47 protein-coding genes, 1 tRNA gene and 1 pseudogene (1 of these 49 cut by a window edge) are annotated in these 45,722 nt (G+C 42.9%); 25 read left to right on the forward strand and 24 right to left on the reverse strand.

What is annotated here, in order from left to right; genetic code table 11:
* The 5 genes from JU57_RS04765 to JU57_RS04785 form a co-directional block, all read right to left on the reverse strand.
* On the reverse strand, positions 1-544 hold the 5' portion of the coding sequence (locus JU57_RS04765; protein ID WP_037957632.1) for a hypothetical protein. It extends 56 nt beyond the left edge of the window; 544 of the gene's 600 nt are visible here — the first part of the coding sequence; the start codon lies at positions 542-544; its stop codon lies off the left edge, out of view.
* Positions 545-686: 142 nt separating this feature from the next.
* The gene (locus tag JU57_RS04770) at positions 687-1,829 is read right to left on the reverse strand and encodes an MFS transporter (RefSeq protein ID WP_037957633.1); all 1,143 of its coding nucleotides are present in this window, start codon (positions 1,827-1,829) and stop codon (positions 687-689) included.
* 8 nt (positions 1,830-1,837) lie between these two features.
* The gene (locus JU57_RS13675) at positions 1,838-2,251 is read right to left on the reverse strand and encodes a MarR family transcriptional regulator (protein ID WP_051906599.1); all 414 of its coding nucleotides are present in this window, start codon (positions 2,249-2,251) and stop codon (positions 1,838-1,840) included.
* A gap of 154 nt (positions 2,252-2,405) precedes the next feature.
* Positions 2,406-4,658 carry a sensor domain-containing diguanylate cyclase gene (locus tag JU57_RS13680; protein ID WP_051906602.1) on the reverse strand — a complete coding sequence of 751 codons (2,253 nt, stop codon included), beginning with the start codon at positions 4,656-4,658 and terminating at the stop codon, positions 2,406-2,408.
* Positions 4,659-4,667: 9 nt separating this feature from the next.
* Positions 4,668-5,450 (reverse strand): ABC transporter substrate-binding protein, encoded by a 783-nt coding sequence (locus JU57_RS04785; RefSeq protein ID WP_037957635.1) that lies wholly within the window; start codon positions 5,448-5,450, stop codon positions 4,668-4,670.
* 122 nt (positions 5,451-5,572) lie between these two features.
* Between JU57_RS04785 and JU57_RS04790 the strand changes: the two genes are divergently transcribed.
* The 8 genes from JU57_RS04790 (at position 5,573) to JU57_RS04825 (ending at position 11,773) form a co-directional block, all read left to right on the forward strand.
* Positions 5,573-5,761 carry a hypothetical protein gene (locus tag JU57_RS04790; RefSeq protein ID WP_025345924.1) on the forward strand — a complete coding sequence of 63 codons (189 nt, stop codon included), beginning with the start codon at positions 5,573-5,575 and terminating at the stop codon, positions 5,759-5,761.
* Between the two features lie 75 nt (positions 5,762-5,836).
* Positions 5,837-6,427: a sulfurtransferase-like selenium metabolism protein YedF gene (gene yedF / locus JU57_RS04795; RefSeq protein ID WP_037957639.1), complete on the forward strand. Its 591-nt coding sequence runs from the start codon at positions 5,837-5,839 to the stop codon at positions 6,425-6,427.
* A 115-nt stretch (positions 6,428-6,542) separates the two neighbouring features.
* On the forward strand, positions 6,543-7,574 hold the full coding sequence (gene selD / locus JU57_RS04800; RefSeq protein ID WP_037957641.1) for a selenide, water dikinase SelD: 1,032 nt from the start codon (positions 6,543-6,545) through the stop codon (positions 7,572-7,574).
* A gap of 71 nt (positions 7,575-7,645) precedes the next feature.
* The gene (locus tag JU57_RS04805; protein WP_037957643.1) at positions 7,646-8,062 is read left to right on the forward strand and encodes a MotA/TolQ/ExbB proton channel family protein; all 417 of its coding nucleotides are present in this window, start codon (positions 7,646-7,648) and stop codon (positions 8,060-8,062) included.
* A complete protein-coding gene (locus tag JU57_RS04810) occupies positions 8,049-8,417 on the forward strand; it encodes a biopolymer transporter ExbD (protein ID WP_037957645.1) in 369 nt (122 codons plus the stop codon). Before JU57_RS04805 ends, JU57_RS04810 begins: the two co-directional genes overlap by 14 nt.
* On the forward strand, positions 8,414-9,055 hold the full coding sequence (locus tag JU57_RS04815) for an energy transducer TonB (RefSeq protein ID WP_037957647.1): 642 nt from the start codon (positions 8,414-8,416) through the stop codon (positions 9,053-9,055). The genes JU57_RS04810 and JU57_RS04815 overlap by 4 nt, the downstream gene beginning before the upstream one ends.
* A gap of 253 nt (positions 9,056-9,308) precedes the next feature.
* The gene (locus tag JU57_RS04820; RefSeq protein ID WP_037957648.1) at positions 9,309-11,294 is read left to right on the forward strand and encodes a TonB-dependent receptor; all 1,986 of its coding nucleotides are present in this window, start codon (positions 9,309-9,311) and stop codon (positions 11,292-11,294) included.
* A gap of 128 nt (positions 11,295-11,422) precedes the next feature.
* A complete protein-coding gene (locus tag JU57_RS04825; protein WP_037957650.1) occupies positions 11,423-11,773 on the forward strand; it encodes a hypothetical protein in 351 nt (116 codons plus the stop codon).
* Here JU57_RS04825 and JU57_RS04830 read toward each other — a convergent pair.
* On the reverse strand, positions 11,770-12,342 hold the full coding sequence (locus JU57_RS04830) for a DedA family protein (RefSeq protein WP_037957652.1): 573 nt from the start codon (positions 12,340-12,342) through the stop codon (positions 11,770-11,772). The genes JU57_RS04825 and JU57_RS04830 overlap by 4 nt on opposite strands.
* A 327-nt stretch (positions 12,343-12,669) precedes the next feature.
* Between JU57_RS04830 and JU57_RS04835 the strand changes: the two genes are divergently transcribed.
* Positions 12,670-13,971, forward strand: coding sequence for a DNA polymerase IV (locus JU57_RS04835; protein ID WP_037957653.1), 1,302 nt, complete (start codon positions 12,670-12,672; stop codon positions 13,969-13,971).
* A gap of 61 nt (positions 13,972-14,032) precedes the next feature.
* Here JU57_RS04835 and JU57_RS04840 read toward each other — a convergent pair whose 3' ends face one another.
* The 4 genes from JU57_RS04840 to JU57_RS04855 form a co-directional block, all read right to left on the reverse strand.
* A complete protein-coding gene (locus JU57_RS04840) occupies positions 14,033-14,377 on the reverse strand; it encodes a type II toxin-antitoxin system HicB family antitoxin (protein ID WP_037957655.1) in 345 nt (114 codons plus the stop codon).
* Entirely contained in the window at positions 14,370-14,624 is a 255-nt protein-coding gene (locus JU57_RS04845; protein WP_037957657.1) for a type II toxin-antitoxin system HicA family toxin, read from the reverse strand. Before JU57_RS04845 ends, JU57_RS04840 begins: the two co-directional genes overlap by 8 nt.
* Positions 14,625-14,788: 164 nt before the next feature.
* Positions 14,789-15,637, reverse strand: coding sequence for a hypothetical protein (locus JU57_RS04850; protein WP_294875939.1), 849 nt, complete (start codon positions 15,635-15,637; stop codon positions 14,789-14,791).
* Positions 15,638-15,842: 205 nt separating this feature from the next.
* Complete coding sequence (locus JU57_RS04855; RefSeq protein ID WP_037957659.1) at positions 15,843-16,067, reverse strand: hypothetical protein; 225 nt, start codon at positions 16,065-16,067, stop codon at positions 15,843-15,845.
* Between the two features lie 163 nt (positions 16,068-16,230).
* On the opposite strand from JU57_RS04855, the gene JU57_RS04860 reads away from it, so the two are divergent.
* The 14 genes from JU57_RS04860 to JU57_RS04925 all read left to right on the forward strand — a co-directional run bounded on the left by JU57_RS04860 (position 16,231) and on the right by JU57_RS04925 (position 31,006).
* Complete coding sequence (locus tag JU57_RS04860) at positions 16,231-16,920, forward strand: response regulator transcription factor (RefSeq protein WP_037957660.1); 690 nt, start codon at positions 16,231-16,233, stop codon at positions 16,918-16,920.
* On the forward strand, positions 16,910-18,325 hold the full coding sequence (locus tag JU57_RS04865; RefSeq protein WP_037957663.1) for a DUF3365 domain-containing protein: 1,416 nt from the start codon (positions 16,910-16,912) through the stop codon (positions 18,323-18,325). The genes JU57_RS04860 and JU57_RS04865 overlap by 11 nt, the downstream gene beginning before the upstream one ends.
* 166 nt (positions 18,326-18,491) lie before the next feature.
* Positions 18,492-20,561, forward strand: coding sequence for a cytochrome c (locus tag JU57_RS04870; RefSeq protein WP_037957666.1), 2,070 nt, complete (start codon positions 18,492-18,494; stop codon positions 20,559-20,561).
* 78 nt (positions 20,562-20,639) lie between these two features.
* Positions 20,640-21,428 carry an FKBP-type peptidyl-prolyl cis-trans isomerase gene (locus tag JU57_RS04875; protein WP_294875947.1) on the forward strand — a complete coding sequence of 263 codons (789 nt, stop codon included), beginning with the start codon at positions 20,640-20,642 and terminating at the stop codon, positions 21,426-21,428.
* 36 nt (positions 21,429-21,464) lie between these two features.
* Positions 21,465-22,136, forward strand: coding sequence for a 4Fe-4S dicluster domain-containing protein (locus JU57_RS04880; protein ID WP_037957668.1), 672 nt, complete (start codon positions 21,465-21,467; stop codon positions 22,134-22,136).
* Between the two features lies 1 nt (position 22,137).
* A complete protein-coding gene (gene nrfD / locus JU57_RS04885; RefSeq protein WP_037957670.1) occupies positions 22,138-23,100 on the forward strand; it encodes an NrfD/PsrC family molybdoenzyme membrane anchor subunit in 963 nt (320 codons plus the stop codon).
* A 29-nt stretch (positions 23,101-23,129) separates the two neighbouring features.
* Positions 23,130-25,823 carry a cytochrome c biogenesis protein CcsA gene (ccsA, locus tag JU57_RS04890; protein WP_037957672.1) on the forward strand — a complete coding sequence of 898 codons (2,694 nt, stop codon included), beginning with the start codon at positions 23,130-23,132 and terminating at the stop codon, positions 25,821-25,823.
* Positions 25,824-25,845: 22 nt separating this feature from the next.
* Entirely contained in the window at positions 25,846-26,682 is an 837-nt protein-coding gene (locus JU57_RS04895) for a cysteine-rich Sel1 repeat protein (RefSeq protein ID WP_037957675.1), read from the forward strand.
* Between the two features lie 46 nt (positions 26,683-26,728).
* The gene (locus JU57_RS04900) at positions 26,729-27,589 is read left to right on the forward strand and encodes a nitrous oxide reductase accessory protein NosL (RefSeq protein WP_037957678.1); all 861 of its coding nucleotides are present in this window, start codon (positions 26,729-26,731) and stop codon (positions 27,587-27,589) included.
* Positions 27,586-27,774 carry a hypothetical protein gene (locus tag JU57_RS04905; protein WP_037957680.1) on the forward strand — a complete coding sequence of 63 codons (189 nt, stop codon included), beginning with the start codon at positions 27,586-27,588 and terminating at the stop codon, positions 27,772-27,774. Before JU57_RS04900 ends, JU57_RS04905 begins: the two co-directional genes overlap by 4 nt.
* Positions 27,764-28,876: an FtsX-like permease family protein gene (locus JU57_RS04910; RefSeq protein WP_037957683.1), complete on the forward strand. Its 1,113-nt coding sequence runs from the start codon at positions 27,764-27,766 to the stop codon at positions 28,874-28,876. Before JU57_RS04905 ends, JU57_RS04910 begins: the two co-directional genes overlap by 11 nt.
* The gene (locus JU57_RS04915) at positions 28,873-29,550 is read left to right on the forward strand and encodes an ABC transporter ATP-binding protein (protein WP_037957685.1); all 678 of its coding nucleotides are present in this window, start codon (positions 28,873-28,875) and stop codon (positions 29,548-29,550) included. Before JU57_RS04910 ends, JU57_RS04915 begins: the two co-directional genes overlap by 4 nt.
* Positions 29,547-30,500: a hypothetical protein gene (locus JU57_RS04920; protein ID WP_037957687.1), complete on the forward strand. Its 954-nt coding sequence runs from the start codon at positions 29,547-29,549 to the stop codon at positions 30,498-30,500. The genes JU57_RS04915 and JU57_RS04920 overlap by 4 nt, the downstream gene beginning before the upstream one ends.
* On the forward strand, positions 30,497-31,006 hold the full coding sequence (locus tag JU57_RS04925; protein ID WP_037957689.1) for a hypothetical protein: 510 nt from the start codon (positions 30,497-30,499) through the stop codon (positions 31,004-31,006). The genes JU57_RS04920 and JU57_RS04925 overlap by 4 nt, the downstream gene beginning before the upstream one ends.
* 32 nt (positions 31,007-31,038) lie before the next feature.
* Here the strand turns inward: JU57_RS04925 and JU57_RS04930 are convergent.
* Positions 31,039-32,119, reverse strand: a pseudogene (locus JU57_RS04930) (Fic family protein).
* A 246-nt stretch (positions 32,120-32,365) separates the two neighbouring features.
* Between JU57_RS04930 and JU57_RS04935 the strand changes: the two are divergent.
* Complete coding sequence (locus JU57_RS04935; RefSeq protein ID WP_037957691.1) at positions 32,366-33,016, forward strand: hypothetical protein; 651 nt, start codon at positions 32,366-32,368, stop codon at positions 33,014-33,016.
* Positions 33,017-33,231: 215 nt separating this feature from the next.
* On the opposite strand, the gene JU57_RS14025 is transcribed toward JU57_RS04935, so the two are convergent.
* The 4 genes from JU57_RS14025 to JU57_RS13695 all read right to left on the reverse strand — a co-directional run bounded on the left by JU57_RS14025 (position 33,232) and on the right by JU57_RS13695 (position 35,693).
* Positions 33,232-33,330 (reverse strand) — tRNA-Sec (locus JU57_RS14025).
* Between the two features lie 142 nt (positions 33,331-33,472).
* Entirely contained in the window at positions 33,473-34,390 is a 918-nt protein-coding gene (locus JU57_RS13685) for a GGDEF domain-containing phosphodiesterase (RefSeq protein WP_051906604.1), read from the reverse strand.
* Positions 34,387-35,229, reverse strand: a complete 843-nt coding sequence (locus JU57_RS13690; RefSeq protein WP_051906606.1) for a GGDEF domain-containing protein — start codon at positions 35,227-35,229, stop codon at positions 34,387-34,389. The genes JU57_RS13685 and JU57_RS13690 overlap by 4 nt, the downstream gene beginning before the upstream one ends.
* Positions 35,205-35,693 (reverse strand): hypothetical protein, encoded by a 489-nt coding sequence (locus JU57_RS13695; protein ID WP_051906608.1) that lies wholly within the window; start codon positions 35,691-35,693, stop codon positions 35,205-35,207. The genes JU57_RS13690 and JU57_RS13695 overlap by 25 nt, the downstream gene beginning before the upstream one ends.
* A 221-nt stretch (positions 35,694-35,914) precedes the next feature.
* On the opposite strand from JU57_RS13695, the gene JU57_RS04945 reads away from it, so the two are divergent.
* Entirely contained in the window at positions 35,915-36,535 is a 621-nt protein-coding gene (locus JU57_RS04945) for a lytic transglycosylase domain-containing protein (protein WP_037957693.1), read from the forward strand.
* On the opposite strand, the gene JU57_RS04950 is transcribed toward JU57_RS04945, so the two are convergent.
* The 9 genes from JU57_RS04950 to JU57_RS14030 form a co-directional block, all read right to left on the reverse strand.
* Complete coding sequence (locus JU57_RS04950; protein WP_037957695.1) at positions 36,530-37,177, reverse strand: response regulator transcription factor; 648 nt, start codon at positions 37,175-37,177, stop codon at positions 36,530-36,532. The two genes, JU57_RS04945 and JU57_RS04950, sit on opposite strands and share 6 nt — an antisense overlap.
* The gene (locus JU57_RS04955) at positions 37,174-39,024 is read right to left on the reverse strand and encodes an ABC transporter substrate binding protein (RefSeq protein ID WP_037957697.1); all 1,851 of its coding nucleotides are present in this window, start codon (positions 39,022-39,024) and stop codon (positions 37,174-37,176) included. Before JU57_RS04955 ends, JU57_RS04950 begins: the two co-directional genes overlap by 4 nt.
* Positions 39,025-39,106: 82 nt before the next feature.
* Positions 39,107-40,099, reverse strand: coding sequence for a type II asparaginase (locus tag JU57_RS04960; RefSeq protein WP_294875975.1), 993 nt, complete (start codon positions 40,097-40,099; stop codon positions 39,107-39,109).
* A 170-nt stretch (positions 40,100-40,269) separates the two neighbouring features.
* Entirely contained in the window at positions 40,270-41,571 is a 1,302-nt protein-coding gene (locus JU57_RS04965; RefSeq protein WP_037957701.1) for an anaerobic C4-dicarboxylate transporter, read from the reverse strand.
* A gap of 166 nt (positions 41,572-41,737) precedes the next feature.
* Positions 41,738-43,144, reverse strand: a complete 1,407-nt coding sequence (aspA, locus tag JU57_RS04970) for an aspartate ammonia-lyase (protein WP_037957703.1) — start codon at positions 43,142-43,144, stop codon at positions 41,738-41,740.
* Positions 43,145-43,324: 180 nt separating this feature from the next.
* Positions 43,325-44,755, reverse strand: coding sequence for an aspartate ammonia-lyase (aspA, locus tag JU57_RS04975; RefSeq protein WP_037957704.1), 1,431 nt, complete (start codon positions 44,753-44,755; stop codon positions 43,325-43,327).
* 103 nt (positions 44,756-44,858) lie between these two features.
* Entirely contained in the window at positions 44,859-45,134 is a 276-nt protein-coding gene (locus JU57_RS04980; RefSeq protein WP_037957706.1) for a type II toxin-antitoxin system YafQ family toxin, read from the reverse strand.
* The gene (locus JU57_RS04985; protein WP_037957708.1) at positions 45,124-45,384 is read right to left on the reverse strand and encodes a type II toxin-antitoxin system prevent-host-death family antitoxin; all 261 of its coding nucleotides are present in this window, start codon (positions 45,382-45,384) and stop codon (positions 45,124-45,126) included. Before JU57_RS04985 ends, JU57_RS04980 begins: the two co-directional genes overlap by 11 nt.
* A 64-nt stretch (positions 45,385-45,448) precedes the next feature.
* Positions 45,449-45,661: a hypothetical protein gene (locus tag JU57_RS14030; RefSeq protein ID WP_294875972.1), complete on the reverse strand. Its 213-nt coding sequence runs from the start codon at positions 45,659-45,661 to the stop codon at positions 45,449-45,451.
* Positions 45,662-45,722: the final 61 nt, after the last annotated feature.

Genomic DNA, 45,722 nt, shown 5'->3' on the forward strand with positions numbered 1-45,722 from the left:
TGGCACCTGCTTTAGTGGTATTGGTGTCGGTGTCGAACATTTCGTCGCATTCCAGCTCAAAATGGATCGTTTGATCATCCAGCCATACCGTGTTTTGTGTCACGCATTGATCGGGGTAGCGGTGTGAAAAAACTTTAAGAATTCGCTCATCGCCAAACGTATAAACGCTGATGGGATGGGACGCTTCGGCTTCGGTGACAAAAAAGATTCGCGAAGGGGAGAGATAGGGCATGACACTTAGCGGTGTCTCTTTGCCATCGCGTAAATCAATCGTATAATAAGACTCCATGTCAGGCATAAAATCGCTGTAAATAAGGTATTTTTCTTTCGCAAAACAGCCTTTAAGCGTGTAGAGGAGCGTTTTGAATTTGGGATCGCTGTTCACGTATTCGTCTTGAAGCGCTAGGGTTTGCCCGTTTTGAAGATGAACGATCATGCGATCATTTTTTTGCGTGAAAAAGGCTTTGCATTGTTCCAGTTGTGTGGTATTGACATCGTGCTCAAAATAGCTCATATCAGCGTTCAAATACAGAGCAAAGAACATGACTAAAATCCCATAAATACGTATCTATTTTTCTGACATGTAAAGATAGATGTGGAGACTTTGGCTAATTGACACTGCAAAACGGACAATGGTGTGTTCCATTCATGTTTTATTTTAAAGCTAAGCAATTTTTAATCCACAATTAGGCGTATTTTCTTCCTGTATGGGTAATGAGCGCATAAGCAATAAGCGTACACAGTGTGGCAACGAGATAAGGTACACTCATTCCCAAATGTTCCCCAATCAATCCAGAAGCAATAGGCGCAATCGCCGCCCCTCCCCAACGCAGAAAGTTGTATCCACCCGAGACAATGTTTCGCTCAAAACGACTTTGCATCACGTAGGTCGTAAACAAGGAGTTATTGATGCCTGAGAGCAGACCACTCAGCACGATGAGAACAACCATCATCCAGAGGGCATGAACGCTCATCAGTCCTATCAAAACAGCACTGAAACACAAAAGCACGACAGGAATAATTTTCTGCGCACGCCAATGGCGCTCCAAACGGGTACTGAGCACAATGGAACCCAATGCCAGTGCCAATCCCCACCCAAAAAAAAGCAGTCCAATTTCAATCGGAGTCATATGCACCACAAGTGGCGAATAGGCTAAAACAACGAAAAAAGCGTAGTAGTAAAACATCGCTCCAATGGCGATTTTTAAAAATTTAGCATCGCAAAAAAGGGCTTTGAGCGCACCCAGACCTGCTGGCGTAGGTGCTTTTTTCTCCGCAGGCTCTTTGACAAAAAAGAGGACTAATACAAAAGCAAAAACGGTTAAAAAACCTGTGATTAAGAAAGGATAACGCCATGAAAATTGCCCGACAAATCCACCTAAAAGTGGCCCTGTAGCGATGCCAAATCCAATCGCACCTTCAAACAGACCAATGGCTTTGTGGTAATCAGGCGAGAGTGCAATCAGCAAAATGAGTGCGGTAGCAAAAAAGTGCGCATTGCCGTATCCCCATGCGGCGCGAAAGAGAGCTAAAGAGGTAATCGTCTCAGACGTGGAGCATAATATGGCAGAAATCGCCACAGCCAAGAGTCCAAATGCCATAACGTTTTTATCGCCAAAACGACTGGCTAACATACCAGCAGGAATCATAATCACCGCCATCATCATGATGTAGGCGCTAAAGAGAAGTTCAACTTGCCAATTTGTAGCACCGAGTTGTTTGGCAATATCAGGCAAAATGGGGTCAACGACGCCCATTCCCATAAACGCGAGAAAGGTTGCAAAAGTGGTTATTTTTTGCGCGAGCGCATTTTTGTGCTGTGAAAACATGAGAGACCTTAGGATATTTTTTCTAAAAGAGCAAAGAGGGTTTGTTTCTCTTCGGGGGTAAAAAGGTTTGATAAGTTTTGGCGAAAAGCATTGACGATGGTTTCGGTGCGCGCTAACATCGCTTTTCCCTCAGCTGTGACTTCGATGAGGTTGGCACGTTTATCGCCTAAAACCTCTTTTTTGATGATCAACCCCTTTTTTTCCAATGAATCAAGCGTGCGACTGACTGTTGTTGGACTTTTGTTGAGCATGGTAGCGAGTGTGGTTTGGTTCGCTTTTTCGCAAGAGCTTAAAATTTCAAGCAGAATGCGCTGTTCGGGGGCAATGCCTTCTTCATTGAGAAGGGTAGTAATGGCTTGATTGATTCGATTGGCGGTGTGAGCTATTCGAAAACCGACACTGTTGTGAACCGCTTCTTTCATGAGAACTCCAAATATTTGTATATGCAATTATTGCGTATACAAGCTTATAGAGATTTAAAAAGATTGAAGTAGTCTGTTTATTGATTTAAGCAAATATTTCATTTACATGTAAAGTGTACATAGTGAGAGTTATTACGTCAAAAAAAAGCAAAAATTACTCCATTGGATTATTTTGATCGTAAAAATAGACTTGGCCACGTCCACTCTCTTTGGCTTGGTACATTGCGATGTCGGCTTCTTTGATGAGCATTGCACCATCGATGTTTGTGCGAGAACCAAAAATGGTACAGCCGATGCTAGCACCAAGGAGATAATTACCGTGGGCGAGGGCGTAGGGTTCGCATAAGAGGGCTAGAATCTTTTTGGCAATGCTTTGCGTCAGATGCTCCGCAATGCCTTTTTGCGTGCCCAAATTTTTAAGTAAAACGATAAACTCATCGCCTCCAAGGCGTGCGACCATATCGCTTTCGCGAATACTCTCTTTGAGTCTTGAAGCGGTTTGAATCAAGAGCATATCGCCAGCGTCGTGTCCATGTGTGTCGTTGAGCTCTTTAAAATGGTCCAAATCAATAAAAAGAAGTGCTCCAAAATGGTTCTCTTCGATGCTGTGGCGAATGGTCTGCTCTAAAGTTTCATCGAGTAAGCGTCGGTTGGCAAGATGGGTGAGTGGATCGTAGTAGGCGAGTGCTTGTATCTGTTGTTGCGCTGCTTTGTGGGTTGTGATGTCGTTAAAATTGGCAATATAATGCGTTGTTTTCCCTTTGGTGTCGCGAATAGCGGTGATCGTGATGGATTCGGCATAGATTTCGCCATTTTTGCGCTTGTTCCACAGTTCGCCTTGCCAATAGCCATGCTCCAAGAGTGCTTTCCACATCGATTCGTAAAAGGCATGGTCATGCTTATCGGATTTGAGAATACGTGGCGTTTGACCAATCATCTCATGCTCACGGTAGCCCGTGATGCGCGTAAACGCTTCATTGACCTTCACGACTCTCTCTCTGGCATCGGTGATAAGAATCGCCTCTTGTGTCTCAAATGCAACCGCGGAGAGGTGAAGTTGCTCGGCTCTTTTTTGCGCATCGATGTTGATGTACACTCCCGTAAGAAGGGTAGGTTCATGCTCTTTTGACCATTCGATGACTTTACCGCGCACCTGAATCCATACCCATAGTTCATTGACGGTTTTCATACGCCGCTCAATCAAAAAGCTTGAGTTTGCCTCGATTTGTTCTTGGATGAATAAGCGCATATTGAGGGCATCTTCAGGATGCGTTAGGGCAATAATTTTGTCCCATGAAGGCTCAAAAGCGCCAGGTTCTAGTCCCAGAAGAAGAAAACATTGTGGATCCCACGCGATACGATTGATTTTAAAATCCCATGTCCAAAGTCCCGTTTGGGTCGCTTCCATTGCCACGCGGAACTGTTTTTCATACGAGAGTTGTGCTCGTTGGCGTTCGTTCTCTTTGTAGTAGCGCACAATCAATGCCAGCGCAAGAGCGCCTGAGAAAACAATGAGTAGCGTGGTAATCCCAAGCACTTTTTGGCGCTCTTTATCCCAGTAACCAAGAGCATTGGACTCATTGGTGTGTACCTCAACCACAAAAGGGAAAAACTTTGCCACGCGAAACACATTGAGCGTGGGTTGCTTGTGGATGCCGATATGGGTGAAAAAATCGTCAGTGTCTTGGGGATGTTCTTGGCTGTAATGCGAACTTCCAAGCCGTGTGTTTGGATCACTGCTGAAGAGCGAAATCCCATCAATGCGCCATAACGTGAGCGAACCTTGCTCAAGAGGAAGCGTATAAGTGTAGCGGTTACTGAGATAATCCATGTTGAGGTTGGCGATCACAAAATAGGGGCGTTTTTCAAAAGAGACTTTTTTCAGCAAAGGCAAAAAGCTAATGGCATCTGTTTGAACAGGATTCTGGATGCTACTCTCTCGTGCCACATCAAAATCCCTTCCCTCCCAAGGTAGACCAATGCGCAGTAGCGGTGTCTCCCCAAATGGAATGGGCAAAAAATGCTCCAATGAAATGCGCTTCCCGATATTGGGCTTATGAGAGCTAGCGATAATGCCTTCTTTTTCATCTAAAAGTGACAGAGATCTCAGATACGGTGCGTTACGCAAAAGTTCGTTAAAAATGGAGAAAAGTCCCTCTTGCGAAGGTTCTTCATGGCTAAGAGGGGCTAGCCGGTCCATTGTGAGGCTGATGTGTTGCAGTGTTTGTGAAAAGTGTTCTTCCAGCGTATAGGCATGAAGATTGGCAATGTGGCGATGGGTTTGAATTGCCTCTTGGCGCAAGTTGGAAAGTGCTACAAAAATGAGTCCGATCAGAAGAGCAACGATGATAATCCCTGCTATAAAATAGCGTACGATTTTTTTCTCTCTTCGTAGAAACGTCTGCATAAGGCTCTCCTACTTAGGAAAAACAATCGGCTCTAAATGGTGACGCTTCGCCGCTTCCAAAAGCCTTCCATCGTGTTTGATTGCCACGATAAATACTTCGACTTTTCCTTGGAATGCAGGCTCATTTTGAGCCATCGCCCAACCATAGGGAACCACATTAAAAGGTTTTGTTGGTGCAATCAGTTTTGCCCACTCGCGCTCTTCAACCATGCGAATCCCAAAAGGATAATCGGTCATAAACACATCCGCACGCCCCGCTTCCACCTCCTGTTCTCTTGCATGCAACGAATCAACGACGCGTAATTGAGCTTTTTGCAGACTCTTTTGCATGAGCGCTACATGGTATGTTCCCTTCGCCACGGCAACCACGACACCCTCTTGGTCGATGTCATCCCATGTTTGAATGCGTTTGTTACTTTTGGATGTGACGGCGTAAACATCGCTTGCAAGATGTGGGGAGGTAAGATAAAGACGCTCTTTGCGTTCGGGTGTGTGTCCGATGGCAAACATCGCCATATCGCATTTTTGGGTTGTGATGTCTTGAATCAGCGTAGCAAAAGAGCTCTCTTTAAATGCAAGATTCACGCCCAACTCTTTGGCGAACTCTTTGGCAAGATCGACATCGATGCCCATGAGTTCTTGGGTTCTTGGATTGACATAGGAGATACTATAATACTCAGGCCAGATACAGACACGAATTTTTCGAGTTTCCAAGATGGTGGAGAGAACATCGGCACACAGTGAAACGCTCAACGTAGTGATCAGCGTAAGGATTAAAAACAGATGTGCCATGTGCGAACCCTTTTCATAAACGCAAATATTAGGATTTATAGTATAACACAAAAAGATTTTCTAAATTCATAATTTAATTAAATCGTGCTAGAATAAAGGCACCAAAGCGAAAGGAGCTTACAATGTTTGTTAAGTTAAATGATAGAGTTTACCTCAATGCAGATCGCATTACACGCATCAAAATTGATGAAGTGCAAGATGGGATTCGCGTGCGTTTTTACGAAGGTCAAAATCAAGTGGCAAAAAGCCACAAGTTTGATAGCGTTGAAAAAGCAAGTGCGTGGGTTGAAAAAACCATGAACCAAAAATAAGAGAGGATCACTCCTCTCTTCCCTCTTTTTTAGGTCTAAGGTTTAGACTGACTTAATTACTTACTGGAGAAAACAATGAAATTAGATTGCAGTGGTTTGGCATGCCCAGAGCCTGTTTTACAAACCAAAAAAGCGTTAGAAGAACTTCCCAATGACTCTGTTCTTGAAGTAACGGTGAGTTCTTTAGCGTCCAAAGAGAATGTGATGCGTTTTGCACAAAATGGCGGATTTGACACGCGTGTGCAAGATGTGGAAGGTGGCAAAAGCCTCATAACCATCGTCAAAGGTTTTACATGTAACGTGGTTGGGAATACAAAAGATGAACTATTTTTAGACAAAACCCTGTTTCTCAAAAGCGATAAAGTAGGCGATGGCGAACTGGGTGCGAAACTGATCGTCGGTTTTTTGAAATCCACGTTGGAGCTTCCCAAATTGCCTCGTCGCATCATCTGTGTCAACCAAGCCGTCCTTTTAACAACGGCCGATGAGAGTGCGCCCATTATGGAAGTACTTAGAGCACTGGAAGCCAAAGGTGTTGAGATCTATTCCTGCGGTGTCTGTTTAGAGTTTTATGGTGTGAACGATAAGCTTAAAGTCGGTAAAATCGGTAACGCTTTTGGAACGATAGAGATGCTTTTTGGCGGAGAGGGTACTATTTCATTGTAATAACGCTTTCAAAGCAAAGCTTTTCAAACTACGTTAACACTGGGTTTTCCTCAGCGGAAGGCTCATACTACTTCTTGATCATTTAATGCTCAAGAAGTTGAAATTAAGGTACTAAATGAACAACGAAGCAAAATTGACCAAATACGTCAAAGCTGCGGGTTGCGCTGCCAAGCTGGGTCCGGGAGACCTCACAGAAGCATTGGGAGGACTCTCTTGCACGCATAAGAATGTTTTGGTCGGCATGGATACGAGTGATGATGCCAGTGTCTATTATCTGGATGAAGAACGCGCCCTCGTCCAAACGGTGGACATCATCACCCCTGTGGTGGATGATCCTTTTGTGTACGGACAGATTGCTGCGGCAAACTCGCTGAGCGATGTGTTTGCGATGGGTGGCGAAGTCGCTACAGCGATGAATATCGTAGGCTTCGATGGCTGTCATCATCCTCGTTCGGTGCTTAAAGAGATACTCGCAGGCGGACAAAACAAAGTTCAAGAGTGCGGTGCCATCATCATCGGCGGACATACGATCGAAGCGCCTGAGATGACGTATGGCATGAGTGTCACAGGTTTTGTACATCCTAAGAAGATTTACCGCAACAACACACCACGCATCGGCGATGTGCTGATTTTGACCAAGCCTCTTGGTATGGGCATTTTAACGACGGCGATTAAAGCAGATATGCTGGAAAATTCGGTGATTGAAAAAGTAGCGTCAATCTTAGCAACGCTGAACCATAAAGCGTCTCAAATCATGAGAAAATACGACGTGAGTGCATGCACCGATGTGACAGGTTTTGGACTCTTTGGACATGCGTCAGAGATGAGTTTCAATCAAGTGACCATCGCATTTGAGATGCAAAATATCCCCATTTTAGACGAAGCCAGAGCGCTCGCGGATATGGGCATCATCCCTGCAGGTGCGTACAATAACAAAAGCTATTTAAGCTCCAAAGTAGACGCTAAAGTGCCGCACAAAGATGAGATCATCTTGTACGATGCACAAACTTCGGGAGGACTTTTGATCGCGGTGTCACAAGATGACGCACCCAAACTTTTACAACATCTACTTGATGAAGGGTTAACATACAGCGCCATTATCGCAGAAATTTTGCCATTGGGTGAAAAGCCACTGCTTTACATGTAAAAGTATTTAACACTAATTTAACACTTCGTCTATAAACTCACCCCTTAGGAAAATTGGGGTGAGGAGTGGGCATGGAGTATCTTAAATTTGCGATTGATTATGGCGTGTTGGGAGTTCTTTTTGCGATGAGCATCCTCTCGTGTGGGCTTTTTGTTGAGCGTGTTTTTTTCTATAAAGCGTTAGATGTTACTTCGTATAAAACCAAAAAATCATTGGAAATTGCGCTGAGCGATCATCTTACCACCATTGCGACCATCACTTCCAATGCGCCTTACATCGGGCTTTTAGGCACAGTTCTTGCGATTATGCTTACCTTTACAAATATGTCAGAACAGAGCATTGAAACGTCCAAAATTATGAGCTCACTGGCACTTGCGCTTAAAACAACAGCCGTTGGACTGGTTGTTGCTATTGTATCGATGGTATTTAACAACATTTTAGTGCGTTACTCTGAGCGATTTTTAGCAGTGTTCGATGAAGAAATTTGATAGCATCAACGTCATCCCTTTTGTCGATATTTTGCTCGTTTTATTGACGATTGTGCTGATGACATCGACCTTTATCGCCAAAGGAATTTTGCCCATTGATGTACCAAAATCTGCTTCAACCCAGACGCTAGAGCCTTCCAGTGTGGTTTTAAGCATTGACGAGCAGGGCGCGCTTTTTTTGGAAAAAACGCCCATCTCTCGCGAAGCACTCCAAAACCATCTTGATACCCTAACCAACGAGACGCATTTTTCGATCAACTGTGCGAAACAAGCTCCGTTTGAGTTTTTTGTGACTCTTTTGGATATGCTCAATGCGCACCATTTTAAATCGATTGATATTGTAATTGAAAAATGAGACGACTGAGTTTTGCCTTACTGCTTTCGTTGATTTTACATCTTGGGTTGCTTCTGTTTTTCATGATGTTTACACCTCAAAAGCCAAAAATTTTGGCTCAAAGTGCACCTGTTTCTCTACGAATCAGCACAGTCATTGCGCAAAGTGAAGCGCCAAAACACGAGGTACATCAGCAAGAAGCGATACCACCTGAACAGCCTGAACCAGCACCTTTAAAAAAACTTCCCAAAAAAGAGAAACCCTCCAAGCCTGTTTCCCTTCCTATGGCAAACACGGCTTTGGAAAACAACGTCTCCGCTCCTATAGCAGACGCCTCACCGCTTCTTACTCCAACACCTCAGAGTGAATCTCACAGCGAAACCCCCTCGTATTTAGACCTGCATAAAGATGAAATCGCTCAAGCGCTTCAGCGTGCCAAATCCTACCCTGAACTTGCGCGAAGACGCTCCATTGAAGGTGTGGTGGAAGTGAGTTTTATCATCAAGCCCACAGGTGAAGTCGAAGAGGTGGAAGCCATTTCTAAAAGTCAGCTTCTAAGCAAGGCAGCCATCGAGAGTGTGCACAAAGCCAAAGGTTATTTTCCGCTTCCTTTGGAAAATGTGACGATTAAAGTGCCGATTGTTTACCGCCTAAAATAATAGACTTCTTGCCTAACCCCTTGAAAAAAGAGTATCGCTGATAGCGCATCACTTTTTGAAACTAAAAACATCGCCATAGTTTCGGCTATGACTCAATTTTGAGTTTCAAAAATTAACGCACTCTAAACGAGCTCTTATCTTTTCAAGGGGTTAGGCAAGAAGTCTAGTTTTTAACACAAATTTGACACTAATTTAACAGTGATTTAACAAAGACTTTTTATACTCCAAGATTCGTAAAATCATGGGAGGTCGTATGAAAAGAGTTTTGGGCATTTCGTTGGTCGTATCGACGTTTTTAATGGCAGAAACAGGCGTTTTAGAAGCCATTACCGTTGAAGGTGAAACCTTCTCAAAAGAGGTCAAAAATATTAGTGGGGAAGAGCTAAAATCAGCCGATCTTGCCGATGCACTTTCGCGCAACAGTGCATCGATTACGATGATTCGAGGCAGTGGCATTGCCAATGATATTATTTTGCGCGGGCAAAAGAGAGATAATATCAACGTTTTAATGGATGATGCCAAGATTTACGGTGCATGCCCCAATCGTATGGATCCTGCTATTACGCACATCAATGCAGACAATATTGAAAGCGTGAAAATCATTGAAGGACCTTATGATGTCGAGCATTTTGGAACATTGAGCGGTTTGGTTGTTGCTGAAACCAAAAATCCGACTAAAGAGCCAAACGGCGATGTTAATTTAGGAATCGGCAGTTACGGTTATCGTAAAGCTTCGGCTAGTGCGGGTGGTGGAAATGAGTATATTCGAGCTTTGTTTAGTGCGTCAACCGAACGAAGTGACCAGTACAAAGACGGTAACGGTGATACGTTTTATGACCAACTCGCTAAAACGACGACAGGAACTTATCAGTATAAAACAGATGATTTACGCGCCTATGAGAAAAAAACATTTATGGGAAAAGTTTTCATCACACCTGTGGAAAATCAAGAACTTCGTTTAGGCTACACGCTCAATCGTAGCGATAACGTGCTCTATCCTTCGCGTATGATGGATGCAGACTACGACGATAGTGATATTTATACCTTAGGTTACAGTCTTTACGACTTGGGAACGTTCTCTAAAGAACTTGCTTTAGAAGCATTTTATTCCACAGTAGAACACCCAATGTCGAATAAATACCGTAAAACAAGTTCGTCAACCAGCTATACGGTCAATAAACTTGAAACAGAAGTTAAAGGTGCCAAGCTTAAAAACGTGATGGATTTAGGTGGCGGAGAACTCACGTACGGTGTTGATACGAGTAAACGTAATTGGGATGGCAAGAAATATACCTATACCATTGCAACCGGAGCGGAAAGTGGTGTGACGCGAACGGGAATGCCCGATGTCGATACGACCAATCAAGCACTATTTGCCCATTACGACAAAACAATCGATCGCGTGAACGTTCAAGCAGGCGTGCGTTACGACGATACGGATATAAAAGCCCATCGTCAAGGCGTAGCAACGGTAACACGTTACGAGAACGATTATGAGGCACTTTCCGCCAATACGATTGTGACCTATAAAGCGACCGATAACGTGGACTATTTTATCGGTTTCGGTAAAGCTTCTCGTGTTCCTGATGGTAAAGAGCTTTACGGAGCGACCAAATCAACGGGTATTTTAGAACAAACGACCAATTACGAAACCGACTTGGGATTTAGAGTGCATTACGAAAACCTTGATCTAAAAGGCAAGATCTTCTATTCGGACTTGAAAGATTATATCTATTATAACGCTACAGCGCAAAAATACGTTAACGTTGATGCGACGATTTACGGAGCGACACTGGATGCTTCTTACGATATCGCAAGGGCATGGACGCTCGGTTATGGCATGAGCTACCTGAAAGGCGAAAAAGAGACGCCACTTGCAGGACAAACCGATAAAGATTTAGCGGACATTGTACCGCTTCGTGCCGTCACTTCACTCACATATCATGAGGGAGACCATCGTTTAAAAACGGAAGTGGTCGCGGCGAAACGTTGGGATAACGTCGATAGCGACAACGGAGAGCAAATCCTTGGAGGGTATGCTATTTTAAATGTCAAATACAACTACAACGTGACCAAACACTTTGATGTTACCCTTGGCGTTGACAATCTCTTCGACAAAACCTATGCGACCTCCAATACGTATAAAGACCTCAGTTTATTAACTGGAACGGACGGAGACGTGATGCTGATCAATGAGCCAGGTCGCTACCTCTACGCGAACCTTCGCTACACGTTTTAAGCGTTACATGTAAAGATGAGGTACCCATTTGGGTGCCTCATCTTGAGCCAATGCCCTCTTTAAAATCCTTTAACCTTTTTGTGCTACACTTCTTAGAAGAAGCAGGGATGGCTTGTGAAGGAGACTTTATGGAAGCAAAATACTATCTCTTATGCCCACTTTGCAGTTATGAAACCGAACACATCTCTCTGGCTCGAATATCCCGTCACACACGATTACAAAAAAAATGGATGGTCTGTCTTGATTGCCGTCATCTCCAAGAAAAACCTCACCCCAAACGACTTTTTTTCCAAGCGATTAAAGTGTTATGGTTACATGTAAAGCATTTTGTCTCAAAAGGACGTAAGCATAACCCTTCGATGATTTTTCCAAAAATGTTGCAAAAATCTTCCTGTCACAAGTGCCATAGCGCGCATCTGCTTGAGTGGGATGGCAACTGCCCAAAATGCGGAAGTGCTTTTTTGAAAAAAGTGGTTTAAGCACGAAGCGTTTTGCGCGAGATGTTTTTAAAGTAGAAAAAAAGTATTCCAACGACGATAAAAACAAACGGAAGCGCAAAGTACCAGTGCGTTTTCGCCCACGTAATGGCTCCCAAAATGACATCACCAAAAAACCACACAGGAAGGATGATCAACGCTGCCCAACACCACGCCGCGATGAGGTTAATGAAGGCGTATTTTTGAGCGCTATAGCCTGTAAGTCCGATGGCGATGGGAATGATGGTGCGCAGTCCGTAGAGGTAACGCTGCACAAAAATGATGGGCCAGCCATGTTTTTTCAGCAACAAGTGGGCTAAGGCAAATTTGCGTCGTTGCTGTTTAAGCGTGCGATGCACATAACTTTTGTTAAACCGTCCGATGTAAAAATAGAGCTGATCGCCCGCAAAACCACCCAATCCTGCGATAAAAATCGCTAAAAAGAGGTTCATATCGCCTGTGTGGCTTAAAAGTCCTGCCATCACCAACCCGCTTTCGCCCTCTAAAATACTCCAGAAAAAAAGGATGATATACCCATACTCTCGCATGCTTGATAGTAAAAATTCTTCCATAAGTGCCGTTTCGTTGATTTAAAGTATCGTATTCTACTTAAAAGTAAGACTTTTTTTGATTACAAAGGTTGAAGTGTTGAAAAAAAGGGGGAAGGGCAAAGAATTGCACTCAGACCGGGCAATCTGAGTGCATCTTTTAAAGTGATTGAGTGATACACAAAAAGGAGGTAATGTCTTGGTAAAGAAAGTATAGGCGAATAGATTAAACGTGGTATTAACCTAAAGTAAATAAAACAACAACCGTGATATTTCAAGGTGAAATAGTTTGAAACCTTTGCAAAAAATGGCGCTATACTCTTTGTATCTTTACATGTAAAAAGGGTTTGCGTGATTATTCATCTGGATTTGGACTGTTTTTTTGTCTCTGCTGAGCGCACGAGAACGCCAGAACTAAAGGGAAAACCCGTCGTGGTGTGCAAAAGTGGCGATACCAAAATCTTCAGCACGCAAGACAGTGAAAGCGTTATGACCGAATCAGTCGGAGGGTTTAACGGGTTGATGCAGCACAAAAAAGCATTTCAGGGGTTTGATCAAAACGCATGGAAAAGCGAGTTCTTGGATGAGCGGGGCAGGGTGCATGGCATTGTGATCGCCAAAAGTTATGAAGCGAAAAAATACGGCATCAAAACAGGCACATCCCTTCATGACGCGCTGGCAATGTGTCCCAAACTGCTCATTATTCCTAGCGATCATCTCTTTTACCAACTCCTCTCCACCAAACTGCGCACTTTTTTGGAGACGAAGATTCCCATCTTGGAGCAGTACAGCATCGATGAGTTTTGGGGCGATCTCAAGGGGTGGGTCAAAGAGGAGCAGACGCATGCGTTTATGGCGTCCTTGCAAAAAGAGATTTTAGAAAAATTCGATCTGCCCATCTCCATTGGCGCGTCGAGTTCCAAGTGGATCGCCAAATTGGCGACGGATTTTAGAAAACCCTACGGATTGACCTTGGTTCCTCAAAAGGAGATCGCTTCGTTTGTCTCACTTATGCCCATCGCCACGTTTCCGGGCATCGGGCGCGTGCTTCAAAAGAAGTTTGAGAGTTACGGCATCGCAACCTTGGGCGAAGTATTGGAGCATCGTAAACTGGTCTTGACGTGGGGAACCATCGGCAAAGATCTCATCGCACGCATCAGTGGAGCCGATAACGAACCTGTCGTGACCAAGAGAGATCGCCGTTCCATCGGTATTTCGCGCAATTTTCATGTGATTCATAACCGAGAAGAGGTGCTTCGCCGTGCGATTATTCTTTCCCGTCATCTCTCCTACACGATTGCCAAACTTGATCTGCATCCAACGACCTATTATCTGTACTTGCGCTATGAAAATGGCATCTCTTCAAAAAGTTCTCAAACGCTTGATCGCTCATTTAGCGAAGGAATGTACCGCGAATGGGTTGCGCAGATGATCGCATCGCTTGACACCCATCCGCATTATGGCGTGCTTCACCTAGGACTTGCGCTTTCAAACTTCATCACCCCCACGCAAACCAAAACCTTTTCGCTTTTGTATGCAGAGTCCGATGAAAAGTCAAAACGCTTGTCCGAAAAGCTCACCAAACTACGCGATAAATACGGTGCAGACATCATCCGAAGCGGGGTGGAGAAGCAAGAAAATGGTGCGGATTAGGGTTTACATGTAAAGATTTTTTTGGAGGTTGGAAAGGTTAGTCATCGTATGTGCGCGATGACTAATTGATGGAAAAATGGGTATCTTTAGCGATAAGACTTTTAATATAAGCGTTCAAAGACATTCCCACTTCCATCGCTTTACGTGCGGCTGCCATGTGAAGTTCAACGCCTGGGCGAATGTTAAACACGCCATTAAATTGTTTTTGTGGCTCTTTGCCGAGCTCTTTACATGTAAGTAAATAACTCTCAACAGCTTCTTGAAAATTGGTTTCGAGTTCATCAACACTTGTCGCTTCAAACGTGATCAGGTCATTAATAAATTCGATTTTACCAAAGAAACATCGGTCTTCATGACTGTATTCTACCGAGCCCGTATAGTTTTGATAGGTCAATACATTAGCCATCAAATGCCTCCTTAAGTTTGTCTTGTATCTGTTTTACCAGATACGTTTTGAGTAAATTGTCAGGATGGGGTTTATGAAGATTGATGATCGTGTCTTTAGCTTTATGGTAAAACTTCACTCTTGAGCCATCACCTTGTAATACTTCAAAGCCAAGTGCTAACATCAATGCGGAGAGTTCATTCCATGTTAAATTCTTTTTGGGTGGAACTTCCATAAATTTAGCCCAAAGTTTATCTTTTTTACTCATGTGAAATGATACTATTTTTTAGTTACAAAAATCAAGCAAAACGATAAAGCTGTGTTTCTAATTGTTCTTGGTTTAGCCCCAACTCTTGCTCTTTTTCTAAAATGATCTCTTCGATAGTTTGACTCATTATTTTTCTCCTGTTTGAGTTGTTTTATTGATTTTTTTTAAAAAACGTTGATAATCATCTGCCCCCGATTTGTCTGCATTTTTTTCCCAGTATGGTCTGGACTCTCATACACGTTTCCATAAACTTCATAGCCACAAACTTTTTTTCCAATGTGTTTATACATTCCAGTATGCCTAATATATGAATTATAAAGTGTCTCAATCTCTTGATTGCTAAGTTCAAATAAAACTCCCCCTCTTTCTCCCTGAGCAGCATTGAGCTGTTTAAGCTCTTGAAATTTTGATGCCCTAAAAAGTGGTGCTTTATTCGCATCCTCACCCACCAAAAGATTGCGTACTCTTACATATGTTTTCATCGTTATATTCAAGATTGCACAATAAAGAAGCACTTTACTTTTTGCTAGCTGTTTCCCGTAGATTTTTTGTATTTGAGGATTATCAAATAGCTTTTCAAACTTCAAGTACCACTCAAGTTCTTTTTGGTTCTGTTCTATATACCAAGGCTCTTCAAAGAAGGCATTTCTATTATGAAAGCCGTTGTAGTAGTACCCTTGTTTAAGTGAGTAAAAAAATGCAAACCCTGAGTAGGCTTGCAAATACGCCCTGTACATATTTTTATCTTCAATTGGCTTAGTTGAGAGTGTCTCTAAAAGTTCAAAGCTCTTTTTTAAAAAATGGATATGGGGTTCTCGAAAGTCTTTACCTGCGAGCTTATCATCGGGGACATTATTTCCATACAAAAAAAGTTCACCAAGAAGAGGAAACTCAAGCAAAGTTCTTCCAAGAAAATGAGGCTTTGGTAAAAATGTACGAATATTGAGTGAAAGCTTAGAAACAAATCTCTGTTTATACCCACGTCTTGGCATCGTAGTAAAAAGTGCTTTCACAAACTTTACAACGTTCATCACAACATAAAGCGTCACGATAAGATAAACACTCATCAACAACCAAATAAGAACGATCAACAAAAGGCTAATCATAATTTCCATTGGCTTTTCTTCTCATCTTTACATGTAAAGCTAAAGGCATAAAATTTTATGTGATTGAGTGTATTGTAGCAAAAATAGAAGGGGAAGGAGGGAAAACCCTTCCTCAATTCCCGACGGCTTTGCCTGTAAAATGATTGTGGACTTGTGCCCAGTAGAGTGCTATGACTTGGTGGGTTCGTGCTGCGACGAGGTTGGTTTTAAAGAGACCATTTTCACAGGTTTCGCATTTTTCAAGTTGTGTGGATAGGGCTTGGTAGGAGAGACGCTCAAGGTGGTAGCGTTTTTGTTTGCATGCTTCTTGAAAACAGGTTAAGGTTACAGCTGCCATTTTGGACTTCTTTGTCGTAATGCTAAAGAGATTATAAAACGTGATTGTGATATTGGTGTTGCATCGAAGCTTATAAATTACTTAAAAAATAATTTTATAAGCTTCGATGCGTTATCCTATCCTCCCAGAAGCATTAAATTGAATCAAATAGGGTTAAAAAAATATGAGTGAATGCAATCTTTTAGATGTTCTTTCCACTAAAAAAGTACTCTGTGTGGAAGATGAAGCCTGTATTTTGAGCAATATTGTTGAATCGTTAGAGCTTTTTTTTGGCAAAGTGGTTGGTGTCAAAGATGGCATTGAAGCACTCGATGAGGCAGAACGTAACTTGTACGATGTCATCATGCTTGACATCTCCATTCCACACCTTGATGGTTTGGACGTGGTGAAAAAAATCCGCGAATTTGATAAAAAAGTTCCTATTATCCTTCTTTCCGCACACACCGAACAAGAATACCTTTGGCGGGCTGTGGAGCTTAAGATCACGCGTTATTTGGTCAAACCTTACGATAAAAACACCCTGATTAAAGCCTTGGAAGATGTGGCATTGGAGCTGATTGGGCATGTGCCGATGTTTCAAATAACGCCTACATGTAAATACGATTTTTGCAAAAAAACGGTTCATCATAACGATGAAATTGTGCATCTCTCCAAAAGTGAGAGCAGGCTTTTGGAGTATTTTCTAAAGCGCCTCCATCAAACGGTGACGTATGAGCAGCTTTTTGATTATATGTGGGAGTTTGAACAGCCGAGTAAAGAGGCGCTCAAATCCATCGTCAAAGAGCTTCGCAAAAAAATCGATAACAATTTTATTAAAAATCTTTACGGCGTGGGGTACGTGTGTGAAATATAGCTTTAAAGTCATCGTAGCGCTGTTTGTCGTACTGTACGCCATCATTACGCTGCTTTTTTTCAATTTTTACCGCGAACTGGCGATGAAAGATGCGAGGCAAGAGGCTATCTTTATCTTAGACACGATGAATGCGATTCGTGATTATGTTTCGGTGGTACAGCGCCCTTTGATTGAGGAACTTAAAGCTAAAAAAATGTTGGCAGAAGATTTTTTTGATCCCAAATTGCTTTCCTCTTCGTACATTACCCGTGAAATTTACAATATTCAACGTGCCAAAAAGAACATCAATTATGACTATAAACTTATCGCGACAAACCCTTTGAATCCTAATCATGAGGGCAATAGCTTTGAAAATGAGATTTTAGATGATTTTAAAGAGGGAAAATACCAAGAGTATTCGCAAATTATTAAAGAAAATAACCAACCTTACTTCTTTGTAGGACTGCCGATTCACAATTCGCACCCCTCTTGTTTGGAGTGCCATACGATGAACAGTGCTCCCAAACGCATGATCGAGCAGTACCATACGATTCCCGATTTTCAAAGTAAAGTGGGCGACATTATCGCTATGATAACGTTTAAAATCCCCGTGTACAGCATCTTAACTTACCACATTAATGAGTTTGTGGTGGGTGGATCGGTCATGTTTATCGTGTTTATTGTCTTCATTTTGTTTATCTACAAAATTTACCGCAATGAACAACGTCTCAAAGAGAAAACCAACATGCTGATGATGAGTCAAAACCGCCTCGCTTCGATGGGCGAAATGATCGGCAATATCTCGCACCAGTGGCGCCAACCGCTCGCACAAGTTGGAACCATTTTGATCAATCTTGAATTGCACAGTGACAGAGACAAACTCACCAAAGAGAAGCTAACGCAAAAGATCAAGGAAGCGAATGATCAGCTTTCATTTATGTCAAGCACCATCGATGATTTTAAAAACTTTTTTGTGCCTGATACGTCTAATAAAGAATTCAGTGCGCAAGAGGTCATCTACAGGGCACAAAAATTGCTCAGTGCTTCGTTGGAAAAGTACGCGATTGCTGTGCAGATCGACATTCAAAGCAACTTTACACGCTTGGGGCATGCGAACGAGATTGTTCAAGTGCTCATTAACATCATGAACAATGCCAAAGAGGCATTTTTGGCACGGGACATTAAGGAGCGAACGATTCAGATTACCGCTTTTTTAGACAACGATATTCCCATCATTACGCTTCAAAACAATGCAGGGCGCATTGATGATGCGATTATTGAAAAAATCTTTGACCCGTATTTTACAACCAAAGAGTCGAGCAGTGGGCTTGGGCTTTACATGAGTCAGATGATCATCGAAAAAAACGGTGCGACACTGCGCGTTGAAAATGTTGATGACGGCGTTATGTTTACAATTATCTTTTAGTTTTTATATTTAACACAAATTTAATACTTCCCCCTTTTCTCCCCTTTTTTACTGATACTATTTCCAATGAGGCATTCGTGCTGGTTGATCTTGAATTCATTGATATTTTTTCATGGTTATGAAAAGGTAAAGGTGATGAGAGATTCAATTTTTCAAAGGAGGAAACATGAAAAATTGGGACAAAGTGTTACTTGGTTTATTCATGTGCATCAATCTCTTTTCCATTGGTCTAAACGCCGAAGGAATGGAGGGGATGCAAATGACTAAGGAAGCAAGAGATGTCATTGCTAATCCTAAAGGGACAAAGGAGAGCAGAGGCGTTATCTCGTTGCAAGACTATATTGTCGAAGAGCAGGTTATGTATGACTGGCTCTTTAAAAACCATCCCATCTTCACCAAATACGGTGGAAAAACGGTGGGCAAAATGGCAGTCGGTGATCGTGGGCATGAGTGGGTAGCGGAGGGTCATGGTAAAGCGATGTCCAAAGCTTCTAAACGCAGTGAGGGTGAGGGCATTAGTTCTATGATGTACCGAGTAGCACGTGGTTCAACGCTTCAATACCCCAATAAATTCATTGGACCCGAAAAATGCGGTGAGTGTCACCCTGCGCAATATGAGACTTGGAGCAGGTCACGACACGCCACCACAATCAGGTTCCCAGGCGAACATCCAGAGTTTAACAACAACTTGACCGATCCTGTGTTTGAGAAAGATACAGCGTCAATTCTGCCTAAAGGAATTACCCCTGATGTCATCTATTGTACCGTAGGTCACGTTAGAACCAAATTAGGTTTCTTCGATGCGTGGTTACTTCGTGGAACCTACCATGTGGATGGTGGTCTGCTTAAAAACGGTACCGGTCAAATTACCGCAGGTGCCAACCAATGGCAAAGAACATGGGCGCTTAACCTCACTCCTGAAGTGGCAAAGAAAATCAAAAAATGGGTTCCTGATTTTCCTGTAACGTTGGAAGAGTATGGCGACAATGGTGGTTATGTCAGAGGTTTAGCATCGTATGCGGCCAAATACAAAAAATCAATGTCTTTCCAAGCATCGACTTCATACTGTGAAGTGTGCCACCCTTGGAAGTTTGATTTTAAAAACCAAAACGAGCTTTTTGCCGCACTCGGTAATGCGAAAGAGCTTCAAAAACATACCATCTCTAAAGGCGTCTCCTGTGAAGAGTGCCATGGCGCAGGTGGTCACTTAGAGGGCGGTTCGGGTCTTCTCATCTCGAATTGTGAACGTTGTCACCAACGATTTGATTACAGTCCTGATTTGGCTAAAAACCCAGCGAATGTCGGTAAGCCAGACCTTGCACTCAGCTCAAAATTCAAATCAATGGGACCTGGATGTGGAACAGAGGGTGCTCAAAGCTACTTTACAGCGCACTATGAAAAAGGGATGCGTTGTTCAACCTGCCATGATCCTCATGATGTCACAGGACCTGTCACGGGCGAAAAAGATATTAAAGGTATGAACTATAACCCGAACCAAGGTTATTTAAGCTCCCTTTATAGCAAACCAAAACTCAAAAAAGAGTGTAAAGATTGTCACAAAGAGCAAGCGTATATCCAATCCAAATCGGATACGCATAGCAAAAACAGTTGTGCAACGTGCCATATGCCGTTCATGATGAGTTGTGAAAACTTCTATGCCATCCAGTTCCAAGATCAAGGTGGTTTTGATACACAACGCAGATCTCATATGTGGAAAATTGATGTCGATCCAAAACGTAAATCTTTGGTTGCAGGCTCTGCCGCAACGGGTCCACGGGATGCGAAAGATTGGCATTTTGAGCGTAATGATGAGGGACGTAACTTTGTAGATTTGATGTGGGCATGTGCACGTACCACATGGGCTGATAAAGATCAAATCGAAGCAAAAGGATGTCACAGTCCTGTACTCTCAGAGCTCAAAGAGACCCTTCACTTTAAAGATCAAAAACAAGCGTACGATGAAGTTATGGGCTGGCAAACACCGGTGAAAGAGAAATTCACACAGGTTAAAGTGGGCATCCAAGGGCTTTACGCCATGTTGGAAGTCAAAAAACTTTCACCATCGGATAAAACCAGAGTCTATGAATTAATCGAAAAAGCGCAAGAGACCGTAGACCTTCTTGAAAAAGATGGTTCATGGGGTATGCACGGATTTAAGTACACCAAACAACGACTTGATGCGGCAGTTGAGTATATCAACGAAGCACAACGCGTGGTGAACAAAAACCTCAAATAGGTGTTGCACACGTCGTGCGACGTTAAAGTGAGCTATGAATTTCATAGCTCACTTCATTTTACATGTAAAGGTATGAAGATGATGCGTAAACAACTCACAACAGGATTATTTGTATTTATTTGTTTGGTTTCTGGGGCGTCTGCTGGTGAGCTAAAAACACAAGTACAAAAAGAGTCATACAGTATTGGTGTATCCACAGGAAGCTATATCTCCAATCAACTTTTTGAGCAGTCTGAAATGGGTGCAAAATCGGATGTCAATGCGGTAATTGATGGCTTTATTGATGCCTTGAAGAAACAGCAAAAGCTCAAAGATGAGGAGATTGTTACGTATCTGAATGACCGTGCCGAGACGCTCAATAAAGTGAGTCAAGAAAAATTCAAACAAGCCTTAGATCAAAACATTGCTGCGGGTAAAAAATACATTGCAGCGAATGCCAAAAATAAAAATGTTAAAACAACCAAGTCAGGGTTGCAATACGAAGTGCTCACCTTGGGTGCTGGAGAAAAGCCTAAAAAAGAGAGCATTGTGATGATGAACTATAAGGCGTATTTGGTCGATGGCACCGTATTTGATGACACGTATGTGCGCAAAGAGCCAGCCCATCTTTCGATGATTAATATTATTGATGGTTTGCAAGAGGGCTTGATGCTGATGCCTGAGGGGTCTAAATACAAGTTGGTCATCCCCAATGAATTAGCGTATGGCAATGCAGATATGCAGGAGATTCCAGCAGGTTCAACGGTGGTTTTTGAAGTAGAGTTGGTCAAAGTGTTAAAGCCAGGGGAACTTGCCAATAGTGCAAAACCACTGAGCGATGAGGAAATAAAGCAAGCCCACGGTGGTATTGAGAAAAAGAGACTGTAGGTTTGGTGTATTCATCTACACGAATGGGAGGGGAAGATGGAAAATGACGGGAAAAGAAGAGCTTTTCTAAAAGTTTTAGGTCTTGGATCTGTGAGCTTGGGCACTGCGGGTTACAGTGTTGTCATGGAAGCAGAAAAAGCAGAGAAAAAACCGCATTATGGGATGATTTTTGATCAAAACAAATGTGTGGGGTGTACCGATTGTGAAGTAGCGTGTCGAAAAGTGAATGCCGTGCCTGAGGGTCAAGTGAGGCTTTATGTTGAAAACAAAACCGATCCAGAAACACCGATGGAGAAGAAGTATGTGCGCGTTTCATGTCAGCAGTGCGAAGAGGCTCCGTGTGTCGCGGTGTGTCCTAGCAAAGCGTGTCATAGGGATGCTAAAACGGGCATCGTGAGCATGAATCCTGATGACTGCATCGCCTGTAAATACTGCATTGTCGCTTGTCCGTACGATGTGCGTTTTATCAACCACAAAACCAAAGCGGCTGAAAACTGTAACTTTTGTCTGAATACAAATTTAGCCAAAGGCAAAGAGCCTGCCTGTGTGGAAGCGTGTAAATACAAAGCGCTCGTATTTGGTGACTTAAACGATGAAGCTTCGTACATCAATCAGATCTTACATGTAAAAGATTCCGTGCGCATGAAACCAACCTTTGGAACGAAGCCAAGTCTGCGCTACATACCAGTTGTCAAGGTGGGGGTGTGATATGAATGGTGCGATTAATTTTACCTACGGATTTTCACATGGCGTTGAGTGGGGCTGGCCGATCGCGGTGTATCTCTTACTTGCGGGCATTTCGGGTGGTGCTTTGATTGTTGCGTTGTTGGTACGTTTTTATAAAAAACAACACGAGGATACGCCCCTTTTAAAGGCGGCTTCATTGGTTTCGTTTGTCACGATTGCATTTGGTATGGTCTTTTTGGTAGGGGATTTGGAAAAGCCACTCTATTTTTGGAAGATTCTCATCAACTACAATTTTACGTCGGTCATGTCGATTGGTGTTATGGCGATTTCGATTTATATTCCACTCACACTGGTGATGTGTCTCTATCTGTTTGAAAAAGAGATTTCGATGGTGTTGGCAAAAAAGAGCCAACTCTTGGACTATTTTGCGCTTGTGATGGGAATTTTACGAAAATTTCGCCCTTTGATTGAGGTGTTAAGCGTTGTATTTGCCGTAGTGATTTGTGCGTATACGGGCTTTTTGATCTCTGTTTTGGTACGTTTTCCGATTTTAAATACCGCGATTTTACCCGCTCTTTTTGTCGTCTCAGGTCTTTCAGCAGGTACGGCATCTGCTAGTATGGTGGCTACGTGGTTCTTTAAAGAAGATGCCCATTCGTCAGATATGAAAACCTTGCATGTCATCGAATGGCCAATTATGGCGGTTGAGATGATGCTGATTGCGATGTTGTTTGTCTCGCTTTTAGTCGGTAACGAGTTTCAACAAACCACCACCGTTGCGTTTCAAAGTGGCGTGTATGCCAACCTCTTTTGGTTTGGTGTGATGGGGGTTGGTTTTGGGCTTCCGTTGGTGCTTAACTTTGCATTGGGCAAACACGTGGCGCATTCGAAGATGGCTTTTTACCTCTCTGGAATGGCGAGTGTGACAGGTGTTTTGTGCCTTCGTATGTTCATTATTTACGCAGGGCAAACGTTTGGCGTGTGAGACATATCATTTGATTTTAAAGGTTTAACATGAAGATTATATCCCTTTTAGGAAAACACTTTTTTTCGTATCCGTTTATCCTCTTCATGTTGTTTGTGTTGGGTTTGGGTGCTGGTGTGGCGACGTTTATCGAGAGTGCGTACGACACGCAGAGTGCGAAAGTCGTGGTCTATGATGCTGCATGGTACGAAGGGGTGATGCTTCTGCTCACCCTCTCTTTGATCGGCATTATCTACAAAAACAAAATGTGGAAAAAGTTTGGTGCGTTTGTGCTTCATGTAGCGTTTGTGGCGATTTTGATCGGTGCGGCATTGACGCGTTATTTTGGGTATGAGGGTGTGATTCATATCCGTGAAGGGTTGAATGAACATGAGATGCTCAGCGTTCAGCCTTACTTTCAAATCCGAACCGAAAAAGAGCTCTTTGAGTACCCTCTAAATCTAGCACAACTAGGCAATAACGCCTTTTCGTACAGCGAAATGATCGATGGAAAAGTTTTACATGTAAACTACAAAAGCTTCCATGCAGGCTCCAAAGGCGAGCTGAGTTCCGTGATGGTGGAAGCAACGTATGATACTAAAATAAAAACAGTGAAAATAGAAGGCGGCGCTGGTTGGATTGAGCCTCCAACCGTGCTGCGTTTTGATGATGTCGAAATAGCCCTCTCATGGGGTTCCAAAGTGGTTGAGTTGCCATTTTCGTTTAAATTGATTGATTTTCAACTGGAGCGTTACCCAGGTTCCAAGAGTCCCTCTTCGTATGCGAGTGAGATCGAAGTTCTTGACAAGGCTGAAAGCAGCACTTTGCCATACCGCATTTTTATGAATCACCCGTTGCACTACAAAGGGTACACGTTCTTTCAATCCTCCTACGATACGGACGAGAAAGGAACGATATTGGAAGTGAACAAGGACCCTGGCAAATGGCCAACCTATTGTGGGTATTTTTTACTCTGTGTCGGATTTATCGGCAACTTTTTTACCAAAGGAAGCAGGTTTTTAAGACTGCGCGCCTTTTTGCAAAAAAGCGCTTTAGCTCTTCTTTTGCCACTGCTTTTAAGTGCAAGCCTGCTTTTAAAAGCAGACACCATCGACTCTCTGGAACTGTTTCGTAAAAACTCGTATGAACATGCCAATGGCACATTTAGCGCTCTGTTGGTGCAAGATTACGCGGGGCGCATCAAGCCCATTAGCACCGAAGCGGTTGAAATTGTCCATAAAATAGCAGGTAAGAGTTCCTTATTTGGTTTGAGTCCTGAGCAGATGATCTTGGGTATGAGCTCCAATGCTGCTCTTTGGCAGGAGCTTCCCATCATCAAACTCTCCAACGCGAGCATTAAAAAAGTGCTGAACTTAGCCCCTGAAACCGAGTATGTCAGTTTCGCCTCGATGTTCGATGACGAAGGGTATTATAAATTGGCAAAACAGGTCAGTGCCGCCAATCAAAAAGCTGGGTCCAAACGCGATACCTTTGATAACGATGTGATTAAATTCGATGAAAAGCTCAACATCGCGTACCTCACGCTCAAAGGGGTCTTTTTTAAATTTATTCCGATTCCCAATGATCCTGCGCACACGTGGATCGCGCCTAATGATGCGTTTAGCCATCCTTTGGTGAGTCGCGATGTCAAAAGCACACTCAATGACTACTTTGTAGCGCTTCAAGAGGGTGTTTCAAACAACCACTGGGAAAACGCTAACAAAGCACTCTCTGAACTTAAAGAGAATCAACGCATGCTAAGCAGTGAGATCATGCCAAGTGAGACACGCATCCGCGCTGAAGTGCTTTACAATCACATGGGATTGTTTCAAAAACTCGTTGGTTTTTACTTCTTGCTGGGCTTTGGTGCATTCGCTCTGGCGGTCTTTTCCATCTTTACATGTAAACGTTATCCACGCCTTGAATCTGGCGTTTTATCGCTTTTTATCGCAGCTTTTATCGTCCATACATTTGGGTTGATTCTTCGGTGGTACATTTCAGGGCATGCGCCTTGGAGTGATTCGTACGAGTCGATGGTGTATATCGGTTGGTCGGCAAGTTTTGCGGGCATTATGGTCTTTCGCAAGTCCATTCTCTCCCTCGCTGCTGCGGCGATTTTAGCGGCGATTGTGATGCTCGTCGCACATATGAGTTTTGTCAATCCTCAGATCACCAATTTGGTGCCTGTGTTAAAATCGTACTGGCTGACCATCCATGTTTCGGTCATTACAGCAAGTTACGGCTTTTTGGGTATGGGCGCTTTGCTTGGCCTTATTACGTTGGTGCTCATGATGTTGAAAAACAAAAAGAATGCAACACTGATGAATGAACAGATCAGGCATCTGGTCGCGATCAATGAGATTAGTTTGATTATCGGGCTTTGTATGCTCACCATCGGTAACTTTTTTGGAGGCATCTGGGCGAATGAGTCGTGGGGACGCTACTGGGGTTGGGACCCTAAAGAGACCTGGTCGTTTGTCTCCATCATCGTCTATGCGCTCATTTTGCATCTTCGGTTTATTCCCAAATTGAACTCAGTGTATCTCTTTTCGATTGCTTCCCTTTTGGGGTACAGCTCGATTATGATGACCTATTTTGGGGTCAATTTTTACCTCACAGGCATGCACTCCTACGCCGCAACGGGGGAGAGTCCTGCTGTTCCTAGCTTTGTCTATTACACATTATTATGTGTATTGGGTCTGTGTGCCTTGGCGTACAAGGGTCGAGATGTTAAAACAATTTAGATTTACATGTAAAGGAAAAACAATGAAAAAAGAACTTCTCATTTTAATAGCGTGTGCCGTCATGGCGCAGGCTGGTTTTATCAAAGAGGGCATGGAAGCCAAAGAGAGTGGTGATCACCAAAAATTGGTTGAAGTGTATGACAAAGCGTGTAACGAAGGCAAAGCCTCTGGCTGCTATAACTTGGGCGTTTTGTACGCAGAGGGCACGGGAAATGTGGCGAAAGATCTTGCGAAATCGGTGAGCTTGTATGAGAAAGCGTGCAGTGCAGATTTTGCCTCAGCCTGCCATAATTTGGGGCTTTTGTATGCAGGAGGCATGGGGGTAAAACAAGATTTTGCCAAAGCAAAAGCGTTTTACGAAAAATCGTGCGCACAGGATGAAGGGTGTACCAATCTAGGGCTTTTGTATGCCAATGGTGCAGGGGTAAGTCAAGACTACGCAAAGGCTGCAGAGTTGTATCAAAAAGCATGCAAAAATGAGGACTTAATGGGCTGTAATAACTTAGGATTTTTGTTGGCACAAGGACGTGGGATGCCACAAGACTATAAAAAAGCGAGCGAATACTACCAAAAAGCGTGCGATGGTGATCTTGCGATGGGGTGTGACAATCTAGCTCTTTTGTATGCCGTGGGTAAAGGCGTTGCACAAGATTACACAAAATCGAGCCAATTCTACGACAAAGCGTGCAAAAGTGGGTTTGAAAAAAGCTGCAACAATCTTGGCATCTTATACGCGGAGGGCAAAGGGGTGAGTGCGGATAACACCAAAGCCAAAGAGCTTTTCAAAAGCAGTTGTGACAAAGGGCTCAAAGAAGGCTGTGAGAACGTTACGCTTTTAGAGACGATTACAAAGCACTAAAAAGCGTGTTAGAAAATAATAAATAGTTTACATGTAAAGGGAAAAAATGCAACGAAGAGAATTTTTAATTTTAGGTCTCGTGTTTACTTCATCGTATGCGTATGCACAAATGTTTCAAACCGTACCCGAAGCGAATGCGACGCTGATACAATCAGGCAAAGACAAATATGCGTGCCCCAACTGTGGGATGCACTTGGTGAAGTTTTACAAAACAAGCCATACGCATGAAAATCATCAGTACTGCTCCATTCACTGCCTTTACGAAGCAACGCAGGGCGTGATTCCCAAAGATGCCAAAGTGGTTGATACGATCACGTTAGAGCTCATTGATGTGAACAAAGCGTTTTATGTCGTGGGAAGTAAGGTGAGAGGGACGATGACGCGCACAAGCAGTTACGCGTTTGGCAACGAAAAAGATGCGTTGATGTTTGTCTCCGACAACGGTGGCAAAGTGATGAATTTTGCAGAAGCGTATGCCGTTGCGGCGGAGGATTTTCCTCAAGATTTTTCCAAATCTAACCCCGTAGCGCCTGTCACAAAAATAGAGGTTCCCAAAGATGCAAAATGCCCCATCTGTGGTATGTTTGTTGCCAAATATCCGCAGTGGGTTGCGCTGTACGATGGCGAGAAGAAGTTCTATTTTGATGGTGTGAAAGACATGATGAAATACGCCTATGCTAGAAAACTAAGCGGCGATAAATTCTATGTCAGTGATTATTATAAGCTGGCAAAATTAGAAGCTACCAAAGCCTTTTACGTCATTGGCTCAAACGTGTATGGACCAATGGGCAGTGAACTTATCCCGTTTGCGAGCCAAGAAGAGGCGCAGAGTTTTGCACGCGACCATAACGGTCAAAAGGTGATCGCTTTTGATGAAATTACCGAAGCGTTGGTCAAAAGTCTATGAAATTTTTAACCATGCTTGCCACCTCATTTTCGATGCTTTATCTGATGTTGGTGGTGCATGCGTTTAGTTTTCCGAGTCAAAAAAAAGCCGAAGAGCTCACCGCACTCTCTTTACATGTAAAAGATGCCAAACCCTCTTTGAGCTTTCCAACGAACGCGTACCAAAGGTTTGTCTATGTTCCGTAAAAATTTTGTCGAGTATGCGATTTTACTGCTTTTTAAAGATCGAAATGACCATCTTTTTAGCTTTCTGATCTTCTCGTTTATCGTCTTTATCTTAAGCGCGGTACTTTTTATCTCCGACTCGTTGCAATACGATTTGATTCGAAGCATCAACGCTCAGCCTTCTATCGTCGTTGAAAACACGAGAGTGGGCAGGGCGTATCCGATGCACGAGGGGCATGTGTACGATGTTTCTCAAATGACAGGTGTCAGCAGTGTTGAAGGTGTGGTCGATGGGTACCATTACTTCGCGCAAAAGCGTCTGTGGTTTCACATCATCGGCGATCCTAGCTTAGCCAAAGATGAGATGCTCATAGGGCAGGGTGTTCAAAAAGCGATGGCAGAGCTGTACTACGAAGAGGAATTTCATTTCCTCACCGAAGAGCGCCTCATCAAAGTCAAAATCAACAAAATCGCTCCCAAAGGGACGAACATTCTCTCCAATGATGCGATCTTTCTCAATCCCAACACGGCGCGCGCCGTACTCGGCATGGAGATGGATGAATACTCCAAGCTTTATGTAAGCGTTCCAAACCCCAATGAAGTGGGCAATGTAGCACTTAAAATCGTCGAGATTTACCCCAGTGCGAAAGCAACGACGCAAGAAGATGCCATCGGTGCGGTGCGCCATCTGTACTACTACAAAGGGGGTATTTTTATGATTTTATATGTGATTGCGTTGGTCTCATTTTTTATCCTGCTTAAAAATCAGATCGGGTTGGTGTACGGCGAAAAGAAAAAAGAGATCGCCATTTTGCGCAGTCTTGGCTTTTGCATCAAAGACATCATCGCGCTTAAATTCATTCAAAACAGCGTGGTTTCCATAAGTGCGTATCTTTTAGGCGTGGCGCTGGCGTATGGGTACGTGTTTGTGCTTAACGCGCCTTACCTTCGCAATATTTTCTTAGGAAGCGAGCTTGAAAACAGCATCTCTCTCACGCCTGTGATTGACATCAATCTTCTCTTTTTGATCTTCCTCTTTGGCGTCATTCCGTTCTTAGCATTTGTCATTTTGCCTGCATGGAAAATCGCGATCAGCGACATGAGCGAGGCGGTAAAATCATGAGTCACATTCTCATTCAAAACCTAAACAAGCTTTATAACCCTAACAAACCCAACGCCTTTTACGCGCTTAAAAATATCAATCTCAGCATCGAAGATGGCGAAGTCGTGATCTTAAAAGGGGTGAGTGGCAGTGGCAAAAGTACGCTGCTTTCGCTCATCGGAGGACTGAGTAAACCCAGTTCGGGCGAGATTTTGGTGAACCATCAAAACATTGCCAAACTGCCTGACATCATGAGTTCCGCTTTTCGTCATCAAGAGATAGGCTTCATCTTTCAGTCGTTCAATCTGTTGGAAGGTTTGAGCGTTTATCAGAACATCGTAGCGCCCTTGGCGTTGACAACACTCAGCAAAGAGGCGATTCATGAAACAGTGAGTCGTGCGATGCACCTTGCTAACATTGAGCATAAAAAAGACCAGAAAGTCGGTAGTTTAAGCGGTGGCGAGAGACAACGTTGTGCCATTGCACGCGCTGTCGTAATGGAGCCTGCTATCATCTTAGCCGATGAACCAACGGCGAATTTGGACAAAGAAAATTCGCTGATCTTTATTGAGATTTTGAAAAAATTTAAGACACTGCATCAAACGGTCGTCATCGCTACCCATGACACGCTGTTTGATGATCTTTCGTGCATTGATCGATGCGTGCACATGCGCGATGGTGAGATTTTGGAATGAGTATCTTTTTATCCAATGAGATCATCGTTTTTTTACTCATTGAGCTGATACTCATCGTCTTGATGGCGATTTCGCAGGTAAACATCCTCACGATTCTGCGCCATTGGGATTTTGATGCGACCACGCCGTTGCAGTATGCGCTGGAGAAAAAGAACTATCTGGTCAATACGATTCTCTATTTTACGCTTACATGTAAAGTGATTTTGTTTCTCTTTTTTATCCAATCGCTGAACTCCTTAGCGGGCATCGTGCCTGGTGCCATGTGCTCCGCAGGCGTTGTGGGGGCGAACCATTATGGCAACGCGCTTCTGCTTTTAAAATTATTGCTCATTTTTGGATTTGGACTCTGGATGATCGTCAATAAACTCGACCTTGCGTGCATTACCTTTCCCTATTTGAAACGCAAATACCTTCTCTTTACCCTGCTGTTTGTCGGTGTTTTGGGTGAATTTCTACTGGAGATCCTCTACTTTTCCAACATTCCGCTCACGGTTCCCGTCTTTTGTTGCAGCGTTGTGTTTCAAGCGCCCAAGCTTCCTTTTGGCTACACCCAAACGCTGTTAGTCCTCTTTTTTTACACGCTTTTGGGAGCGATTGTGCTTTTCAACACGCTCAAACAGACGATGGCAAGCTTTACATGTAATCTCATTTTCTTGTTCATCGCCTACTACGCCATTACCTACTTTTTCGGGCTTTACATCTACGAAATGCCTAACCACAAATGCCCGTACTGCATGCTTCAAAAGGAGTATTATTACATCGGTTACTTCATTTGGGGTTCACTCTTCTTGGGAATATTTTTTGGAATCGTGCCGTTTTTAATCGAGCGCATTACGCAAAAATCGTACGTCTATCTGCTCAAATACTCTTCTCTGTGCCTCATCATCACCGCGCTCATCTGTAGCATTTACGTGGTGCGCTACTACCTGATGACAGGGGTTTTTCTATGATGAAATCCTCCTTTGCCACGGTGCTTCTTTTAGGCGTTTTAGCCCTGCTGATTGTCACCATGGACATCAGCGAAAGTCGTGTGTTGGTACGCCATGGCAATACGCAACAAGAGCCTTTGGAAATCGTTTTAGATCAGTACATCTGCATCGAAAGCCGCGTACCCATCGTCGATCTGTTTAACTCCGCCCAAGCGGTTTTGCCCAACGGCGACACCTACTTTTTCAATGATGTTGGCAATGTCCTTTTGTGGCTAGAGCGTCAAAAAAACAAAGAGAAGATCGTCGTGTGGGTCTACGCGCAAGATACCGAACGCTACGTCTTAGCCAAAGACGCATGGTACTCACGCGTCGAGATCACCCCGATGGGATATGGCTTTGGAGCGTACGAGTTTCGCCTTTACGGCAAATCTGACTACTACTTCAACGAAGTACAGCTTTTCGCCCTGCGAGGTGAAACTCTCTTGCATCCGATGATCAATTCGCTTTTGATGAATAATAAGCTCTAAGTCAAAATCTTTACATGTAAAGATTTTAATGCTCAAATATGGCTGTTTTTAAGCAGTTCAAACAAACGCTTATTGATAAAATAGACTTCTCTTCCCTTTTTTTCACTCACTAAAATGCCTACTTCTTCCAATGCTTTGAGGTAGTTTGTGGCAGTTTTGCGTGTGATGCCCAGCTCTTCGACTAAAAAGTTTATTTTGGTGTAGGGGTGTTTGAAACTCTACTCCAACAACTCTTTGGAGTAGAGTTTTGGCAAAGTTTTTAAAATGACCTCTTTGCTCTCTTGCATCGTTGTATTGATGGCGTTTATGAGCACGATGCTTTTTTGTGCTGTTTGCTCTACGCCCTCAAGCATATACATCACCCACTCTTGCCATGCGCCATCACTACTCACGGCTCTTAAAAGACGGTAATACTCCGACTTGTTTTTGATGATGTAAGAGCTAAGGTATAAAATGGGGATGTCTAAAAGTCCACTGAGCATCAGGAAAAGGATGTTGACGATGCGCCCCGTTCTGCCGTTGCCATCGTAAAAAGGGTGAATCGCTTCAAACTGATAATGCACTATCGCCATTTTGATGAGCGCATCAAGATCATCGAGCTTGGGCGTGTTGATGTACTGCTCCAAATTATCCATCAAGGCATGAATGGTTTGTGGATTTTGCGGTGGCATAAAAACGACTTCACCGCTGTGTTCATTTTTAAGCACCGTTCCGCTTTGAGAACGCATACCTGCATCATTTCCCTCTAACACTTTTTGAATCTCGATGATATGTTTTTTGAGCAATAAACGATGCTCCTCAATTAACGAAAACCCCGTATAAAGTGCTTCACGATAGCGTTGTACCTCTTTGGCTTGTTGGGAGATAGCGGCACTGCTCACACTCGCACGGTACAGTTCATCGTGCGTGGTGATGATATTTTCAATTTCCGAAGAGTCTTTGGCTTCTTGCAAAGAGAGGGCATTGATCAAGATGTGCTGATTGGGGGATGGAGTTTGCCACGCCTTTGAGTTCGGCTAAGGCACGATTGGCGCTGATGACTTTTTTAAGAATTTCTTTTGTCTCTAACTCGATGCTGAGCGGAAGCAGTGAGGGAATGTACTCATCAGCCATGAAACCCCTTTGATATGCGTCATTTTTGTAGCAAATTACCCATGTTGTATAAATATGGGTAATTTTTTCATTATTTTACCCAAGTATTTTAAAAGTGGGTCATTTTTTAAACTCAAAATTGAATCATAGTTAAAGTTATAATGATGGTTAAGAGTTAATAGACTGAAAATAAGCAAAAACGTATTCTGTATTATCCTGCGCCATTTATGTTATATTATGTGATTTATCAATCTAAAAGGAGCCTTTATGTCGTACATTGCATTAAGAAAAGACTTAACTGAGAGCAAAGAAAAATGTGAGTTTTGCCCCAAACATATGACATCCCTCAAAGCGTTTGTGCTTTTAGATACTAAAACAGGTAAAGAAGTATACGCGGGTCCTGTATGTGCAAAGAATCATATAGATCCATCAATACATCTAAATCACTTACCAGATTTCACAAAATTCACGTTAGGCACGGAAGAACATCGTGGCTCAAGAGGTGGGCATGTGGGTAGCGGAGCTAGTACTCCTGAAGAATTACGCAAGAAAAAAGCTCGTGAATATCTTGAACTTCGTGAATATAAAGTCATAGGAACTTTAGTACCATCATACAAACCTCTGAAAGATTACTATGATATTTTAAAAATAAGAGATTTAAATGAAGGTGAAATAAATCATATCATCAACATTGAAGCAAGAGCACCTTATGAATTAAAGCATGAAACATTATTGAAGTGCTATAACTATTTATTTTGGATTGACGTAGCATTGCTAAAAGTAGACTCTACAGGTATTACGTATTTGAAAAACATGAAAACTACTATTCTGAAATACAAAAAGCTTTCTTCTAAACAGCTGGAGGGAACAAATAAGTGGTTAGAACATATAGAAGGAGTACCAACCCTTCAGGCATAGAATGAGTGTAACTTTTTCATCATCGGAATAGATAAAACTTTTCAACTGAAAAAAGAGGTGGTTATATTGGCATGTATGAGAAATAGCTCTAGGTGATTGGTTTCAGTTTTATTCTTTGTTTTGAGTGAAAATCTAGGCTTTTTTAGACTTATTATGGACTATAAATCTTTAGGCATTAGGCATTTAACGTAGTATATTTTTGATGATTTGAAAGTTGGCGAGAGGGTGTAGGAATCGAACCTACCAGCAAACGGTCAACCGCCCACCCAATCGGCTTTGAAGGCCGTGGTGCACACCAGAGTCACATACCCCCCGCAAAAGGAAAATTATTCTAACCAAGATATGCTTTATAGAGAATAAAGTCTCCATCGCATCACACGTGTTAAAGGGGAGAGATGCGCTTACATGTAAAGCATGAAAACCAAAAGCAATCTAAAATATTTAGACAGGCGTCGCTTAGCGCTTTTGAAAAAAAGTGATCAGATCGTCTTTGGGCAATGGCTTGGCAAAGTAATATCCTTGAAATTTATCGCAGCCAAAAGAGGTGAGCAAGGCTATTTGTTCGTTCGTTTCAACGCCTTCTGCGAGCACACTCATATTGAAATTTTTCCCAATCGCAATAATATTTTGAACCATTTTTTGAGCGGTTTTATCTTCGACAATCGTATCGATAAAACTTTTATCAATTTTTAGCTCATCAATAGGCAATTTTCGTAACATATTGAGCGAAGAGTATCCTGTTCCAAAATCATCCATCGAAATTTGAATGCCACATTGTTGTATCTTATGCAACAGTGGAAGAATATAGTCAACATCTTCAATAAAAAGATTTTCGGTAATTTCAATTGTAATCAAATCCTTGTTCATCCCAATATCGTGAATGGCGTTTAAGAACTGTTCCAAAAAGTCCGCTTCCATAAATTGACGTACCGAGATATTAATGGACGTTTGAAACGTTATCCCCAAGGTGGTTTGAATCTCTTGGAGTGTGCGCGAAAGAATGAAATAGCCTATTTTGACCATTTGCCCAGAAGCTTCTGCCACTGGTATAAATTGATCGGGTGGCACAATGCCTAGCGTAGCGCTTTCCCACCTCGCTAAAGCTTCCACCCCATGAATAGATCCCGTATGATCTATCTGAGGTTGGTAGACGACAAACAGCTCGTGATGTTCTATCGCTTTTCGAAGTTCATGCTCGATTTTGACATGTTTGAGATACTCATCTTGCAGGCTGTCTTGAAAAATTTGAGCATGGTTTTGAATCTTTTTAGATTCATACATTGCAATGTCAGCTGCACGCAAAAGGATGTCAAGAGAGTTACCATGATCGGGGTATTTTGAGATGCCTATACTGGCTCCAACAATGAGTGTCAATTGATGGAAGTGATAAGGTTTGGAGATCGGGAAATCGTATCGATCAGCTTATGCGCAAGGGCTAAAAGCGTCTCATCTTTAGTCATATCAGTTACAATAGCAAACTCGTCACCACCATGCCTCAGAATGGTTGCATTTTTGGGTGTGACGGCTTTGATCCTTTTGGAAAGTTCCACTAAAAGATAATCTCCATATTGGTGTCCAAAATTGTCATTGATATTTTTAAAATGATCTAAATCGATATAAAGGATACTAAAAGGAGGCGCTCCTTCAAAGAGCCAATCGCTAATATTTTTTTGAAGGTAACTTCGGTTGAAAAGGTTGGTCAGTTGATCATGCGTCGCTTGAAAGATGAGATCAGCATTGCGTTTTGCATCCGCTTTGGCAATGGTTTTAAAGAGCAAAAAGAAGATAGCATTGATAAAAGCAAAGATAGCAAACTTTTGTAAGAAATCTTGCAGGACAATGTTTAAAGGAATACGCACGCTTATCCAAAGCTTGTAGGTTTTGTCATAGGTGAGAGAGGTCAGGTAACGCTTCCCTTTTAAATCGGTGTTGGTAAATGAGATCAAATATTCATGTTCTCGAAACTCATCCATCGCAATATGATGCGTCTGTGCGATAGCCCATCGAATCGCTTCTCTTGCGTTGGGTTGCATGGGGGTTGAGTAGGCTAATGTATTGTCGATTTCATCATCGGAGAGGTATTGAAAGTAAAAATCTCCATCACGAACAATCGAAATGCTATGGTGATGGGATTGATCTGCATTCATCCCAAAACTTCCAAATGAATCTTTGACTCTCAGTGCTGCTGTTATAATCGTAACGATACGATCCACTGTTGAATGGGTTTAAAGTAAGTACGCCCAAACACCATTTTATGGCTTTTAAGCGTTGCTAAAAAAGAGTCTCTGCTGCTCTCTTGTTCTATCAGATTAGGAAATTTTGTGACATCATAGCCACCACTGACGGATGTCATGGTACCATCAGGCTTCACAAGCGCAATTGCGTCCATAGAAGGGTTATCCAAAAGCGTCGTGTTTAGAGCCATCATGGCATCTGGATTACTTTGATAGTTTTTATCTTCTAAGACATGAGACCCTACGATGTTCAAAATCGTCTCTTGTGTTTTAAATAAAGAACGGGTGGAATCAGCAATCAGCCTGACCTTGTTCTCTTGTGTGATGACATAGTCTTTATAAATCGTTTTCCAGTTTAGGTACGATAACGTAGCAAATAGAATAAGAAAAAAGAGTACAAATACATAAAAAATAAACCAAATATTTTGCTGTATCTTTGCCATGATCTACCCTTATACACAATGCTTTCTCTTTAGAGCATCGTTTTAATATCTAATGTTTTAGCTTCTGAAAATCATACCTTACAAGCGTTATAAACGCGTTACAAAGGAATGAAGAAGATCTATGCAGCGCAAGCAAACATCCAATCCAAAAAGCCTTTATAGAGAATAAAGTTTGCTTCATTTATAATGAAGCTAATTTAAGAAAAGGGGGAAAATTACAGATGTTTCGCATACTCATACTCACGTTTTTCCCTCTTGTGATGTGGGCGGCACAAGCCAATCAAGGGGAAAATATTTGGGTCAAAGTAGGGCAGATTTATGGCATTGAGCCGCGCCTTTTGTACTCTATCGCCAAGGTTGAGAGTGATCTTGACCGCTATGTGGTGGCGTTTAGCGCCGATAGGATGACGCCAGAGCAAGCTCAAAGACTGAGTACCTTTTTAAAGCAAAAAGGGATTGAGAGCAAGCAACACACGAAGGTCATTGCGATCAGGAGCAAAAACAAATATGAAGCCAGCCATGTGGTGCATTTTCTCTACACCAACAACTATCCGCGTTTTGACATGGGCATCATGCAGATTAACTCGATTCATAAGCCACTTCTTGATAAAGCCAATATCTCGTTGTACGACCTTTTTGAGCCAAAGATCAACATTCAAGTCGGAGCCTACATCTTAGCGACCTGTTTTGCGAGACACAAAAACAACAAAGATGCCATCAATGCGTACAATGGCAAGATCAATGACAATCCTTACTCCGCCAAAGTCTTTAAAGAGTTCCAAAAACTCTACAGTTCGTATCAAAAAGACAAAACCAAGCTCTATTACCGCGATCCATCATAGTTCGCCCAAGCGGTAGCCTACCTCTTTGATCATCTCTATGGCACCTTCAGGGAGTTTTTTACGCAAACGCTTAATGAGTGCGCGCATATTTAAAACACTTGTCTCTTCGCCCTCCCAGACATACTCTTCGAGTTCACTAAAAGTGATCACGCGGTGACGATCTTTGATAAAAAGGTCTAAAAACATCCCCTCTTTTTTGGCGAGTTTGATCTCTTCCATGTTTGGGTCAAACAAGCGATGGTTAGCATAGTCATACGTGTAGCCGATCCACAAAGAAATCGTCGATGTTGGCTTATGACAGAGTTTTTTCACTTTTTGAACGAGTTCATAGATGAAAAAAGGCTTTTTGAGGTAGTCATCACAGCCGATCTCGTACGACGCTTGGATCTTTTCCAGATCATGGTTAGAGCTGATGATGATGGCAGGAATCTCTTTATGGTAGATGCGAATCGTCTCTAAAATAGAGAGTCCATCGATGGATGGGACGTTGATGTCTAAGATAAAGCAGTGATACCCACGGTTGAGTGCGTCCAGTGCTCTTTCGCCATCCATAAACAGATCGACCGTGTAGCCCTCTTTGATGAGGACACTTTTGATGACATTGGCAAGGCGTTCGTTGTCTTCTAAAACCAAAATTTTCATGATATATTTCCTAGTGTAATCGAAAAGCAAGCGCCCTCTGAGGTGTTGCTTACGCGTATTTTTCCACCCATTTTATCTTCGATGATGAGCTTTGACATGTAAAGACCGATCCCATGACCACTCTCTTTGGTGGTGTAGTACGCATCAAAAATGTTGGGGAGTTTATCGATGGGGATGCCTCCGCCGTTATCTTTGATGTCGATAATGACTTTTTTGGAATGATTGTAAATGCGAATGGAGATGATCCCTCGCTTGATCTGTTTGTTCTCGCGCGTCTCTTTGATCTGATCTTTGGCGTTGTTGACGATGTTCAGCAGGGTTTGCATAAACTCATTTTTATAGCCGCTGACCATTAAATTTGTGGCATGGCTGACATCGATGCTAACATCAATGTAGTTGTATTTGATGTTATGACTGATGATTTTCATCATCGTCTCAATCGCCTCATTGACATCAAAAACCGTTCGTTGCGTGGAAGGCATAATGAATTTTTGAAAATCGTTGATCGTGTCGGTCATGTAGCGCACTTGCACCATGATGGCGTTAACATACTCATTACTCTGTTCATCGCCTTGGTCGGCGGAGCTGTAAACATGCTCTTGTGCGATGGTTGCGATCTCAACCAGTGGGTTTTTCCACTGATGCGCGATGGAAGAGAAGATTTCGCCAATTTCGGCGAGCTTGGACTGTTGGATGATGAACTGCTGGTGTTTGTTTTTTTGCAGCTCAATCGCCTTGAGTTCCTTTTCGCTGCGAATACGCATGTAGATGTTATGAATAAGCCCCAAAACTAAAAAGAGTAAAAAAGGAGAGATCAAAAAGACAGCATCGACGAATTTTCGGTGCTTGTCAAAAAACGTTAGCGGCGCATTCACAAGCTCAAATGCTTTGACACTGGCGTTGGGATAGAGCCCAAACTGTTGGATTTTTTGCACGTCAAATTGGTATTGGTACTCTATGAAACTCTTTACATGTAAAGGCGCTAGCTTTTTATCGAGCACATCGATGACCATCTCTCCTGTGATTTTCCCCACGTTTTTGACAGGAACCAGTTTCCCACCAAACGCACCTTTGCCAATGAAAAGTGTGTCGGTGATAAAAACGGGCAAAGCGCTTTTTTGAATCATCGAAGCGATTTGACTGTTTTTATACAGATTGCCGTATTTGTCGTTGTAAAAGCGGATGAAAAAAACCGCTTCTTCTTTGTTGGGTTTTGAAAAGCGCTCTTCAAGCTCTTCGAGTGTGGAAGAGCGGATATACTCGATCTCAAATTCACTGTTGTGCTCACTCATCGCTTGGCGAATGAAGGGTTCACTGTCATCGCCATTGGCGCTCGCATCGTTGACGATGTAGAGTTTTTTAAGGTCGGGCATCATTTTAGCGATCATCGGGATCGTCTCAGGAATGGCACGTCGTTCTAAAATGCCATAAATACGATCTTCCAGCCCCTCTTTTTGAACATCTTCGATCTCAAATTGTTCCAATCCTGTAAACAAAACAGGCTCATCGGTAAAAAGTTCGTGGTAGTACTTGAGAATAAAATCATACGCAAATTTGTCAACCGCAACGATGAGGTCATACTGATGATTCTTGAGTTGAAGTTTGTAGAGTTCACGCAGCTTCGCGTAGTACTCTTCGGAATTAATGCGCTTAGAGTCCATGTATAAAATGTTGGTGGTGATTTCAGGGTGGTTGTAAAAAACCTCTTCCATCCCAACAAGCACATCATCGCTCCATTGAAAGCCTCGGTGATACGAGTTAATGATGAGGATTTTTTTGTCATGCGCAACGAGGGAAGGCGTGTAAAAAAAGCTAAAAACCATTAAAAATAACAGTAATTTTTTCATCGCAATGGTCTCTTTTTTAGATCTATTATAGCATACATGTAAAGGGTTCTCCATCTCCGAAATGGGAGATGGAGAAACGCTTTTAGTACTCTAAAAACATCTTTTGAAGTGCTTTTTTATCGCTGGTTTTCGTGAGACCCAACATTAGAAGCACACGTGCTTTTTGAGGATTAAGCGTTGTGGTTGCGATGAAGCCGTATTTGGCATCGTCCACTTCGCCCTCAAGTGTGGTACTACCACTGCCGACACGACTACTACGTGCTACTACAACGCCTTTTTTAACCGCGTCCGCAAGAGCGTCTTGGGTCAGTGGGAAAGGATTGCCATTGCCCATGCCGGCATGAACGATCGCTTTTGCACCTGCGCTGACGGCTGCTTTTACCATCACATCGGTGTCATTTGGGTGGGCGTAAACGATGTCAACACGGGGTAAATCTTCCAGTTTACTCACATCAAATTCAGACGCAACGGTGTGTTTACGGGTAGGTTGCATGGAGTACTCAACATTGCCATAGTAAACGGTACCGATTTTGCCACTGTTCGGAGAGGCAAATGCGTTGACAGAACTGGTATTGACTTTGGTGACTTCACGCGCGCTGTGGATTTCATCGTTCATGACCACCACAACGCCTTTGCCTGTGGTCTCTTTGTTGATCGCAACATTAACCGCATTGAAAAGGTTCATCGGACCATCCGCACTCATTGACGTTGAAGAGCGCATAGCGGCGACAAATACGACCGGTTTTTTGCTTTTGACGGTAAGGTCTAAAAAGTATGAAGTCTCTTCAACGGTATCGGTTCCATGGGTGATAACCACACCATCGATGTCGGGTTGTGCCAAAAGCTCATTGACACGTTTGGCGAGTTTGAGCCAGACTTGGTTGGTCATCTCTTGAGAGCCAATGCTGGAGATCTGCTCACCTTTGATGGTTGCCATATCGTTGATCGCAGGAACGGCAGCCAGCAGTTTATCGACCGTAACAGCGCCTGCTGAGTAAGAGCTTTTAAGCTCAGATGTACCAGAACCTGCGATGGTTCCGCCCGTTGCTAAGATAGCAATGGTTGGTTTTGCCATGAGTGAAGAGACACCAATGAGTGTCACCATCAGTGAAGTGCGTAAAAAATTCATTCTTATGCTCCTTTGAAAAGTTGGTTTACATGTAAAAAGGATCGGCTCCCAAAAAGAGCCGATAAGAAGGCTATATTACATTCTGCCTCGAAGAGGCAAGCTTTAGCGCCAAGCGGCTATAAAATCATCCCACCGATGACAAAGGCAAAAGCAACGGAGAGTGCAATCGCCACAACACCAGGAACAATGAAGGGGTGGTTGAAGACAAATTTACCAATGCGTGTTGAGCCTGTATCGTCCATCTCGACCGCTGCAATCAGTGTTGGGTAAGTTGGAAGAACAAACAGTGCACTTACCGCTGCAAACGAAGCTACGATGGTCAGAGGTGAAACACCCAGTAATAATGCACTTGGAATGAGTGCCTTTGCCGTTGCCGCTTGAGAGTAGAGCAGGGTGCTTGCAAAGAAAAGAACGACGGCTAGCATCCATGGATAGACGTTCAGAAGATCGCCTGCAAACGCTTTGATTTCGTTGATGTGGTTTACAACAAACGTATCACCCAGCCATGCGACACCGAGAACACAAATACACGCGCTCATACCGGATTTAAACGTAGAAGAGTTCAACACTTGCGCCGTGTCAATGCGTGTAAAGGCAGAGATAAACGTAGCCGCCGCAAACATAAAGAGCATAATCGCCGCGTCACGACCTAACACGGGGTTTTTAATCAAGCCCACTTTACCGCTGATCATGGTTGCATAAGTGATAACACATAAAATCGCAACAAGGAAGATCACAACAGAGAGTTTCGCCCCTGGTTTGATCTCAATTTTGGTCGTACCTCTGGTTTTTACAAGTCCTTTAGCGAGTCTGTCTTGGTAGACTTCATCATCTTTAAGATCTTTTCCCAAGAAGTTCGCCACAACGGCTGCACACATACATGCCAGAAACGAAGAAGGGATACAGACCGCTAAAAGCTCCAAGTACCCAATGCCTTGTTTCTCCAATGCACCACTCACAAAAACAACGGCTGCTGAAATAGGAGAAGCGGTGATTGCAATTTGAGATGCAACAACCGCGATGCTTAAAGGACGAGAGGGGCGAATGCCTTGCTCTTTCGCCACTTCGGCAATAACCGGCAAGGTTGCAAACGCTGTATGACCTGTTCCTGCAAAAAATGTCATAATGTAGGTAACAACAGGTGCTAGAAACGTGATCTGTTTAGGATTTTTACGTAAAATCTTCTCCGCAATACTGACCATATAATCAAGTCCACCAGCCACTTGCATTGCGCCAATGGCTGCAATAACGGACATGATGATAAGGATTACATCAATAGGCATAGCGCCTAATTTTAAACCCATTCCCAGCGTTAAAACCAAAACGCCTACGCCACCCGCATACCCGATACCAATACTACCTAGTCTTGCACCAAAAAAGATGGCGCCAAGAACAACGATGACTTCTAACCATAACATGGAAACTCCTTTTTTACAATAGAGTTCTTTCAGAACTCTTGACACGTTTTGAAAGCAAAGCTTCCAAAACTACGTTAACACTGAGTACACTTGGGCAGAGCGCCCGCGCACCTTTGGTGCTTTGACTTCTTGAAAAACTAATTTTCAAGAAGTCGATTTTTTAACATTACTTTTTGTCGTACGTACGAGGCTTGATCATATTTTCGGGTTTGATGATGTCATCAAGCTCTGCTTTGGCTAAAAGACCGCGCGCAAGAACGATGTCATAGACTGAACCACCTGTCTCTAACGCTTCTTTTGCCACAGAGGTTGAGTTTTCATAACCGATGAAAGGATTAAGCGCTGTTACCAAACCAATACTGTTAAGAACGAGTGATTTACATCTCTCAGGATTTGCTGTGATGCCATCCACGCACGTGTAAGCCAATGCCTCAAAGGCGTTTTTCATCATATTGACGGAGTTGAAAAGGTTGAACGCGATCACAGGCTCAAAAACGTTGAGTTGGAGTTGTCCACCTTCGCACGCCATCGTTACCGCAACGTCTGTACCGATCACTTGGAAGCAGACTTGGTTTACCACTTCAGGCATAACAGGGTTGACTTTACCGGGCATAATGGAGCTACCGGGTTGCATTGCTGGTAAATTGATCTCGCCAAAACCTGTTCTTGGACCTGAGCTTAACAAACGAAGGTCATTACAAATTTTTGACATTTTGGTAGCGACACGTTTTAAAACACCCGAGATTTGTACATAAGCACCTGTATCTTGCGTGGCTTCAACAAGATCACCTGCGGTGACAAAAGGACGTCCCGTAACTTCTTGAAGTTTGCCTTCAACGGTTTTGGCATAGTCTGGATGCGCGTTGATACCTGTACCAATCGCTGTGGCACCAAGGTTCATCTCACGCATGAGTTGTTGCGCTTCGATGACACGTTGAATGTCTTCACCGATCATAACCGCATAGGTTCTGAATTCTTGCTCAAGTGTCATAGGAACCGCATCTTGCAGTTGGGTACGACCCATTTTGATGATGTCTTTAAACTCAAGCGCTTTTTTGGCAAATGAATTTTTGATGATGCTCATCGAAACGGTAAGCTCGCCTAGTTTTTCAAAAAGGGCGACACGAAGTGCGGTTGGGTACGCATCGTTGGTGGATTGAGACAAGTTCACGTCATTGTTTGGGTGAAGGTATTTGTAGTCACCTTTTTTGTGACCCATTTTTTCAAGTCCGATGTTTGCGATGACTTCGTTTGCGTTCATGTTGGTGGATGTACCTGCTCCTCCTTGGAACATATCGACCACAAATTGGTCATGGTATTGACCACCGATGATCTCATCGCACGCTTCACAAATCACATTTTTTTTGTTCTCTGCTAAAAGTCCAAGATCATAGTTCGCAAGGGCTGCCGCTTTTTTCACTTTTGCAAGGCATGCAATGAAGGTTGGGAATTTTGCAAGGGTGATACCTGTAATGTGGAAGTTTTCCGCTGCACGCGCTGTTTGCACGCCATAATAACATTCGTTCGATATTTCTTTATCGCCGATTAGATCGTGTTCTATTCTAGTTGACATTGTGTCTCCTTAAGATTTAAAGGTAGTGGAAGTTTAAACCTCCAAAGAGACTTGAAAATGACTTTTAAGAAAATAATTTAAAAAAATATTGAAAGAATAGAATTAATGTAGATAACTAAAAATGCGGTTGTAAACGCTTTACATGTAAAGAGAGAAACAGGGGAAAATCCCCCTGTTTTGTTAGAGCTTTACGAACTTACTTTTTTCAGAAAGACCGAAATTATGCGGTTGAATCATGTTCTCAGGCTTGATGATCTCATCGAGTTGCTCTTTTTCAAGCAACCCTTTGGCTAAAACGATGTCATACACCGAACCCCCCGTCTCCAACGCTTCTTTGGCAACGATGGTGGAGTTTTCATAGCCCAAATAAGGATTGAGTGCGGTGACAAGTCCGATGCTGCCCAGTACCAAGTTTTTGCAGTGCTCTTTGTTCGCCGTGATGCCATCGACGCAGGTGTACGCGAGTGCTTCAAAGGCGTTTTTCATCATATTGACCGAGTTGAAAAGATTGTAAGCGATGAGGGGCTCAAAGACATTGAGTTGGAGTTGTCCTGCTTCACACGCCATCGTTACAGCGATGTCAGTTCCTATGACTTGGAAACAGACTTGGTTCACCACTTCGGGGATAACGGGGTTGACTTTTCCAGGCATAATGGAGCTACCTGGTTGCATCGCAGGTAAATTGATCTCGCCAAAACCCGTGCGCGGACCTGAACTTAAAAGACGAAGATCGTTGCAGATTTTAGACATTTTGGTCGCGACGCGTTTCAAAACACCCGAGATTTGCACGTAAGCGCCTGTATCTTGCGTCGCTTCGATGAGATCGCCTGCTGTGATAAACGGACGCCCCGTCACCTCTTGCAGTTTAGCCTCCACGGTCTTGGCATAATCAGGATGCGCGTTGATGCCCGTTCCAATCGCCGTTGCACCCATATTGATCTCACGTACCAACTGCCTTGCTTCATGCACACGTTGGATGTCTTCGCCGATCATGACGGCGTAAGTGCGAAACTCTTGCTCCAAGGTCATAGGCACGGCGTCTTGGAGTTGGGTACGCCCCATTTTGATGACATCTTTGAACTCCGCAGATTTTTTGGCAAAGGAGTTTTTGATGATTGCCATCGACTCGCCCAACTCTCCTAGTTTTTCATAGAGTGCGACGCGAAGTGCGGTAGGATAAGCATCATTGGTCGATTGCGAAAGGTTGACATCGTTGTTGGGATGCAGGTATTTGTATTCGCCTTTTTGGTGTCCCAAAATCTCCAAACCAATGTTGGCGATCACTTCATTCGCGTTCATATTGGTCGAAGTTCCTGCTCCTCCTTGGATCATATCGACCACAAACTGGTCATGGAATTTGCCCGAAATAATAGCTTCGCACGCTTGCACGATTGCATTTTTTTTGTTTTCTGCTAAAAGTTCTAACTCAAAATTGGCTAAAGCGGCTGCTTTTTTCACTTTGGCGATGGACTCAATGAAGGTAGGAAAACTTCCTAGTGTCACGCCTGTGATGTGAAAGTTCTCCATAGCTCGCGCCGTTTGAACACCATAATAACACTCATTTGAAATCTCTTTATCGCCGATTAGGTCATGTTCGATTCTGCTTGACACGCATTTGCTCCTTGAGTTTAAGTCTCATTTTGTGGAGGCATTATAGCATTTGAGCACTGCAAAATCTTTACATGTAAAGATTACTTTTTAGTTTTGGGGAGAATTAGGAAACCTCGTCGTGCGTGCCGATGTCGAGTAAGATAATCACGTTATCAACAATTATAAAATCCATGATAATAGGGTACTCAATGTTAATCGAAATAGAGTAATACTCACTTAAATTTCCTTTGAGTTTATGAAGGCGAAGAGAAGGATGGTACGGGTTTTCTTGAAGCGTACGAATGGTCTTTTCATAACGCACTGCCATATCTTTATGGGATTGAATAAATTTGCGAAGCCGCTTTTTGTAGCTTTCGCTTAATCGGATTTCATAAGCCATTGGCGATGGCTCTTACTTCTTTGAGGTGCTCCTCAACATCTGTCGTGTACTTTCCTTCCTTAATCTCTTGCATCGTCTCGTCGTAAAGACGGTCAAGTTCCAAGGTTCGCAACTGCTTATAGCGCTCAATGTCGATGACCACATATTTGTTTTTTCCCCGCACATTGATGATGACTTCGCTTACGCTCTCGAAGAGTTTGTCAAGAAGCGTCACCCCTTTTGTTTTAATGTCATTGGCTGATACGATCATAAGAGTATCCTTAATAGTACTATTTAGCGTATTATAAAGAATACTTTTGGAAAATTGGCTGAATTTATTTACTTTTCAATGCACTTAAAATATCGCTTATTGTTATACTTGCTTCGTCTTTGATAATGCCATGATTGGTTGGTCTAAAAACATTATCAAGGATGACTTTTTTATCGTCTTGTTCAAAACCTTTGCCTTCTTGCATTATAAGTTTTTTATCGGTCTCTCCTATAAATTTTAGAAGATTCACTGAATACTTATTAATTGCATCTATCAAAGTATTTAACCCAAACTGCTAGTTGCGAAGTTGGTCTAAAAATTGCTTGAGACTCCATAAA

Origin of the sequence: Sulfurospirillum sp. SCADC, assembly GCF_000743525.1 — a bacterium.
GTDB lineage: Bacteria > Campylobacterota > Campylobacteria > Campylobacterales > Sulfurospirillaceae > Sulfurospirillum.

What these genes read in the sequence shown, in the direction of transcription:
- JU57_RS04770 (WP_037957633.1), bottom strand. Translation starts at nt 1,829, where the DNA reads ATGTTTTCACAGCACAAAAATGCGCTCGCGCAAAAAATAACCACTTTT.
- JU57_RS13675 (WP_051906599.1), bottom strand. Translation starts at nt 2,251, where the DNA reads ATGAAAGAAGCGGTTCACAACAGTGTCGGTTTTCGAATAGCTCACACC.
- JU57_RS13680 (WP_051906602.1), bottom strand. Translation starts at nt 4,658, where the DNA reads ATGCAGACGTTTCTACGAAGAGAGAAAAAAATCGTACGCTATTTTATA.
- JU57_RS04785 (WP_037957635.1), bottom strand. Translation starts at nt 5,450, where the DNA reads ATGGCACATCTGTTTTTAATCCTTACGCTGATCACTACGTTGAGCGTT.
- JU57_RS04790 (WP_025345924.1), top strand. Translation starts at nt 5,573, where the DNA reads ATGTTTGTTAAGTTAAATGATAGAGTTTACCTCAATGCAGATCGCATT.
- yedF (WP_037957639.1), top strand. Translation starts at nt 5,837, where the DNA reads ATGAAATTAGATTGCAGTGGTTTGGCATGCCCAGAGCCTGTTTTACAA.
- selD (WP_037957641.1), top strand. Translation starts at nt 6,543, where the DNA reads ATGAACAACGAAGCAAAATTGACCAAATACGTCAAAGCTGCGGGTTGC.
- JU57_RS04805 (WP_037957643.1), top strand. Translation starts at nt 7,646, where the DNA reads ATGGAGTATCTTAAATTTGCGATTGATTATGGCGTGTTGGGAGTTCTT.
- JU57_RS04810 (WP_037957645.1), top strand. Translation starts at nt 8,049, where the DNA reads ATGAAGAAATTTGATAGCATCAACGTCATCCCTTTTGTCGATATTTTG.
- JU57_RS04815 (WP_037957647.1), top strand. Translation starts at nt 8,414, where the DNA reads ATGAGACGACTGAGTTTTGCCTTACTGCTTTCGTTGATTTTACATCTT.
- JU57_RS04820 (WP_037957648.1), top strand. Translation starts at nt 9,309, where the DNA reads ATGAAAAGAGTTTTGGGCATTTCGTTGGTCGTATCGACGTTTTTAATG.
- JU57_RS04825 (WP_037957650.1), top strand. Translation starts at nt 11,423, where the DNA reads ATGGAAGCAAAATACTATCTCTTATGCCCACTTTGCAGTTATGAAACC.
- JU57_RS04830 (WP_037957652.1), bottom strand. Translation starts at nt 12,342, where the DNA reads ATGGAAGAATTTTTACTATCAAGCATGCGAGAGTATGGGTATATCATC.
- JU57_RS04840 (WP_037957655.1), bottom strand. Translation starts at nt 14,377, where the DNA reads ATGGCTAATGTATTGACCTATCAAAACTATACGGGCTCGGTAGAATAC.
- JU57_RS04845 (WP_037957657.1), bottom strand. Translation starts at nt 14,624, where the DNA reads ATGAGTAAAAAAGATAAACTTTGGGCTAAATTTATGGAAGTTCCACCC.
- JU57_RS04855 (WP_037957659.1), bottom strand. Translation starts at nt 16,067, where the DNA reads ATGGCAGCTGTAACCTTAACCTGTTTTCAAGAAGCATGCAAACAAAAA.
- JU57_RS04860 (WP_037957660.1), top strand. Translation starts at nt 16,231, where the DNA reads ATGAGTGAATGCAATCTTTTAGATGTTCTTTCCACTAAAAAAGTACTC.
- JU57_RS04870 (WP_037957666.1), top strand. Translation starts at nt 18,492, where the DNA reads ATGAAAAATTGGGACAAAGTGTTACTTGGTTTATTCATGTGCATCAAT.
- JU57_RS04875 (WP_294875947.1), top strand. Translation starts at nt 20,640, where the DNA reads ATGATGCGTAAACAACTCACAACAGGATTATTTGTATTTATTTGTTTG.
- JU57_RS04880 (WP_037957668.1), top strand. Translation starts at nt 21,465, where the DNA reads ATGGAAAATGACGGGAAAAGAAGAGCTTTTCTAAAAGTTTTAGGTCTT.
- nrfD (WP_037957670.1), top strand. Translation starts at nt 22,138, where the DNA reads ATGAATGGTGCGATTAATTTTACCTACGGATTTTCACATGGCGTTGAG.
- ccsA (WP_037957672.1), top strand. Translation starts at nt 23,130, where the DNA reads ATGAAGATTATATCCCTTTTAGGAAAACACTTTTTTTCGTATCCGTTT.
- JU57_RS04895 (WP_037957675.1), top strand. Translation starts at nt 25,846, where the DNA reads ATGAAAAAAGAACTTCTCATTTTAATAGCGTGTGCCGTCATGGCGCAG.
- JU57_RS04900 (WP_037957678.1), top strand. Translation starts at nt 26,729, where the DNA reads ATGCAACGAAGAGAATTTTTAATTTTAGGTCTCGTGTTTACTTCATCG.
- JU57_RS04905 (WP_037957680.1), top strand. Translation starts at nt 27,586, where the DNA reads ATGAAATTTTTAACCATGCTTGCCACCTCATTTTCGATGCTTTATCTG.
- JU57_RS04910 (WP_037957683.1), top strand. Translation starts at nt 27,764, where the DNA reads ATGTTCCGTAAAAATTTTGTCGAGTATGCGATTTTACTGCTTTTTAAA.
- JU57_RS04915 (WP_037957685.1), top strand. Translation starts at nt 28,873, where the DNA reads ATGAGTCACATTCTCATTCAAAACCTAAACAAGCTTTATAACCCTAAC.
- JU57_RS04920 (WP_037957687.1), top strand. Translation starts at nt 29,547, where the DNA reads ATGAGTATCTTTTTATCCAATGAGATCATCGTTTTTTTACTCATTGAG.
- JU57_RS04925 (WP_037957689.1), top strand. Translation starts at nt 30,497, where the DNA reads ATGATGAAATCCTCCTTTGCCACGGTGCTTCTTTTAGGCGTTTTAGCC.
- JU57_RS04935 (WP_037957691.1), top strand. Translation starts at nt 32,366, where the DNA reads ATGTCGTACATTGCATTAAGAAAAGACTTAACTGAGAGCAAAGAAAAA.
- JU57_RS13695 (WP_051906608.1), bottom strand. Translation starts at nt 35,693, where the DNA reads ATGGCAAAGATACAGCAAAATATTTGGTTTATTTTTTATGTATTTGTA.
- JU57_RS04945 (WP_037957693.1), top strand. Translation starts at nt 35,915, where the DNA reads ATGTTTCGCATACTCATACTCACGTTTTTCCCTCTTGTGATGTGGGCG.
- JU57_RS04950 (WP_037957695.1), bottom strand. Translation starts at nt 37,177, where the DNA reads ATGAAAATTTTGGTTTTAGAAGACAACGAACGCCTTGCCAATGTCATC.
- JU57_RS04955 (WP_037957697.1), bottom strand. Translation starts at nt 39,024, where the DNA reads ATGAAAAAATTACTGTTATTTTTAATGGTTTTTAGCTTTTTTTACACG.
- JU57_RS04960 (WP_294875975.1), bottom strand. Translation starts at nt 40,099, where the DNA reads ATGGCAAAACCAACCATTGCTATCTTAGCAACGGGCGGAACCATCGCA.
- JU57_RS04965 (WP_037957701.1), bottom strand. Translation starts at nt 41,571, where the DNA reads ATGTTATGGTTAGAAGTCATCGTTGTTCTTGGCGCCATCTTTTTTGGT.
- aspA (WP_037957703.1), bottom strand. Translation starts at nt 43,144, where the DNA reads ATGTCAACTAGAATAGAACACGATCTAATCGGCGATAAAGAAATATCG.
- JU57_RS04980 (WP_037957706.1), bottom strand. Translation starts at nt 45,134, where the DNA reads ATGGCTTATGAAATCCGATTAAGCGAAAGCTACAAAAAGCGGCTTCGC.
- JU57_RS04985 (WP_037957708.1), bottom strand. Translation starts at nt 45,384, where the DNA reads ATGATCGTATCAGCCAATGACATTAAAACAAAAGGGGTGACGCTTCTT.